General features: G+C 73.2%; 39 protein-coding genes and 1 pseudogene. 24 read left to right on the forward strand and 16 right to left on the reverse strand.

Annotated features, from left to right (window positions below; translation table 11 throughout):
* Positions 1–556, forward strand: a pseudogene (locus tag ADY59_RS26545) (hypothetical protein); the annotation flags it as partial.
* Positions 557–564: 8 nt separating this feature from the next.
* On the opposite strand, the gene ADY59_RS26550 reads toward ADY59_RS26545, so the two are convergent.
* Positions 565–1,284 carry a spermidine synthase gene (locus ADY59_RS26550; RefSeq protein ID WP_049567119.1) on the reverse strand — a complete coding sequence of 240 codons (720 nt, stop codon included), beginning with the start codon at positions 1,282–1,284 and terminating at the stop codon, positions 565–567.
* A 126-nt stretch (positions 1,285–1,410) separates the two neighbouring features.
* On the opposite strand from ADY59_RS26550, the gene ADY59_RS26555 reads away from it, so the two are divergent.
* The 4 genes from ADY59_RS26555 (at position 1,411) to ADY59_RS26570 (ending at position 4,982) form a co-directional block, all read left to right on the forward strand.
* Entirely contained in the window at positions 1,411–1,818 is a 408-nt protein-coding gene (locus ADY59_RS26555) for a MerR family transcriptional regulator (RefSeq protein WP_049567122.1), read from the forward strand.
* A 144-nt stretch (positions 1,819–1,962) separates the two neighbouring features.
* Positions 1,963–3,561, forward strand: coding sequence for a peptide chain release factor 3 (locus ADY59_RS26560; RefSeq protein WP_049567123.1), 1,599 nt, complete (start codon positions 1,963–1,965; stop codon positions 3,559–3,561).
* Positions 3,562–3,636: 75 nt separating this feature from the next.
* Positions 3,637–4,623, forward strand: coding sequence for an aldo/keto reductase (locus ADY59_RS26565; RefSeq protein WP_049567125.1), 987 nt, complete (start codon positions 3,637–3,639; stop codon positions 4,621–4,623).
* A gap of 77 nt (positions 4,624–4,700) precedes the next feature.
* A complete protein-coding gene (locus ADY59_RS26570; protein WP_049567128.1) occupies positions 4,701–4,982 on the forward strand; it encodes a hypothetical protein in 282 nt (93 codons plus the stop codon).
* Positions 4,983–4,999: 17 nt separating this feature from the next.
* Here ADY59_RS26570 and ADY59_RS26575 read toward each other — a convergent pair whose 3' ends face one another.
* Both ADY59_RS26575 and ADY59_RS26580 read right to left on the reverse strand, forming a co-directional pair.
* The gene (locus ADY59_RS26575; protein ID WP_231618900.1) at positions 5,000–5,446 is read right to left on the reverse strand and encodes a hypothetical protein; all 447 of its coding nucleotides are present in this window, start codon (positions 5,444–5,446) and stop codon (positions 5,000–5,002) included.
* A 105-nt stretch (positions 5,447–5,551) separates the two neighbouring features.
* Positions 5,552–6,076 (reverse strand): hypothetical protein, encoded by a 525-nt coding sequence (locus ADY59_RS26580; RefSeq protein ID WP_197093866.1) that lies wholly within the window; start codon positions 6,074–6,076, stop codon positions 5,552–5,554.
* 310 nt (positions 6,077–6,386) lie between these two features.
* Between ADY59_RS26580 and ADY59_RS50335 the strand changes: the two genes are divergently transcribed.
* Positions 6,387–6,527: a hypothetical protein gene (locus ADY59_RS50335; RefSeq protein ID WP_156325751.1), complete on the forward strand. Its 141-nt coding sequence runs from the start codon at positions 6,387–6,389 to the stop codon at positions 6,525–6,527.
* Here the strand turns inward: ADY59_RS50335 and ADY59_RS26585 are convergent.
* Entirely contained in the window at positions 6,517–7,308 is a 792-nt protein-coding gene (locus tag ADY59_RS26585) for a helix-turn-helix transcriptional regulator (RefSeq protein ID WP_197093867.1), read from the reverse strand. The two genes, ADY59_RS50335 and ADY59_RS26585, sit on opposite strands and share 11 nt — an antisense overlap.
* A 199-nt stretch (positions 7,309–7,507) precedes the next feature.
* On the opposite strand from ADY59_RS26585, the gene ADY59_RS26590 reads away from it, so the two are divergent.
* Positions 7,508–8,143 (forward strand): TetR/AcrR family transcriptional regulator, encoded by a 636-nt coding sequence (locus ADY59_RS26590; protein ID WP_049567134.1) that lies wholly within the window; start codon positions 7,508–7,510, stop codon positions 8,141–8,143.
* Here ADY59_RS26590 and ADY59_RS26595 read toward each other — a convergent pair whose 3' ends face one another.
* Genes ADY59_RS26595 through ADY59_RS26605 form a run of 3 tightly spaced genes read right to left on the reverse strand, consistent with a single transcriptional unit; the run spans position 8,144 to position 10,169 of the window.
* Entirely contained in the window at positions 8,144–8,938 is a 795-nt protein-coding gene (locus ADY59_RS26595; protein WP_049567137.1) for an ABC transporter permease, read from the reverse strand.
* Positions 8,935–9,816 (reverse strand): ABC transporter ATP-binding protein, encoded by an 882-nt coding sequence (locus tag ADY59_RS26600; RefSeq protein ID WP_049567140.1) that lies wholly within the window; start codon positions 9,814–9,816, stop codon positions 8,935–8,937. Before ADY59_RS26600 ends, ADY59_RS26595 begins: the two co-directional genes overlap by 4 nt.
* Positions 9,813–10,169, reverse strand: coding sequence for a hypothetical protein (locus ADY59_RS26605; RefSeq protein WP_049567143.1), 357 nt, complete (start codon positions 10,167–10,169; stop codon positions 9,813–9,815). Before ADY59_RS26605 ends, ADY59_RS26600 begins: the two co-directional genes overlap by 4 nt.
* Positions 10,170–10,220: 51 nt before the next feature.
* On the opposite strand from ADY59_RS26605, the gene ADY59_RS26610 reads away from it, so the two are divergent.
* From ADY59_RS26610 to ADY59_RS26640, 7 genes are all read left to right on the forward strand, one after another.
* A complete protein-coding gene (locus ADY59_RS26610; protein WP_231618901.1) occupies positions 10,221–10,616 on the forward strand; it encodes a GntR family transcriptional regulator in 396 nt (131 codons plus the stop codon).
* Positions 10,613–11,635, forward strand: coding sequence for a DUF1648 domain-containing protein (locus ADY59_RS26615; RefSeq protein ID WP_049567148.1), 1,023 nt, complete (start codon positions 10,613–10,615; stop codon positions 11,633–11,635). The genes ADY59_RS26610 and ADY59_RS26615 overlap by 4 nt, the downstream gene beginning before the upstream one ends.
* 83 nt (positions 11,636–11,718) lie before the next feature.
* A complete protein-coding gene (locus ADY59_RS26620) occupies positions 11,719–12,120 on the forward strand; it encodes a winged helix-turn-helix transcriptional regulator (RefSeq protein ID WP_049567151.1) in 402 nt (133 codons plus the stop codon).
* 18 nt (positions 12,121–12,138) lie between these two features.
* On the forward strand, positions 12,139–13,083 hold the full coding sequence (locus ADY59_RS26625; protein ID WP_049567153.1) for a zinc-binding dehydrogenase: 945 nt from the start codon (positions 12,139–12,141) through the stop codon (positions 13,081–13,083).
* A 67-nt stretch (positions 13,084–13,150) separates the two neighbouring features.
* Positions 13,151–13,867, forward strand: coding sequence for a TetR/AcrR family transcriptional regulator (locus tag ADY59_RS26630; RefSeq protein ID WP_049567157.1), 717 nt, complete (start codon positions 13,151–13,153; stop codon positions 13,865–13,867).
* An 82-nt stretch (positions 13,868–13,949) separates the two neighbouring features.
* Positions 13,950–14,285 (forward strand): YciI family protein, encoded by a 336-nt coding sequence (locus ADY59_RS26635; RefSeq protein ID WP_049567160.1) that lies wholly within the window; start codon positions 13,950–13,952, stop codon positions 14,283–14,285.
* Complete coding sequence (locus ADY59_RS26640; protein ID WP_197093868.1) at positions 14,282–15,490, forward strand: RNA polymerase sigma factor; 1,209 nt, start codon at positions 14,282–14,284, stop codon at positions 15,488–15,490. The genes ADY59_RS26635 and ADY59_RS26640 overlap by 4 nt, the downstream gene beginning before the upstream one ends.
* Before the next feature lie 6 nt (positions 15,491–15,496).
* Here ADY59_RS26640 and ADY59_RS26645 read toward each other — a convergent pair whose 3' ends face one another.
* Positions 15,497–16,210, reverse strand: a complete 714-nt coding sequence (locus ADY59_RS26645) for an RDD family protein (RefSeq protein WP_049567163.1) — start codon at positions 16,208–16,210, stop codon at positions 15,497–15,499.
* Positions 16,207–16,593: a PadR family transcriptional regulator gene (locus ADY59_RS26650; RefSeq protein WP_053175176.1), complete on the reverse strand. Its 387-nt coding sequence runs from the start codon at positions 16,591–16,593 to the stop codon at positions 16,207–16,209. Before ADY59_RS26650 ends, ADY59_RS26645 begins: the two co-directional genes overlap by 4 nt.
* A 245-nt stretch (positions 16,594–16,838) precedes the next feature.
* Between ADY59_RS26650 and ADY59_RS26655 the strand changes: the two genes are divergently transcribed.
* Positions 16,839–18,254 (forward strand): MFS transporter, encoded by a 1,416-nt coding sequence (locus tag ADY59_RS26655; RefSeq protein WP_049567166.1) that lies wholly within the window; start codon positions 16,839–16,841, stop codon positions 18,252–18,254.
* Between the two features lie 10 nt (positions 18,255–18,264).
* On the opposite strand, the gene ADY59_RS47675 is transcribed toward ADY59_RS26655, so the two are convergent.
* A complete protein-coding gene (locus tag ADY59_RS47675; RefSeq protein ID WP_053175179.1) occupies positions 18,265–19,755 on the reverse strand; it encodes a serine/threonine protein kinase in 1,491 nt (496 codons plus the stop codon).
* A gap of 31 nt (positions 19,756–19,786) precedes the next feature.
* Positions 19,787–20,443, reverse strand: a complete 657-nt coding sequence (locus ADY59_RS26665) for a TetR/AcrR family transcriptional regulator (protein ID WP_049567169.1) — start codon at positions 20,441–20,443, stop codon at positions 19,787–19,789.
* 283 nt (positions 20,444–20,726) lie between these two features.
* On the opposite strand from ADY59_RS26665, the gene ADY59_RS26670 reads away from it, so the two are divergent.
* The 4 genes from ADY59_RS26670 to ADY59_RS26685 all read left to right on the forward strand — a co-directional run bounded on the left by ADY59_RS26670 (position 20,727) and on the right by ADY59_RS26685 (position 27,224).
* On the forward strand, positions 20,727–22,304 hold the full coding sequence (locus ADY59_RS26670) for an ABC-F family ATP-binding cassette domain-containing protein (protein ID WP_442937731.1): 1,578 nt from the start codon (positions 20,727–20,729) through the stop codon (positions 22,302–22,304).
* A 97-nt stretch (positions 22,305–22,401) separates the two neighbouring features.
* Positions 22,402–23,796, forward strand: a complete 1,395-nt coding sequence (locus tag ADY59_RS26675; RefSeq protein WP_049567175.1) for an MFS transporter — start codon at positions 22,402–22,404, stop codon at positions 23,794–23,796.
* Positions 23,797–23,987: 191 nt separating this feature from the next.
* Positions 23,988–24,968, forward strand: coding sequence for a hypothetical protein (locus ADY59_RS26680; RefSeq protein ID WP_049567178.1), 981 nt, complete (start codon positions 23,988–23,990; stop codon positions 24,966–24,968).
* A 21-nt stretch (positions 24,969–24,989) separates the two neighbouring features.
* A complete protein-coding gene (locus tag ADY59_RS26685) occupies positions 24,990–27,224 on the forward strand; it encodes a heavy metal translocating P-type ATPase (RefSeq protein ID WP_049567181.1) in 2,235 nt (744 codons plus the stop codon).
* 9 nt (positions 27,225–27,233) lie between these two features.
* Here the strand turns inward: ADY59_RS26685 and ADY59_RS26690 are convergent, their stop codons facing one another.
* Entirely contained in the window at positions 27,234–28,325 is a 1,092-nt protein-coding gene (locus ADY59_RS26690; protein WP_049567183.1) for an FAD-dependent monooxygenase, read from the reverse strand.
* A 98-nt stretch (positions 28,326–28,423) separates the two neighbouring features.
* Here ADY59_RS26690 and ADY59_RS26695 point away from each other — a divergent pair, with 98 nt between their 5' ends.
* Entirely contained in the window at positions 28,424–29,338 is a 915-nt protein-coding gene (locus ADY59_RS26695) for a GntR family transcriptional regulator (protein WP_049567186.1), read from the forward strand.
* A gap of 39 nt (positions 29,339–29,377) precedes the next feature.
* Here ADY59_RS26695 and ADY59_RS26700 read toward each other — a convergent pair whose 3' ends face one another.
* Positions 29,378–29,983: a response regulator transcription factor gene (locus tag ADY59_RS26700; protein WP_049567189.1), complete on the reverse strand. Its 606-nt coding sequence runs from the start codon at positions 29,981–29,983 to the stop codon at positions 29,378–29,380.
* Between the two features lie 32 nt (positions 29,984–30,015).
* On the opposite strand from ADY59_RS26700, the gene ADY59_RS26705 reads away from it, so the two are divergent.
* Positions 30,016–31,872: a sensor histidine kinase gene (locus tag ADY59_RS26705; RefSeq protein WP_049567192.1), complete on the forward strand. Its 1,857-nt coding sequence runs from the start codon at positions 30,016–30,018 to the stop codon at positions 31,870–31,872.
* Here the strand turns inward: ADY59_RS26705 and ADY59_RS26710 are convergent.
* A complete protein-coding gene (locus tag ADY59_RS26710; protein WP_049567193.1) occupies positions 31,869–32,954 on the reverse strand; it encodes an epoxide hydrolase family protein in 1,086 nt (361 codons plus the stop codon). The two genes, ADY59_RS26705 and ADY59_RS26710, sit on opposite strands and share 4 nt — an antisense overlap.
* Positions 32,955–33,103: 149 nt before the next feature.
* On the opposite strand from ADY59_RS26710, the gene ADY59_RS26715 reads away from it, so the two are divergent.
* The 3 genes from ADY59_RS26715 to ADY59_RS26720 are packed head-to-tail and all read left to right on the forward strand — an operon-like array spanning position 33,104 to position 40,317.
* The gene (locus tag ADY59_RS26715) at positions 33,104–36,052 is read left to right on the forward strand and encodes a helix-turn-helix transcriptional regulator (protein WP_049567196.1); all 2,949 of its coding nucleotides are present in this window, start codon (positions 33,104–33,106) and stop codon (positions 36,050–36,052) included.
* A 32-nt stretch (positions 36,053–36,084) separates the two neighbouring features.
* On the forward strand, positions 36,085–36,216 hold the full coding sequence (locus tag ADY59_RS53460; protein ID WP_269433646.1) for a hypothetical protein: 132 nt from the start codon (positions 36,085–36,087) through the stop codon (positions 36,214–36,216).
* Between the two features lie 33 nt (positions 36,217–36,249).
* Positions 36,250–40,317 carry a S8 family peptidase gene (locus ADY59_RS26720; protein WP_063780794.1) on the forward strand — a complete coding sequence of 1,356 codons (4,068 nt, stop codon included), beginning with the start codon at positions 36,250–36,252 and terminating at the stop codon, positions 40,315–40,317.
* A gap of 38 nt (positions 40,318–40,355) precedes the next feature.
* On the opposite strand, the gene ADY59_RS26725 is transcribed toward ADY59_RS26720, so the two are convergent.
* Together ADY59_RS26725 and ADY59_RS26730 are read right to left on the reverse strand one after the other, a co-directional pair.
* Positions 40,356–41,369, reverse strand: coding sequence for a serine hydrolase domain-containing protein (locus ADY59_RS26725; RefSeq protein ID WP_049567198.1), 1,014 nt, complete (start codon positions 41,367–41,369; stop codon positions 40,356–40,358).
* A 58-nt stretch (positions 41,370–41,427) separates the two neighbouring features.
* Positions 41,428–41,937 (reverse strand): RICIN domain-containing protein (locus ADY59_RS26730; RefSeq protein WP_049567201.1); only part of this gene is annotated, 510 nt, incomplete at its 5' end.

Raw genomic sequence — 41,937 nt, forward strand, 5'->3', positions numbered from 1 at the left:
GTGGGGAGTGGGAGGGCTTGCTGGTGGGTTCGCGATGATCGCCCTGGTCGGGGTCAGCGTCGTCACGGTTCTCCCGGCCTTCCTGACGGCCGCGCCGGGCGTGTCCGACGGGGCCGCCAGTCTGCTGACCGGGCTGGTGGCGGCGGTCAGCCTGGTGGGCAGCCTGGCCGCGCACGCGGCGCTGCGGGCAGGAAGCCGCCCGAAGCGGCTGATCGCCGTCGCGCTGCTGTCGGCGCCGGCGAGCGCCGGGGTCTTCCTGCCCGTGCCCGCCCCGGTGACGGCGCTGTGCGCGGCGGCGGTGCTGGGGCTCAACGGTCTCGCGGTGTCGGCGGTGTTCGCGGCCCTGCCGGTGGTGGCCGGAGCCCGGGTCGCCCGGGCGGCCGGGGCGGTGACGCAGGCGGGCAGCCTGGGCACGCTGCTCGGCCCTCCGCTGTACGCGCGGCTGATCGAGACCGGCGGCTGGAGCGGCGCGATCGTGCTGACCACGCTGCTCGTGGGCGTCGGGACCGCCTGCGCCACGGCCGCGACGGCCGGGGCGCGTGGGGCGGGCCGGTGAGCCCGCCTCTACTCCGGCCGGGTGGCCAGGTAGATCGTGTTGGCCGCCGGTCGCCCCTGGAGGAAATTGTGGAAGCTGACCTCGTGCGCCCGGCAGCCGGTGAAGACCTCCCCGAGCGAGGCGAGGAACCCGCTGTGCGGGGGATCGTTCGACCACAGCGCGAACACCCCGCCAGGGTGCAGGTGCGTGGCCAGCCGCCGCAGCCCGTCCGGCTCGTAGAAGGCGGCATGGCTCGGGTGCAGGACGTGATCCGGCGCGTGGTCGATGTCCACCAGGATGGCGTGGAAGCGCCGGCCAGGTGTGGCGGGGTCGAGCCCGGCGTCCGTGGCCGCCGCCGCGAAGAAGTCGCCGTGCAGCAGCCGGCACCGCTGATCGCCCGTCAGCTCGGGCCCCAGGGGCAGGAGCCCCCGCTGGTGCCATCCGATGACCTCGGCCAGCGCGTCGATCACGACCAGCGAGCGCACCCGCGGCTCCCGCAGGACCGCCCGCGCGGTGTAGCCGAGACCGAGCCCGCCCACGGCGACGTCGAGCCGGTCGTGGCGGGCGGCCGCCAGGCCGAGCGTGGCCAACTGGATCTCCGCCTCGGTGAACAGGCTGGACATCAGGAAGTCGTCATCGAGTTTGATCTCGTGGACCTCCGTCCCGAGCGACGGCTCCCGCCGCCGCCGCAGGCTCAGCCCGCCCAGTGCCGTAGGCTGGAAGTCGATCTCCTCGAACCGGATCCCCATCCGCCGCCTCCCGCCGGTGAGGCCGGACAAGTGCGTGTTCCGGCGTGACGGCTACCCTACACTCGTTCGAGGTCATAGCTGACGTAAGAGTAGATTGTGCGAACGGGCGAACGAGGTGGAGGGCGGATGCCGGACGGGCTGGTGCAGATCGGCGAGGTGGCCGAGCGGCTCGGGCTGTCCTTGCGGACGATCCGGCATTACGAGGAGGTCGGCCTGGTGGTGCCCGAGCGCACGCCGGGCGGTTTCCGCCTCTACAGCGAGACCGAGATCGGCCGGCTGGCCCTGGTCAAGCGGATGAAGCCGCTGGGGTTCAGCCTGGACGAGATGCGTGACCTGCTCGACATCACCGACCGGCTGGCCGCCGGCGACGACGACCCCTCGCTGATGACGCGGCTGCAGCTGTTCGAGCGCGCGGTCGCCGACCGGGCCGACAAGCTGCGCGAGCAGCTCGCCATGGCCAGGGAGTTCGGCGAGCAGTTGCGCCGGCAGCGGCTCGAAGCCTCCCGGATGGCCCCTGTCGCCCCGCCGCCGTGAGCGGCCGGGTCTTCACGTAGGGGTAGTTTTACACGTTTCCGTATTCTGCTGGTTGGACGCTTCTTGTTTTCGTCTCGGTGTCGGCGGCCTGCCGCCCACGGCGGCGTCGGCCACTGACCATACTCTCACGTTAAGGTAGGAACCATGCGGGGTGACGTCGCCTTCGAGGCCACGCGACGCCGGACGTTCGCCGTCATCAGCCATCCGGACGCCGGTAAGTCCACCATGACCGAGGCGCTGGCGCTGCACGCCTCGGCGATCACACAGGCCGGGTCGGTGCACGGCAAGGCCGGGCGGCGCGGCGTCACGTCCGACTGGATGGAGATCGAGCGCGCCCGCGGGATCTCGATCACCTCGGCGGCGCTGCGCTTCGACTACCGGGGGCACGTGTTCAACCTGGTCGACACGCCGGGTCACGCCGACTTCTCCGAGGACACCTATCGGGTGCTGGCGGCCGTCGACTGCGCGGTGATGCTGATCGACGCGGCCAAGGGCATGGAGCCGCAGACGATGAAGCTGTTCGAGGTCTGCCGCCACCGCCGCATCCCGGTCATCACGTTCGTCAACAAGTGGGATCGGCCCGGCCGCCAGGCCCTGGAGCTGCTGGACGAGATCGAGGAGCGCACCGGCCTGCGGCCGACGCCCGTCACCTGGCCCATCGGGCTGCCCGGCAACTTCCACGGGGTGATCGACAGGCTGCGTCACAGCGCCGTCCGCTACGAGCGCACCCCGGGCGGGGCGACCAAGGCGCTGGAGACCGAGCTGACCGCCGAGCAGGCGGGCGTCGAGCTGGGGTCGGACTGGCAGCAGGCGAGCGAGGAGACCGCGCTGCTGGACGCGATCGGCGCCGACCACGACCAGAAGGCGTTCGAGGCGCACGAGTCCACGCCGGTGCTGTTCGGCGCGGCGCTGCCCAACTTCGGCATCGGGCGGCTGCTGGACGTGCTGGTCGAGCTGGCACCGGCGCCCGCGCCACGGCCCGACGTCGACGGGGCCGCGCGGGCGCTGGACGAGCCGTTCTCCGGGCTGGTGTTCAAGGTGCAGGCCAACATGGACCGCGCGCACCGCGACCGGATCGCGTTCGTCCGGGTGTGTTCGGGCCGGTTCGAGCGCGGCATGGTCCTCGTCCACGCCGCCACCGGCCGTCCGTTCGCCACCAAATACGCTCAGAGCGTCTTCGGCCAGGATCGCACCACGATGGACGAGGCTTTCCCGGGCGACGTCGTCGGCCTGGTCAACGCCACCGCGTTGCGGCCGGGCGACACCCTGTACGAGGGCGCGCCGGTGACGTTCCCGCCGATCCCGAGCTTCGCGCCCGAGCACTTCGCCGTCGTGCGGGCCCGTGACTCCAGCAAGGCCAAGCAGTTCCGGCGCGGCATCGACCAGCTCGACGGTGAGGGCGTCATCCAGGTGCTGCGCTCCGACCTGCGCGGCGATCAGGCGCCGGTGCTGGCGGCGGTCGGGCCGATGCAGTTCGAGGTCGTCCAGCATCGGCTGGCCGCCGAGTTCGGCGCGGAGATCAGCCTGGATCGGCTCGACTACACGCTGGCCCGACGCACCGACGCCGAGTCGGCCGAGCTGCTGGCCCGCCAGCGCGGCGCCGAGGTGCTCGTGCGCAGCCACGACCAGGCGTTGCTCGCGCTGTTCTCCGACCGCTGGCGGATGCGCTCGATCAAGGCCGACCACCCCGGCATCACTCTGCACGCCCTGATCGCCGACACCGCGCACGAGGCCGGATTCTGACTTGACCTGGAGTTCGCTCCAGCACGCACACTCCTGTCCGGGCCCGGACGTGACGGCCCGGACTGGAGAGAGAACATGAAATATCGGACGATCGGCACCGACCCCGCCACCCGCCGTGAGGTGAGCGTGCTCGCCCTCGGCGCGATGATGTTCGGATCGGCGATCGACGAGCAGACCTCGTTCGCCGTCCTCGACCGCTACGCCGAGGCCGGCGGCACGTTCATCGACACCTCGAACAACTACGCCTTCTGGGCGGACGGCGGCCAGGGCGGGCAGAGCGAGGAACTGCTGGGCCGCTGGCTCCGCAGCCGGGGTGTCGGCGACGAGATGGTGATCGCCACCAAGCTCGGCGCCCGCCCGCTCGCGCCCGGCACCAGCTACGTCGACAACGCCGAGGGGCTGTCCGCCAAGACGATCCGCGAGTCGGCCGAGCGCAGCCGCGAACGGCTCGGCGTCGACCGCATCGACCTGCTCTACGCGCACATCGAGGACCGGACGGTGCCGCTGGCCGAGACCGTCGAGGGATTCGGCGAGCTGGTGACGGAGGGCACGGTCGGACTGCTCGGGGTGAGCAACCACGCGATCTGGCGGGTCGAGCGGGCCCGCGCCCTGGCCGCCGCGGCCGGGCTGCCGGGCTACGAGGTGCTGCAGTATCAGCACAGCCACCTGCGGCCGCGCTTCGACATGCCCGAGTCCATCTTCGAGGACGGCAGTCTCGGCCACGCCGGCGCCGAGCTGCTGAGCTACCTGCGCGCCGAGCCCGGCCTGACGCTGGTCGCCTACTCGCCGCTGCTGGGCGGCGCCTACACCAGGCAGGACAAGCCGGTCCCGCCGGACTACGACCACCCCGGCACCCCGGCCCGGCTCGCCGTGCTGCGCCAGGTCGCCGAGGAGACCGGAGCCGGCGTGAACCAGGTCGTGCTCGCCTGGCAGATCGGCCACCGCTTCCCGGTGATCCCGCTCGCCGGGGCGTCCTCGGTGGCGCAACTGGAGGAGAACCTGGCCGCGGTGGACCTGGAACTGACCGACGACCAGCGGGCCCGCCTGGACTCCGTCCACTGACCCCGGCGGCACGAGTGATCGGGCCGGGACGGGGCATGGATCTCCGAATCGGATCACTTGAGCGGAGGGAGATCCAGATGGACCAGCGGGGCAGCCGGGAAACGCGTACCGCGGAAGAGGGACCACCTGCTCACGTTCGCTGCACGCCCCCGCCCGCCGGGCAGCTCTTCGAGATCGCCGTCCTCGACACCACCGGCGAGGACGGCCGCCCGTACTGGCACACGATCGGCTGGGGGATCGACAAGGTCGAGGCCGACAGCATCGCGGAAACGTATGTGAACCGTCCGATGTGCCCGTACGACGCGGCCCGGATCCGGCACAACGGCACCCTGGTCGGGCTGCACCGCCGGCAGGCGTGAGCCGGGCGCCCGGGCGGTCAGCGCCTGGTCGCCCGGGCGTACGACCAGGTCGTCGCGGCCAGTAGCGCCATCACGACGATCCCGGCGACGCCGTGATACCACTGCCAGCCCACCCCGAGGCCGATGAACCCGTCGGCCGCGACGATCACCGCCCCGGCGCCGACGGCGAGCAGCGCGCCGCCCAGCACCACCAGCATCAGCAGGCGCGGCACCCGGCGTCCCGGCCGGGTCACCGTCAGGAGGACGAGCGCCGCCGCCAGCACCCCGGTCACGACCGCCGACCACTGCGCGGTGGTCACGTCCATCACGTCACGGGCATACCGTTCGTACTCGCTCGGCGGCACCGCCGGGCCACCGGGAAACCCGAGACGCCCCTGCGCGGCGTAGACCGCCTTGCCCGCGGCGTACCCGACGAACAGCACCGCCATCGTCCAAGCCGGCCAGCGCACCTGATGTCTTTCCACGAGACACAGAATGTCCCGGCCCGTGCCCCACCGACCTCCCGCCCGCGAGGGAACGCCTTCCCCCGCGGGGGGGAGTCTCGGAGCGTGGGCGGGGGCCGGCCGGGGTCAGCCGGCGCTGGTCACCTGGCGGCCGCGCCAGGCCGCGAAGAGGCTGCCGGCCAGGAGCACCACGCCGGACAGCACCCCGCTGACGAGCGGCACCCACGTCACGGCGGACGTCGACGCCAGGACGAGACCGGCGACCCCGAGCAGCGAGAGGGCCGCCCCGGGCACCGCGATGCTCCAGTCCTTCCAGATCGGCGCCAGGGCGACGAAGTGCACGCCGACCACGAACGCCACCCAGGCCACGTTGGCCTGCTCGGGGACGTCCAGGGCGGCCAGCACCCGGAGCCCGCCGAAGAGCAGGATCGCCTCGGCGAGGACGACCACCAGGTAGCCGCGGCTGAACATGTTCCGCCGCTCGCCGTCTCCCTCCCTCCTCGCGGTGGCGAACCACATCACGACGACGCCCGCGGCGGCCAGGACGGCGGCGACCCGCAGGACGTTCACGGTCAGGGGGTTGAGCGGGCTCTGCGCGTTGACGACGACGAAGACCGCGCCGAACACCGCGCCTACCAGCAAACCAGTCATACGCTGCATGATTCTCATCGAACCGCATGCCGGGCGGCGCCCGCACGGGGCCTGGGGCGAGGACGAGGTAGGTCTGGCCCTACCTGACCGCCCCGGCCCGTCGCCCGTCGCGGCGTCGCCGGCCGGGGGCGCCATCGCCGGGAAGCTCGGCGCGTCTCCGCCGTCCTGCAGTACCTGGAGAACGGCCACCGGGGGCTTGCGCCAGCTCTGCCGGGCTCCGGCGTGCGGGGGCGTAATTCACTCGTTCGGGGGATTCTCCTGGGTGTGCGGGAGGGGGAAGGTGAGAGCCCGTCTTCCCTTGGAGGAACCCATGTATGAGCGCGACGCACTCGACCGCTGGTACGACGACCAGTTCAGCAATCCGACGACGACCGCGGCGGATAGTTCGTGGTCGGACGCGCCGTGGAACAACCCGGACAACTCCGACTGGGGTGACCCGTTCAGCGGGTGAACCGCAGGCCGGACAGCCGTTCAGCCAGCTTGACCCGGTTCGCGACGCCGAGCTTCTCGTAGGCCCGCTTGAGATGGCTCTTGACCGTGTTGGGGCTGATGCGCAGGTCGAGGGCGATCTCGTGGTCGCCGAGGCCGGTGGCGACCTTCTCGCAGATCTCCCTTTCGCGGCGGGTGAGGCAGTCAAGACCGGCCGGGTCGGCGACACCGGACCACAACCTGTAGTGGGCCGACAGGCGCAGGGCCAGCCGTCGCGCCATTGCCAGATCCCGCGCGCCGAACGCGCCGGATTCGGGGGCCAGCAGCCCGATCCCGGCCGTGCCTCCGGTGCCCTGGACGGGAATCACGACTTTCGCGCGAATGTCGTTCCTGACCAGGAACCGGGTCACGTATTCCTTGTGTGAGATCTGCTGGAGCGGGTGGAGCTGATCGAGCGAGATCGGCCCCACCCGGCGCGCGGAGCCGCCGGCCGCTATTTGCCGGAATGGATCCGTGTGGCGGAAAACCTCGTGGTAGGTGGCCGGAACATGCACGGGAAGACCGTGGGTGACCGGCTCCGGGTCGTCGAAAACCTCGCGAAAGGTCGGGGCGACGAAAAAGGTCGTACGGCGGAAGTCCAGCCACGTGGCCAATCCGTCGAGCACCCTTTCCCGCAGATCCTGTAATCCACGGGCGGCTTCGCAGGCGGCCACGACCGCATCGATCCGGTCGTGGTCGGAAGAGCTCAGCAGCATGGCCAACCCACCAGAAAGAAAGGTGATCCCCATGCGGGGCTTGGACATCGTTCTCACGATATTCGGTGGGGCGGTTCTCTGGTATGCCGGATCGAGTATCGCGGTCTGGCTCTGGGAGCAGACGCCCTGGAAGAGGCGGGAGCGGGAAAGGCAGGAGCGGGACACGTACACGCCCCCGAAGATCGACGGCTCCACATACGGTCTGTGACCGTCAGTTCTCGTACTAGTAAGAAAGTAATATGGCGGGATGCGTACCGGACGGCCGCCGAAGATCTCCAGGGCCGACATCGTCGCGGCCGCCCACCGGGTCGTCGAGGCCGACGGCGTCGAGGGGCTGACCATGCGCCGTCTGGCGCGGGAGGTCGGCAGCACGGCCATGGCGCTCTACCACCACGTGCGTGACAAGGAGGAGCTGCTCCTGCTCCTCCTCGACGACTACGCGGCGGATCTGCCCAGGCCGGAGGGCCTGCCGGAGGAGCCGCGCGAGCGCGTGGTGGTGGTGGCGACGGCGATGCGCGAGGCCCTGTCGGGCTGCCCGTGGATCGTGGACGTGCTGCGGGCCGACGACCTGCTGTCGGTGGGCGCGCTGTGGTATCCGGAGAAGATCATCGACGCCGCCGTGGGCGCGGGGCTGACGACGGAGGAGGCCGTGGACGCGTACCGGATCATCTGGCACTACACGGCGGGAGAGCTCGGCGGGCGGGCGGCGGCGGGCAGACGGCGGGCCCAGGGCGGGAGCACCTACCGGGAGCGGGTGTTCGCCGAGCTGGACGGGGACGAGTTCCCCCGGCTGGCGGAGCTGGGGCGGCGGTGGGAGGAGCTGACCGCGAAGGACACCTACGACCGGGGCCTGCGCGCGCTCGTCGGTGGCCTGCTGCCCTGATCAGGCGATGTCCCGCCGCAACGGCGCCGCGACGGCCATGACGGCCGCGACCAGGGCGTAGCCGACCAGCACGGCGCCGCCGGCCGGCGCGGACAGCAACTCCGAGGCGGAGGCGCCGGTCTGGTCGGCGATGGCGTCGGCCAGGTAGGTGAAGCCGGTCAGCGCGGCGGTGGCCCCGCCCGGCAGGTAGGGGTAGACCAGCTTGACGCCCGGGATGAGCATCAGCGTCGTCTCGACCAGGTAGAAGTACGCGCCCACGACGGCGAGTGCGGTCACCTGGTTGCGCAGCAGGGCGCCCATGGCCACGCCGAGCAGGGTGTAGACGGCCATGGTCAGCGCGATGCGCGCCAGGAAGGCGACGATCGTCCAGGTGGGGAGGCCGAGCGTGACGCCCTTGAGCGCGGCCGCGCCGAAGAGGGCGCCGCCCGCCACGGCCGAGGCGACGACGCCGTAGACGAGGCCCGCGCCGGTGTAGACGGTCAGCTTGGCGGCGAGCCAGGTCCAGCGCCGGGGCGCGAACAGCGTCGTGGTGGTGATGGTGCGGTGCCGGTATTCGGCGGCCACGGCCACGGTGCCGAGCAGTGCGGGGGCGAACACGGTGAAGCCGAGCAGCCCGAGCAGCACGCGGGTGCCCTGCTCGGTGGCCAGGCCGGGCAGCGGCGGGTTGAAGTTCTCCGGGCCGACGAGCGCGAGCAGGCCGATCAGGGCGCCGCTGCCCAGCGCGGCCAGCAGCCCCCACAGCCAGAGCCTGGTGGCGGCCAGGCGGGTCCATTCGGCGGACAGCAGCGCGGTCATCGGGAGCCTCCGGTGAGGTGCAGGAACGCCTGTTCGAGGGTGGGGCGTTCGGACGTGATCTCGTGCAGTGCGATGCCCTGGGCGGTCGCCGCGGCGGCCACCTCGGCGGCGTCCAGGCCGTGGACGCGCAGCACGCCGGGCGGCTCGTGCTCGACGCGGATCCCGTCGCGCGCCAGCGCGGCCGCGAACCGCTCCGCCTGCGGGGACCGGACCAGCACGGCGGCCGGGCCGTACAGCTCGCGGAGGGGGCCGGTGCTGACCAGCCGTCCCTCGCGGATCACCACGGCGTGGTCGGCCAGGTGCTCGACCTCGCCGAGCACGTGGCTGGAGACCAGGACGGTGCGGCCCTCGGCGGCCAGCTCGCGCAGGAACCGGCGCAGCCAGGCGGTGCCTTCGGGGTCGAGGCCGTTGCCGGGCTCGTCGAGCAGCAGCGCCTGCGGATCGCCGAGCAGCGCGGTGGCCAGGTTGAGCCGCTGGCGCATGCCGGTCGACAGCGCCCGCGTGAGGCGGCCGGCGAACGCCGACACCCCGGTCAGCTCGGCGACCCGGGCGGCCCGCGCCGCGCCGTACCGGCCCATGCGGGCGTAGACCCGCAGGTGGTCGCCGGCCGTGTGCGCGGGGTGGAAGCCCGCGCTGTCGAGCACGGCGCCGACGGCCGCGGACGGCGCGGGCAGGTCGGCGTAGCGCCTGCCGCCGAACAGGGCGGTGCCGGCGGTCGGCGTCACCAGGCCCAGCATCATCCGCATCGTGGTGGTCTTGCCGGCGCCGTTCGGCCCGAGGAAGCCGGTGACCGCGCCGGGCGGCACGTCGAAGCTGAGCTCGCTGACGGCGGTCACCGGCCCGTACGTCTTCGTCAGGCCGCGGACCTCGATGTTCATGCCGTCACCGCCGTCAGGCGCCGCAGCAGCTCGTCGGCGTCCGGCAGGCTGAGGACCAGCTCGTCGTGGCCGGCCACCCGGCCCTTCAGCGTGATGCGCAGCCCGGGGACGTCGCGGCGGGCCACGACCAGGCGCTTGACGCCGCTGAAGGACGTCCACGTGCCGATCTTGACGACGCCGGTGACGAGCAGGCCGAAGCGGATGCCCTTGGCGGCCGTGAGCGGCCGGTCGAGGCGGCTGACCCCGGCGATGGCCGCCAGCGGCACGCGGACGGCGGCGGTCCTGGTGAACAGTCGCGCCCATGGGCCGAAGCGCACGGTCAGCGTGTCGTGGTGGATGCGGGTTTGGATCATGATCTGTTCCCTTCGCTCTATCTGTTCTATTAGTTGTATATCAAATAGGCTGTGAGTGTGCACCTGATCCTCGACCTCGACAGTGAGGTCCCGATCTACCAGCAGATCCGGGACCGGATCGTGGAGGCCATCGCCGCGCGGCAGGCCAAGGAGGGCGACCCGCTGCCCTCGACCCGGCAGCTCGCCGCCGACTTCGGCATCAACTTCCACACCGTGAACAAGGCCTACGACCTGCTGCGGCAGCAGGGCGTGATCCGGATCAACCGCAAGAGCGGCGCCGTCGTGCGCCGGGACGCCGACAGCGGGCCGCCCGAGGCCCCCTTCGCCGAGGAATGGGAGGAACGCATGCGTGTGCTGCTGGCGGAAGCCACGGTCCACGGCCTGGACCGGGAGGACGTGCTGCGCCGGTGCGCGGCGCTGCTGGACGGTTTCGGGAGCGGCACATGATCGCGCTGATCACCGTCGCCCTGATCACCTGCCTGACCCTGGCGCTGCCGGTGCTGGCCAGGCCGACGCTGCCGTTCGGCGTGCGGGTGCCGGCCGAACGCGCGGGCGACCCCGTCATCGTCGCCGAGCGCCGCCGCTACGCCCGCGCGGTCGTCGCGGTGGCCGTGCTGTCCGTCCCCGTCCTGTTCCTCGCGGGGTGGCCGGAGGCGGTCTGCGCGGCGGTGGCCGTCGTGGACCTGCTGCTGTACGGCCTGGCCCACCACCGGATCCGGGCCGCCGGGCAGGCCGGCGCGTGGGCGGCCGGGAGGCGCAGGGGCGTCGCCGTGGACACCACCTTCCGCACCGACCCGGTCCGCGTGCCATGGCGGTGGGCGGTGCCCGCGCTGGTCGTCGTGCTGGTCACGGCGGGCGTCGGCTGGTTCGGCGGGGTCACGGCCTTCGAGCCGGTGCTCCACCAGGTCGCGATCACGCTGGTCGTGCCGGTGGTGGCGCTGATCGTGCTGCGGGCCCGGCCCGACCTCGACGCCGCCAGGCCCCGGGGATCGGCCCGCCGCTACCGCGTCTACCTGCGCGGCGTCGCCGCCATGACGCTGCTGTCCGCCGCCTGCCTCAACCTGGGGCTGTTCGTCGCGGCGCTGCGCCTGTGGCGGTTCGTCCCGGACTCGGCCTTCTGGCAGGTGGTCACGTACCTGCCGCTCGCCGGGCTGCTGGCCGGTTGGGTGATCTGGGAGACCAGGGTCGGCCAGGCCGGGCACCGCCTGCCCGCGCTGCCCGGGGAGGAGCAGGAGGACTCCGGGGTGGGGCAGCGTGACGACAACCGCCACTGGTTCCTGGCGGGCACCGTCTACGTCAACCGCCGCGACCCCGCCCTGCTGGTGCACGCCCGTGCCGCCTCCTCCTCCTGGACCCTCAACCTGGGGCATCCGGTCGCCTGGGTCCTGCTCGCCGTCCTGGCGGGGATCGGTCTGCTCGCGCTGTCGGGCGTCATCGACCTGCCGGAGAAGCGCGGGTTCCTGTAGGAAGCGGGCCGCTATCTGCAGGAGTGTTACTCTCTTTCGGTACGTACGTGCTCGGGCGTGCGTACCGGACCCGGAGGTGCGCCATGGCAACCCAGACGGCCGCCGAACGCCGCGCCGGCGAGCGTGTCGCGTACGACGCCTTCCTCAGGGAGTGCCCGACCAGCCAACTGCTCGACCGCATCAGCGACAAGTGGGTGAGCCTGATCCTGGCCGCGCTGCGCCAGCAGGGCACCATGCGCTACAGCGACCTGGGCCGCAAGATCCCCGGTGTCAGCCAGAAGATGCTGACCCAGACGCTGCGTTCGCTGGAGCGCGACGGCCTGGTCAGCCGCACGGTGACCCCGTCGGTCCCGGTGCGCGTCGACTACCGGCTCACCGACCTGGGGACGAGCCTGAGCGGCCTGATGGTCGCGGTGAAGGAGTGGGCGGAAACCCACATCGAGCAGGTCTGGGAGGCCCGCGATCAGTACGACGCGGCCGGCTAGATCAGCGGGAAGGCAGTCATGCGCGCCGTGGTGATGGATCGGCTGGGCGGGCCGGAGGTGCTGCGCGTCCAGGAGGTCGCGGAACCGGTGCCGGGGCCCGGCGAGGTGCTCGTGGCGGTCGCGTACGCCGGGATCACGTTCGTCGAGACGCAGGTGCGGGCGGGCACCGGACCGGCGGCCGGGCAGGCGCCGCCGTTGCCGCGCATCCCCGGCAACGGCGTGGGCGGGCGGGTGCTGGTCGTCGGCCCGCGGGTCGATCCCGGGCTGGCCGGGACGACCGTGGTGACCACGACGGGCGGCGCCGGCGGCTACGCGGAGCTCGCCGTGGCCCGCGCCGAGGACCTCACCCCGGTCCCGGCGGGCGTGCCGCTGCGTGACGCGGTGGCGCTGCTGGCCGACGGCCGGACGGCGGTGCTCGTCCACCGGCAGGCCGGGGTGCGGCCGGGCGAATGGGTGCTGGTGGAAGCGGCCGGCGGCGGTGTGGGCAGCCTGCTGGTGCAGCTCGCGGCCGCCTCAGGGGCGAAGGTGATCGGCGCGGCCCGTGGCCGGGCCAAGGCCGGGCTGGTCACGTCGCTGGGCGCGCTCGCCTGCGTGGACTACTCCGTGCCGGGCTGGGAGCGGGCCGTCGTCGAGCGGACCGGCGGCGTCGACGTGGTCTTCGACGGGGTCGGCGGCGAGGTCGGCGCGCAGGGCATGCTCGCCGTGCGGCCCGGCGGCCGGGCGAGCCTGTACGGCATGGCGTCGGGGTCCTGGACCGAGCCCGCCGCTCACGTGACGCTCGTGCCGCGCTCCGTACCGGCTCCGGCCGAGATCCGGGCGCTGGCCGAGGAGGCGCTGGCGCACGCGGCGGCCGGCCGGCTGCGCCCGGTCGTCGGCCAGACCTACCCCCTGGCCGAGGCCGCCGAGGCGCACCGGGCGATCGAGGCCCGCGCCACGACCGGCAAGACCCTGCTGATCCCGTGAGACCGCTTAGAGGCATTAAACGTAGATAGATGCCCTAGAATGCCAGCGGTCCCGAGGAGAGGCGACGATGTCCGCACGCACCACCGGCCGGCGGGAGAGGCTGCGCCAGGCCACCCTTGAGGAGATCCACGCCGCCGCGCGCAAACTGCTGGTCGAGCAGGGCTCGGCCGCCGTGACCGTCAACGCGGTCGCCCGGGAGATCGGCGTGAGCGGCCCGGCCCTGTATCACTACTACTCCGGCCACGACGAGCTGGTCGGCGCGGTGACCGCCGGCTTCTTCCGCGAGCTGGCCGGCGCGATGGAGCAGGCCCGCGACGCCCAGGCCGGCGCGCCCATCGCCGAGCGCCTGCTGGCCGTCTGCCGCGCCATGCGCGCCTGGGCGATCGGCCACCCGGCCGAGTTCGGCTGGATCTTCGCCAGCCCGATAACCCCGCCCAACCTGCGGCGCGACTCCGCGCGCCACCAGGCCGCGCTGCGGTTCGAGCAAATCCTGCTGGACCTGACGGTCGAGCTGTGGCGGACACGCCAGTTCCCGGTGCCCGACCTGGCCGGCCTGCCCGAGTCGCAGCGCGAGCAGCTCACCGCCTTCTCCGACGTCATCGGCGGCGTGCTCCCGCCGGAGGCCGTCCACGTCTTCCTGTCGTGCTGGATCAGGCTGTACGGCCTGCTGTGCATGGAAGTCCTGCACCAGCTGGACTTCGTCTACACCGACCTGGAGCCCGTCTTCGAGGAGTGCCTGCGCGATCTGGCCGGCCTGCTCGACCTCGACTACTCCCGCACCTGAAAATTTTGCCACCCCGCCTGTCCGGAAGCGATGCGCCCGTTCGTCACCATGGTGAACACCACCACCAGCGAAGGAGCGCACGATGAAGTACCTGATGTTCGTCTGCAGCGACACCCAGCCCGACACGGACAAGACGGACTGGCCGGACGTCGATGTCTGGGTGGCGGAGAACGACGCACGCGGGCGGCGCGTGCGGGGCGCGGTACTGGCCCCGGAGACGGCGGCGACCACCGTCCGCGTCCGTGAGGGCGAGCTGATCCTCACCGACGGCCCGTTCGCCGAGACCAAAGAGGTGATCGTGGGCTTCGACCTGCTCGACTGCGCCGACCTGGACGAGGCGATCGAGGTCGCCCGCACGCATCCGATGGCCCGGGCGGGACGACTGGAGCTGCGGCCGTTCGCCGACTTCGAACAGTGACCGCCTGCCTGGAGGAGGTGGCCGCCGACGCGTACCCGCGCATCGTCGCCACGCTCATCCGCGTCACCGGCGACTGGACACTGGCCGAGGACTGCGCCCAGGAGGCGCTGGCCCTGGCCGTGCAGCGGTGGCCCGGGGAGGGCGAGCCCGCCAACCCGGGCGGCTGGCTCATGACGGTGGCGCGCAACCGCGCGATCGACACGTTGCGCCGCGCCTCGGTGGAGCGCCGCAAGCTGGCCGAGCTGGCCGCGCTCACGCCGGACGCGGACGAGACCCCCGGCGCGGGGCGAGAGGAGGAGGTCGTGGACGACCGGCTGCGGCTCGTGTTCACCTGCTGCCACCCGGCTCTGGCACTGGAGTCACGTGTGGCGCTGACACTGCGGACCGTCTGCGGGGTGCCGACGGCGGACATCGCGCGCGCCTTCCTGGTCACCGAGTCGGCCATGACCCGCCGCCTGACCAGGGCCAAGACGAAGATCGCCGACGCGGGCATCCCGTACCGGGTGCCGAGCGGCCGGGCGCTGGGGGAGCGGCTGCCCGGCGTCCTGGCGGTGCTCTACCTGCTGTTCACGCAGGGCTACAACGCCGACGGCGATCCCGCCTTCGCCGAGGAGGCGATCCGGCTGGCGCGGCTGCTGCGCCGGCTCATGCCGGGGCAGCGCGAGGTGCCGGCGCTGCTGGCGCTCTTCCTCCTGCAGCACTCCCGCCGGGACGCCCGCCGCGACGCCGACGGCGGCCTGCTCACGCTCGACCGGCAGGACCGGTCACGCTGGGACCGGCAGGCGATCGCCGAGGGCCTGGCCGTCCTGGCCGAGGCGGAGCGGGACAGCCCGTACGGGCTGCAGGCGCGCATCGCCGCCTGCCATGCCACCGCGCCGTCGGTGTCCGGCACGGACTGGGCGGAGATCGCCCGATGCTACGACGGGCTGGCGGCGATGCGGTCCACGCCCGTGGTCGAGCTGAACCGGGCCGTCGCGCACGGCTACGCGCACGGGCCGGAGGCCGGGCTCGCGCTGCTGGCCAGGTCGCGTGCGGGCGGCGCGCTGGACGCCCACCCGCTCGCTCTCGCCGCCGAGGCCGAGCTCACCGCCCGGAGCGGCGATCACCAGCGCGCCGCCGCCCTGTTCAGGCAGGCGGCGGACGTCGCGCACAGCGAGCCCGAACGCCGCGCGCTGCTCGACCGCGCCGCCGAGACGTCCGGGTGACGGTCTTCAGCGTCGCGTTTCGGCGGCGCTCACGACCTTCGTCTCGGTGAGCCGGTCGAGCAGCCGCCGCCGGTCGCCCCACGCGACGGGCACCCAGTCCAGCCAGGCGAACGGTCCCAGCAGCGGGCTGAGCCGCCGCACGATCCCGGTGACCGGATGGATTCGCAGCCCGGTCTCGGTCACGACGAGCAGTTTCATGACGCGCTTGCCCGGCGTCGCGCCGGTCCACGCCTCCAGCAGCCCCAGGACGACGATCGACCAGAGCAGGGCGAGCGGCACGCCCAGGCTGTAGAGCAGCCCGGCGCCCGCGTAGGCGTCGGCGGCGCACTGCAGGGGCGCGATCGACACGCACGCGTCGCCGATCTTGACGGACACGAACGGGGGGAACGCCAGCGAGAAGCCGACCCCCTCCTCAGCCACCCGCGCGACCCCCTGCACGAGCAGCGCGATCGTGACGCCGACCAGCGGCAGGTTGTCGATCACCACGGCGACGATCCGCCTGTCCATGGGCCCCGGCGGCGCCGGGCGTAAGCCGGCGAACGAGGCCGCCGCCTCCTCCGGCGGGCCGAGCCGGCTCAGCGCCTCGTCCAGCTCCCCCGCCTCCGCCGCCTCCGACAGGTGGTCGCCGAGCTCCGCCTTCGCCCTGTCACGGTCGGGGGCGGGCAACTGGCGGACGACCCGTTCGGTGTAGTCGTCGATCGTCTGTTTCGCGTCGCTCACGGTTGCACCTCGCCAAGGGTGTCGAGTAGCTGTCGCATCGCGTCGACCAGGCCGCCCCACTCGGTGCGCAGCATGGCCAGGTACGCGCGACCGTCGGGCGTGATCACGTAGTACTTGCGTGGCCTGGCGCGCCCTTCGGCCTCCCAGGTCGCCACGATGTGGCCCGAGTCCTCCAGGCGGTGCAGCAGCGGGTAGAGGGTGCCCTCCTTGACCTCCAGGACTCCCTCGCCCGCCTGCCCCAGCACTTTCAGCAGCTCGTAGCCATAGCGGCGGCGGACACTGAGCACCGACAGCACGGCCAGCTCGGTCGTGCCCCGGGCGAGCTCGCGGCGCAGGCGGGCGATGGTCGCCGACCCCTGCGCCTCCTCGGTGTCCTCAGCCATACGACCACCGTACGACCCGATGCCTTGCGTGACAAGGTATCGGGCCGAACTCAGCCCTCTGAGGCGGTCGCGGCCGTGTTGGTGCTCGACCGGTCATGAGCGCATAGGTCCGGTTTGCTAGGCTCCCGGCCCATGGCCTCGTTCACCAAGTAACTCCAGGCGCGCCCCATCGCGGCGCGACAGGTGCCCGTTCTTCTCTTCGGCTCTCGTCCGTGACGAGCGCCTGGCCTGGAGTTCCCTTCATCATGGCTTCTCGTTCCGCGCCCGACCGTGCCCTGGGCCGGTCCTGGCTGGTCCTGGCTCTGCTCTCCCTTCTTCAGTTCCTCATCGCCGTCGACGTCACCGTGGTCAACGTGGCGCTGCCCTCCATCGGCGAGGAGTTCGGCGCCGACGCCACGGCGCTGGCCTGGGTGGTCAACGGATACGCGCTCGTCGGCGGCGGGCTGCTGCTGTTCGGCGGCCGGCTCGCCGACCTGCTGGGCCGTCGCCGGCTGTTCCTGGCCGGCGCCGCGATCTTCGGGGTGGCGTCGCTCGCCGCCGGCCTGGCGCCCACCCTGGAGACGCTGATCGCCGCGCGCTTCGGACAGGGCGTGGGCGAGGCGCTGGCCTCGCCCGCCGCGATGTCGCTGATCGCGCTGCTGTTCACCGATCCGGCCGAGCGGGCCAGGGCGCTCGGCGTCTGGGGTGCGATCTCGGGCAGCGGCCTGGCTGTCGGCGTCCTGCTCTCCGGGGCGCTCACCGAGCTGCTCCACTGGCGATGGATCTTCTTCGTCAACGTGCCGCTCGCCCTCGTGGTGGTGCTGGTGACGCCGCTGCTGGTGCGCGGCGACGGGCCCCGCGCCGGTGGCCGGCTGGACCTGCCGGGGGCGGCGCTGCTGACGTTCGGTCCCGTCGCTGTCGTGTACGGGATCCTGCGGGCGGCCCACGCGCCGTGGACCGACCCCGGCGTCCTGGTGCCGCTGGGCGCGGGGGTGCTGTCGCTGGCCCTGTTCGTCCTGGTCGAGGCCCGGACCCGGGAGCCGCTGGTGCCGCTGGGCTTCTTCACCGACCGCACCCGCGCCGTGGCGAACGCGGCGACCGTGCTGCTCAGCGCCGCGCTGTCGACCACGTTCTTCCTGGCCACCCTCTACCTGCAGAACGTGCTGGGGCTCAGCCCGCTGCGGTCGGGCCTGGCCTTCCTGCCGTTCTGCGCCGCGCTCCTGCTGGCCGTCACCCGGGTGGCCGGGCTCATCCGGGTGCTCGGCATGAAGTACACGGCGATCACCGGCCTGCTGTGCACGGCGGCCGGGGTGGGCTGGCTGGCCCGGCTGCCCGTCGAGGGGCGGCTCTGGGTGGACGTGGTGCCCGGCATGGTCGCGGTCGCGGCCGGGATGGCCATCGGGCTGATCGCCCTGCAGAACGCGGCACTGCACGGGGTGACCGAGGCGGACGCCGGGGTCGCCTCGGGGGTGCAGCGGTCGGTGGACCAGCTCGGCGGCGCCTTCGGCCTGGCCGTCCTGGTCGGCGCGGCCGCCGCCGTCACGGCGGGCACGGCGGGCGCGGCGGACGGTCCGGCGGCGCTGGTCGCGGGCTATCAGACCGCGTTCCGCTACGCCCTGATCGGCGTGCTCGTGGCCGCCCTCGGCATGTGGCTGGCCGCCCGCGACGACCGGCGGACCTGATCCGCGTCCGTCACGACAGCCGGCACTTGCTCATGGGGGTGTAGGGGTTGGCCGGCTCCTCACCCTCGGCTCTCGGGTAGTCCGGGTACTTCCACGCGCACAGCTTCGTCGTCGTGACCGCGTGGTCGCTGCCCTGGCACTTCATGCTCTGCCAGCCGACCATGTACGAGACTCCCGTGTAGCCCTGCGCCTTGCAGTAGGCGGCGGCGTCGTTCCAGGTGACCTGGCCGGTCGAGGGGGCGGGGCCCGGCGGCTTGGTGGACTCCTGACTGGAGGGCGTCTTGGGAGCCGCGGACTGGTGCGTCGTCCTCGGCGTGGACTTGGACGTCTTGGGGGCGCTGCTGGGCTTGCGGCTGCGCGGCGGGTCCGGGTCCGGGTCGGACGGCCGAGGTGTGGAGGACCTGCGGGGCGCCCGGGGCGGGGTGGCCGTGGCGCTCTTGGCCAGGTCGTTCACCTCGCCCTGCATCGCGGTGATCGACGGCGGGTGCGTGGCGGGCTGCGGCGCCGGCGTGCCGGAGGTCACAGTGGCGCTCGCCGTCGGCGCCGCGACCTTCTGCTGCTGGGCGGTGGCGGGCGCCAGGGCGTAGAAGCCGACGCCGGCGGCGGTGCCGAGGGCCGCGGCGATCGACACCGCGACGACCGTGCGCCGACGTCCCGGCTTGCCCGGCGGGGTGCGCTGCCAGGAGGGGGCGGGCAGCGCGCGGAGCCGTTCGACCACCTGGGCGGCGGTGGGCCGCCGGGCCGGGTCCTTGGCCAGGCACTCCCGCAGCAGGCGCCGGAACCGCTCCTCCAGCCCGCCGAGATCGGGCTCGCTGCTCAGCACCGCGTGCAGGGTGGCGGGGATGGTGTCGCCGCCGAAGGCCCGCCGGCCCGTGGCCGCGTAGTGCATGGTCGCGGCCCAGGTGAACAGGTCGGCGGGCGGTCCGACGTCGCCGCCCGCGATCTGCTCGGGCGCCATGTAGGCGGGGCTGCCGATCGGCTGGCTGGTGACGACCGACTGGCTCAGGTCCAGCGCCTTGGCGATCCCGAAGTCGATCACCACCGGGCCGTCGGGGCCGAGCAGCACGTTGCCGGGCTTGAAGTCGCGGTGCACGACCCCGGCCGCGTGGATCGCGGCCAGCGCCGTCGCCGTGTTGATGGCCAGCCGCTGCAGCGCCGCCGCGCCGCGCGGCCCGTTCGCCCGGACCGACTCCTGCAGCGAGGGGCCGTCCACGAACTCGCTGACGATGTACGGCCTGCTGCCGGCGAAGCCGGAGTCGAGCATCTGCGCCGTGCAGAACGGCGCCACCCGCTTGGCCGTCTCCACCTCGCGCAGGAAGCGCACGCGCGCCTCGTCGTCGGCGATCAGGTACGGATGCAGCAGCTTGACCGCGACCCGGACACCCTCGGGGCCCCGGCCCGCGTACACGGCGCCCTGCCCGCCCGCGCCGAGCCTGCCCTCCAGCCGGTACGGCCCGACGGTGCGCGGATCGTCGGGAAGCAGGGTCAGCAACTCGGGCACCGAGCCTCCTCGGCGGCGTGCCCTCCGGCGTTCAGGACGCCGTCCTCGGGACCGTGATCGGCCGGCCGGGCGGGAGCTGGGCGACCAGTCCCTCGGCGGTCGCGGTGATCAGTAGCACGAAGTAGTCCTCCGGGGTGTGTGCGGGGATGCCGGCCGTCGCCTGCAGCAGCAGGTCGGACGCGGCCATCGCGGCCAGCGCCTCGGCTTCGGCCGCAGATCCGTGGAGGGCCGCCCGCTCCTGCTCGGCCACGGTGACGCCCAGGGTGATGGTGGCGATCGCCGAACTGAGCACGGTGGCGGCGGCCGGGTCGTAGCCGCGCCTGCCCAGGGCGGTGATCTGCTGCTCCAGGAGCCGGATGCCCGACGCCCCGCGAGGGAACAGCCGCAGGAAATAGCGGGCCGTGCCCGGATGCCCGAGCGTGAAGCGCCGCAACTGGGCGGCGAAGCTGACCAGGTGGGCGGCGGCCGGCTCGGCGGGGTCGTCGACCAGCTCCAGCTCGGCCAGGATCGCCTCGCCGACCAGGCTCTCCAGCGCTGATCGGCTCGGCACGTGGCGATAGACCGCCGCCGTGGTGACGCCGAGTGCGTCGGCCACCTTCTGCATGGTCAGCTCGACCAGGCCGATCCGCATCCCGGCTTCGACCACGTCATGCAGCGTGAACATGGCCGTGCGCCCGCCGGTCCTCATCGCAGCCTTCCCATGGTTTCGGGGCCTAACTTAGAAGAATGATCACCCGGCCGCAAGAGCTGGAGATCACCGGGTAATGCCTTTGCGGGGTCGGCAGCGCGCTTGTTACCTTTGAGGCATGCAGTACTTGTACTTCCTCTGAGAACGACGGCCTCAGCCCCCGGTCAGCGGGTGCGGCTGAGCGTTCCGCCGTCGTGTCTCACCTTTTCCCGGATCGCCGCCCGGCCTCTTCGGCATGCGCGGGATCCGGTTCTCCGGAGGAAGTATGTCCACCGACATCACCATGTCGGCCCGTGCGCGGGCTCATCTCAACGCCACCGATCTGCATCTGGCCCGCGGCGGCCGTCCCGTACTCGCCGGGGTGGATCTGACCGTCTCCGCGGGTGACCGGCTGGGGGTGGTCGGCGAGAACGGGCGCGGGAAGACCACCCTGCTGCAGGTCCTCGCCGGGACCCTCACCCCCGACACCGGCACCGTGCGCCGCGCCGGCACGATCGGCGTCGCCGACCAGGAGATGCCGGTCGACGACGACCGCACCGTCGGCGACCTGATCGATCTTGAGCTGGCCCAGGTGCGGGCCGTGCTGCACGCGTTCGAGACGGCCACGGTCGCGCTCGCCGAGCAGCGCCGCGGCGCCGAGGACGACTACGCGGACGCGCTCGCGGCCGCCGAGTCCATCGACGCCTGGGACGCAGATCGCCGCGTCGACGTCTCGCTCGCCGCCCTGGACGCGGTCACCGACCGCGCCCGGCCGCTGGCGGGGCTGTCCGTCGGGCAGCGCTACCGGATCCGGCTGGCCTGTCTGCTGGGCTCCCGGTACGACCTGCTGCTGCTGGACGAGCCGACCAACCACCTCGACGCGGCAGGGCTGGAGCACCTGACGGCGCGGCTGCGCGAGCACCCGGGCGGCGTCGTGCTCGTCAGCCACGACCGGGCGCTGCTCGCCGACGTCGCCACCGCCGTCCTCGACCTCGACCCGACCCGCGACGGCCGTCCCCGCGTCTACGGCGGCGGCTACGCAGGCTACCGGGAGGGCAGCCGTGCCGAACGGGAGCGCTGGGAGAGCGAGTACCGCGACCAGCAGGAGGAGCGCCGGCGGCTCGCCCAGGACCTGTCCGCGGCCCAGAACCGGCTGTCCACCGGGTGGCGTCCGGAGAAGGGCACGGGCAAGCACACCCGTGCCACCCGGGCGCCCGCACTGGTGCGCGCCGTGCACCGGAGGCAGGAGGACCTGGAGGCGCACGTGCTGGACGTGCCTCAGCCGCCGCTGCGCTTCCAGCCGCCGAAGCTCGGCGCGCCGGCCGGGGCCACGTTGCTGCGCGCCGACGACGTGACGGTGCCCGGCAGGCTCACCGAGCCGCGCTCGGTGCTGCTGCGCGCCGGTGACCGGCTGCTGGTGACCGGCCCCAACGGCTGCGGCAAGTCCACCCTGCTCTCCGTGCTCGCGGGCACGCTCCACCCCGGCACGGGCGACGTGCAGCGCAAGCGCGGCGTCCGGATCGGGTGGCTCACCCAGGAGCCGCCGCCGCCGTCCCGGCAGCGCGCCTTCGAGGTGTACGCGACGGCCGCGGCGGCGGGGGACCGGGTCGGCCTGTCCCAGCTGGGCCTGCTGCCGGCCGGCGCCACGCACCAGCCGGTGAGCGAGCTGTCGCTGGGTCAGCGGCGGCGGCTCGACCTGGCCGTGCTGCTGGCCGCGCGGCCGCACGTCCTGCTGCTGGACGAGCCGACCAACCACCTGTCGATGACGCTGGTGGAGGAGCTGACCCAGGCGCTGGCCGACACGGGCGCCGCCGTGGTGCTGGCCACCCACGACCGGCAACTGCTCCGCGACACGGCAGCCTGGCCCAGGCTCCAGCTCTGAGGCGCGGGGTCACAGCCGCTTGCAAACCCCTGGGGGGTATGTTACGTTCCCTGGCGCAGATACCCCACAGGGGTATCAAGAGCGTCAGGAGAGCGGTATGGATGCCGTCAAACCGCGCAGGTGGTGGGCGCTCGTCGTGCTCGCCGCCGCGCAGTTCATGGTCATCATGGACACGTCGATCATCGGGGTCGCGCTGCCCGGCATGCAGCGTGACCTCGGCTTCTCCCCGGGCGGCCTGCAGTGGGTGTTCAACGCCTACGTGATCGCCTTCGGCGGTCTGCTGCTGCTCGGCGGCCGCCTGTCGGACCTGCTCGGCGCCCGCAAGGTCTTCGCCGCCGGCTGGGTCGTGCTGACCGCCGGATCGGTGATCGCCGCCGTCGCGGGCAGCGCCTGGGTGGAGATCCTCGGCCGCGCCGTGCAGGGCGTCGGCGGGGCGCTCATCGCGCCCGCCGCGATGACCCTGCTCATGATGCTGTTCGGGCACAACCCGCGCGAGCTGGGCAAGGCCATGGCGCTGTACGGCGCCGCCGCGCCGGCCGGAGGCACGGCCGGGGTGTTCCTGGGCGGGGTGATCACCGAGTATCTGAGCTGGCCGTGGGTGTTCATCGTGTACATCCCGATCGGCCTGCTCACGCTGGCCGCCGTCCCGGCGCTGCTGCCGGCGACGCGGGGCCGGCGCGGGTCGGTCGACGTGCTCGGCGCGGTCGCCGTCACGGGCGGCATCGCGCTCGCGGTGTACACGATCGTCCGGGCACCGGAGCAGAGCCTGGCCGTCACGCTGGCCGAGGGCGCCGGTGCGGCCGTGCTGCTCGGCCTGTTCCTGCTGGTGCAGCGCAGCGTGCGGGAGCCGCTCATGCCGCTGCGGGTGTGGCGGACGCCCGGCCTGGCCGCCTCGAACCTCGCGATGGCCCTGCTCGGCGCCGCCTGGATCCCGATGTGGTACTTCCTGAACCTCTACCTGCAGCAGGTCCTCGGCTACGGCGCGTTCGCGAGCGGGGCGGCGCTGCTGCCGATGACGATCGCGGTCATGATCTTCATGATCGCCATCACCGCCCGGCTGCTCGCCCGATACGGGGCCAAGCCGCTCGTCGTGCTCGGGCTGGCCGTCCTCGGCGCCGGGGTGCTCGGGCTGAGCCTGGTCCGCCCGGACGGGGCGTTCACCGTCGACGTGCTGCCCGCCAGCCTGATCGCGGCCGTCGGCATGTCGCTGGCCTACATCCCGGCCATGATGTCGGCGATGTCCGGCGTGCGGCCGGAGGAGAGCGGGCTGGCCTCCGGCATCGTCAACACCACCTACAACGTCGGCTCCGCCGTCGGCCTGGCCGTCATGACGGCCGTCGCCACCTCGCAGGGCGCCGCCGGCCTGACCGGCGGGTTCCGGGCCGCGTTCGTCGGGGCCGGGGTGGTCGCGCTCGCCGGAGCGGCGCTCACCCTGCTGCTCATGCGCAGGCCCAAGCCCGCCGCGCAGGTCGCGGAGACGATCGGCGCGTAAGCCCCGGGTCCGCTCGTCAGGGCGGGCCCCGGCTTCCGAAATACCATAGGGGGGTATAGTGTTGAGAGAGTCAGAGACGCCATCGCACGACCCGTCCGTTCCTGACCGTCCGAAGGGGAGATCGATATGAGCACCGCCGCCCGCACAGCCGCCGCCGTCGAGCAGGCCGGCCACGAAGTGGCGAGCCGGTCATGAACACGGCGGCCAAGCTCGGCGCCTACACCCTGGGCCTCGCTGTCGTCTTCGGCGGCGCCCTGGGGGCGGGCACGTTGGTGGGCCCGGTGGTGGGCCCCGCGGTGGGCCCCGCGGTGGGCCCGGCCGAGGACCACGCCGCCATGACGAAGCCCGCCGAGAGCGCGGGCCATGGCGAGCACACCACCGAACAGCCGAAGGACGATACCCCCGGGGGGCTCCAAGTGTCCGAGAAGGGCTACACCCTCACCCCGCTCACCGCGGCACTCAAGCCCGGCGAGCCGGCCGACTTCCGCTTCACCGTGACCGGCCCCGACGGTCGGCCGGTCACCGACTACCAGGTCCAGCACGACAAGAAGCTCCACTTCATCGTCGTCTCCCGCGACCTGGGCAGCTTCCAGCACCTGCACCCGGAGGAGACGGGCGGCGGCGTCTGGTCGATCAGGCTCACGCTCCCGGCGGCGGGCACCTACCGGGCCTTCGCCGACTTCGCCCCCACCGGCGCCGACGCGCTGACCCTGGGCACGGACCTGCTCGTCGCGGGTGACTTCGAGCCCAGGGCGCTGCCGAAGGAGAGCCACACGTCCGAGGTCGACGGCTACACCGTCACGCTCGACGGCGACCTCGCCCCCGGCCGGTCGAGCAAGCTCACGCTGAAGGTCAGCAAGGACGGCGAGCCGGTCACCGACCTGCAGCCGTACCTGGGCGCGTACGGTCACCTGGTGGCGTTGCGCGCCGGGGACCTGGCCTACCTGCACGTCCACCCCGACGGCGAGCCGGGCGACGGCACGACGAAGCCGGGGCCCGAGATCGTCTTCTACGCCGAGGCACCCAGCGCGGGCGACTACCGTCTGTTCCTGGACTTCCAGCACGAGGGGAAGGTCCGTACCGCCGACTTCACCCTGCGCGGCGATCAGGCGGCGGACCCGGCACCGACTCCCAGCGCCACGCCCACCGGGCACGGCGACCACAGCCACTGACCGAGAGAAGGGAAACAGGCGATGTCCTCTCTCACCGACGACCAGCCGAACGCCGTCGAACTCTCGATCGGCGGCATGACCTGCGCGTCCTGCGCGAACCGGATCGAGCGCAAGCTCAACAAGATGGACGGCGTGACGGCCACGGTCAACTACGCGACGGAGAAGGCCAAGGTCACCTTCCCCGAAGGGGTGGACCCGCAGCAGCTCGTGGCGGAGGTGGAGAAGGCCGGCTACAGCGCCGCGCTGCCCGCCCCGCCCCCGTCCGCGGAGCAGGAGGCCGCCGGGCGGGAGCCCGACGACGAACTGCGGCCCCTGCGGCAGCGGCTGGTCACGTCGGTGGTGCTGGCGGTGCCGGTGATCGCGATGGCGATGGTGCCGGCGTTGCAGTTCACCTATTGGCAGTGGTTGTCGCTGGTGCTGGCCGCGCCGGTGGTGGTTTACGCGGGCTGGCCGTTCCACAGGGCGGCGTGGACGAATCTGCGGCACGGCGCGGCCACGATGGACACGCTGATCTCGATCGGCACGCTGGCCGCGCTGGGCTGGTCGGTTTGGGCGTTGTTCTTCGGCACGGCCGGGGTGCCGGGGATGACGCACCCGTTCGCGTTCACGATCGAGCGGACCGACGGGTCGGGCAACATCTATCTGGAGGCCGCGGCGGGGGTGACCGCGTTCATCCTGGCCGGCCGCTATTTCGAGTCGCGGTCCAAGCGGCGGGCCGGTGCGGCGCTGCGGGCGCTCCTGGAGCTGGGCGCCAAGGACGTCGAGCTGGCCGACGGCCGCCGGATCCCGACCGGTGAGCTGGCGGCCGGTGACCGGTTCGTGGTCCGGCCGGGCGAGAAGATCGCCACCGACGGGGTGATCGAGGACGGCAGCTCGGCCGTCGACGCCTCGATGCTGACCGGCGAGTCGGTGCCGGTGGAGGTGCGGCCGGGCGACGCGGTGACCGGCGCGACGGTGAACGCGGGCGGCCGGTTGATCGTCCGCGCCACCCGGGTCGGCGCCGACACGCAGCTGGCCCAGATGGCCCGGCTGGTGGAGGACGCGCAGACGGGCAAGGCGCAGGTGCAGCGGCTGGCCGACCGGATCTCGGGCCTGTTCGTGCCGATCGTGATCGCGCTGGCTCTCGGCACGCTGGGGTTCTGGCTGGGCACCGGCGACGGGGTGGGGGCGGCGTTCACCGCCGCGGTGGCGGTGCTGATCATCGCCTGCCCGTGCGCGCTGGGCCTGGCCACGCCGACCGCGTTGCTGGTCGGCACCGGCCGGGGCGCCCAGCTCGGCATCCTGATCAAGGGGCCGGAGGTGCTGGAGTCGACCCGCCGGATCGACACCGTGGTGCTGGACAAGACCGGCACCGTCACCGAGGGCAGGATGACGCTCACCGGCGTGCACGTGGCCGACGGCCAGGACGAGGCCGAGGTGCTGCGCCTGGCCGGGGCGCTGGAGCACGCCTCCGAGCACCCGATCGCCCGCGCTATCGCCACGGGAGCCATGGCCCGCGTCGGCGACCTGCCCGCTCCGGAGGACTTCGCCAACGTCGAAGGGCTCGGCGTGCAGGGCGTCGTGGACGGGCACGCGGTGCTGGTGGGCCGGCCGAAACTGCTGCGGGAGTGGTCGCAGCACCTCACCCCCGGCCTGGAGCGGGCTCTGCGTGACGCGCAGTCGGCGGGCCGGACGGCGGTCGCGGTCGGCTGGGACGGCCAGGCCCGCGCGGTCCTGGAGGTGGCCGACGTGGTCAAGCCGACCAGCAAGGAGGCGATCGCCCAGTTGCGGGCGCTCGGCCTGACGCCGGTGCTGCTGACCGGCGACAACGAGAGCGTGGCCACGACGGTGGCGGCCGAGGTGGGCATCGACGAGGTGATCGCCGAGGTGCTGCCCGCCGACAAGGTGGACGTGGTCAAGCGGCTGCAGGCCGACGGCAAGGTCGTCGCCATGGTCGGCGACGGGGTTAACGACGCCGCCGCGCTGGCCCAGGCCGACCTGGGCCTGGCGATGGGCACCGGCACGGACGCCGCGATCGAGGCCTCCGACCTGACGCTGGTCCGCGGGGACCTGCGGGTGGCCGCCGACGCGATCAGGCTCTCGCGCAGGACGCTGTCCACGATCAAGGGCAACCTGTTCTGGGCCTTCGCCTACAACGTGGCCGCCCTGCCCCTGGCCGCGCTGGGCCTGCTCAACCCGATGATCGCCGGGGCTGCGATGGCGTTCTCCAGCGTCTTCGTGGTCAGCAACAGCCTGCGCCTGCGCACCTTCAAGTGACCCGCCGCATCACAGGGTGATGGCGTTCTTGGCCCGGTCGACGGACTCCTCCGCGGCCGGGCCGCCGGGGTTCTCCAGCGCGAGGGCCTGGTTGACCTCGGCGAAGGGGCGCATGCGGGCCTCGTAGCGGGCGAAGGCGGTCTCGTGGCCGGCCGCGCCCAGCTCCTCGGCCAGCACGTACGCGCCCACCAGGGCCAGGCTGGTGCCCTGGCCCGACATCGGGGAGGGGCAGCACGCGGCGTCGCCCAGCAGCGTGACGCGCCCCGCGGACCAGCGGTCCATGCGGACCTGGGCCATGGTGTCGAAGTAGAAGGCCGGGTCCTCCCACATGGCCTTCAGCAGCCTGGGCGTCTCCCAGCGCAGGCCGCCGCAGCGCTCGGCCGCGATGCGCTTGTGCTGCTCGACGTCGCGGTGGTCGTAGTCGATCGGTCCGGCTTCGAAGCCGAGGAAGACCTTGAGCCGGCTGTTGTCACGCGTGGTGAAGAGGCCGTAGCCGGCGTCCCCGTCCTTCAGCCAGGTCTGCCAGTCCCGCAGGCCGAGGAAGTTGTCCATCGTGTAGATGCCGATGTGCTGGCCGATCGGGTGCACGTGGCGCTCCTCCGGGCCGAAGGCCAGGCGGCGCACGGTGGAGTGCAGCCCGTCGGCGCCGATCACCACGTCGAAGTCGGCCGGTTCGGCGCGTTCGAACGTGACGCGGACGCCGTGCTCGTGCTCGCGCAGCCCGGTGATCGAGTCGCCGAAGCGGTAGTCCGCCGGGGCATGCTCGAACAGGATGCGCGCCAGGTCGTCGCGGAACAGTTCCACGTCGTCGTTGTCGAGCCGGCCGCCGCTGTAGGTGGTCTCGGTGGTGCGGAAGACCTCGTTGCCGTCGCCGTCGAGCACGGACATGCCGCGGTAGGTCGTCCTGGCCGCCTGGATCGTCTCCAGCAGGCCCATCCTGGAGACGACCTCGATCGCCGCGCCGCGCACGTCGACCGCGTGCCCGCCGGTGCGCATCGCGGGTGACCGCTCGACCACGGTGACGGCGAAGCCGTGGCGGCCCAGCCAGAACGCCAGAGCCGTCCCTGCCGTGCCGGCTCCGGAGATGAGTGCCTTCTTCATGGTGAACCCCTTTCGTGTACGGCTGAACGTACGGCGTAAATACAGTGATTGGGAAGGGGAGTCTGGTAATTTCTGTCCTAGTACAGAAGGGACGATGTATGGCCGCGCCGTACCAGCAGATCGTTGACGACATCCGGCGGCGGATCGCCGACGGGGAGCTGACGCCGGGCGACCGGGTGCCGTCGACCAGGCAGATCGCCATGAAGTGGGGCGTCGCTCTGGCCACCGCGGCCAAGTCGCTGGCCACGCTGAGCCACGAGGGGCTGGTCGAGGCCAGGCCGCGGTCCGGCACCGTCGTGGCCGACCGCGCGCAGCGGCGGCGGCCGTCAGCCGAGCACGGGCTGACCCGCGAACGCGTCGTCGCGGCCGCCATGGCGCTCGCCGACGACGAGGGCCTGGCCGTGCTGTCGATGCGCGGCGTCGCGGCGCGGCTGGGCGTCTCGGCCATGTCGCCCTACCGCTACGTCGGCGGCAAGGACGAGCTGGTGACGCTCATGGCCGACGCGGCCTACGGCGAGGCCGTCTGGCCCGAGGCGCTGCCGGAGGGCTGGCGGGCCCGGTTCGAGCTGGTCGCCCGGCAGCTGTGGCAGGTCCACCGGCGCCATCCGTGGCTGGCGCACATCACCCCGCTCAACCGGCCGCTGGCCCTGCCCAACCTCATGGCGTACGGCGAATGCCTGATGGCCGCCCTCGACCCGCTCGGCCTCGAACCGGTCACCATGCTCAACCTGCAGGTCCTGGTCTTCAGCCATGTCCAGGGCCTGGCGGTCAACCTGGAGTCCGAGGCGCAGGCCCAGGAAGCCACCGGGCTGTCGGATCAGGAGTGGGTCGACGCCCAGATGAGCACCGTGGACCTGCGCCGCATGCCCACCTTCGCCAAGGTGCTGGCCGCCCTGCCGGGCGAGGGCTACGACCTGGACCTCGACGAGTTCTTCGAGTTCGGCCTGCGACCGCTGCTGGACGGCATCGACAGGCTCATCGCCCGGACGGCGACCGGACCGGGAACGGCGTGAGCAGCCACCAGCGGACCGCGCGGACCCAGGTGCACCCCGTCAGAGCCAGCCCGCCTCGGTGGCGATGCGGATCGCGTCCTGCCGGGTGCGCGCGTTCAGCTTGGTGACGGCGGAGGCGAGGTAGTTGCGTACGGTGCCATAGCTGAGATGCAGGTCCCTGGCGATGTCGCGGGGCGCGGCCCCGGCGCCGGTCAGGCGCAGGACGTCGGCCTCGCGGTCGGTCAGCGGGTTGGCGGGCAGGCCGAGCGCGGCGTAGGCGAGCTGCTGGTCGACGATCCGGCGGCCGGCCGCGACGTCGCGGATGGCGGACACCAGCTCCTGGGGCCGGGAGTCCTTGAGCATGAACCCGGACACGTGCGCCTCGACCCCGCGCCGCAGGTTGCCGGGCCGGCCCAGCGCGGTGAGGATCAGCACCCGGCAGTCCGGCAGCCGGGTGTGCAGCTCGGCGGCGGCGTCCAGGCCGTCGACGACGGGCAGGTCGATGTCGAGCACGGCGACGTCCGGCCGGTGGGCCAGCGCGGCGGGCACGATCGCGTCGCCCGACCCCAGTGCGGCCACGACCTCGATGTCCTCCTCGTAGCCGAGCAAGGCGACCAGCGCCTCACGCAGGATCAGGACATCTTCCGCTATGAGGACACGAATCACACTGCGCATCCTAAGCGTGGTAGACAACGCAGGTGACAGGCGCAGAACCGGGCGGATGGCCGCAGCTCAGGCCGTCGGCCGGCTGGGCGCTCGTGCTCGGTTACGCCGCCCTCCTCGTCCCGGCGCGGTTCGCCATCATCGTCACGATGGCCGGGTCGCTGGGCAGCTCCGGGACGCTGACGCTCGCCGTCTGCCTGGGCCTCGTCCTGGCGGTCGTCGGCCTCTTCGCGCTCGTCGCCCGGGGCGTCCGCGCCGCCGTCCCCGCCCTCGCGGTCGCGACGTTCGGCCCCTACCTGCCCTTCGCCATGCTGTGGGGGCCGATCGCGGGGCCGCTGGCCGCCGCCATGCCGCTGAGCGTGGCGGGCCCGGCGGGGTGGCTGCTGGGCGGGGCGGTGCTGCTGGCCGACCTCTCGGTGGCGACCGTTCTGCACGGCGACCCCGTCACCGTCCTCACCTTCACGATCATCGACATGAACGTGGGGCTGACCCTGTTCGCCCTGGTACGGCTGGCCGTGCTGCTGAGCGAGACCCAGGCGGCCAACCGGCAGCTCGCCGAACTCGAAGCGGCGAACGAACGCCTGCGCGCGGCCGGTGACCTGCGCAGGGCCATCGGCGACCGGCTCGCCCACATCCTGCGCGCCTCCCGCCAGGCGACGATCACCCCCGGCCTGCTCGCCGGCATCGCGGAGACCGCCCGCGAGGCGGCCGCCGAGGCCAGGACGGTCGCGGCCGCGCCCCGCCCGCCGCTGCCCGCCGGCCACACCGACCTGCCCGACACGTCGTCGCGGCTCGCGCGGTGGGGCCTCACCGCGATGACCGTCAACGTGTCGGTCATCGTGCTCACCAACGTCGCCGACAGCCACGCCACCGAGCCGCGCCACTGGGCCGTCGCGGTCGTCACCTCGGCCCTGGCCGTCGCGTTCCAGCTCTACCACGGCGTGCCCAGGACGCGGCCCGCCTCCGCCTGGCGCCTGACGCTCCCGCTGCACCTCCTCGTCATCACCGCCGCCACCCTCTATCTGGGGGAGGGCACGCTGTCGGCGCTGCTCCTCCTGGCCGCGGCCAACACCCTGCTGTGGCTGCCCGCCCGCTGGTCCGTCCCCGCCGTCGCGCTCACCGCCGTCGTCAGCGCGTACGTGCTGCGGCTCTATCCGGAGGTGGGCGGCTACGAGCTCTACCAGGCGGCCTCGGTGGTCACGGTCGCCATCGGCGTGTTCGCGTTCGACCGGTTCCCCAAGGCGGCCGGGCACCTGCGCGGCCTGCGCAGGCACGTCGCCGCGGGCGCCGTCGTCGCCGAGCGGCTCCGGCTGGCCAGGGACGTGCACGACCTGCTCGGCATGACGCTGTCGGCGATCACGCTCAAGGCCGAGCTGGCCCTGCGCGCCATCGGCGACGACCCCGCCAAGGCGGCGCTCCTGCTGGCGGAGACGGGCCCGCTCGCGGAGCGGGGGCTGGCCGACGTGCGCTCGATCACCTCCGGCGGCGCCCGGCCGATCCTGCGCGAGGAGATCGGCTCCGCCCGCTCGCTGCTCGCCTCCGCCGGCGTCGAGGTCGAGGTGGACGTCGCCGCCGAGGCCGCCGCCGAGGAGCTCCCGGTGCTGGCCACGGTCCTGCGCGAAGCCGCCACCAACGTCGTCCGCCACGCGGCCGCCCGCCGATGCACGATCACGGTGGACCTGGCGCACGACACGGCCCACGACACGGCTCACGACACGGCCCGTGACACGGTGCGGCTGCGCGTCACCAACGACGGCGTGACGCGGAGCGAGCGGCGCACCGGCAGCGGGCTGGTGAGCCTGACGGCCAGGGTCGAGGCCGTGGGCGGCAGGTTCACCGCGGGCGACCCGGGCGACGGCACGTTCGCCCTGGTCGCGTCGGTGCCCCGCTAGCCGGCCAGGAGGCCGGCGAAGAAGCCGCGCACGTCGCCCGCGTAGACGCCGGGAGCCTGGTGGGCCGCGTAGTGCCCGCCGCTCTCGTACGTGTTCCACTGCACGATGTTCTTGTGGTCGCGCTCGGCGAACCGCCGGATGGACTGGAAGTCGCCCTTGGCCGAAGCCAGCCCGATCGGCGTCGTGGTCGGCTCGGCCGGCTGCTGCCCGGCCTTGGCGTTCTCGTAGTAGAAGCGGATCGCGGAGCCCGCGGTGCCGGTGAGCCAGTGCAGCGCGACGTTGGTGATGACGAAGTCGTCGTCCAGCTCCGGGTCGAACAGCTGGGCCATCCAGCCGAGCAGGCCGGCCGGCGAGTCGGCGAGCGCGTGCGCCAGCGTCTGCGGCTGCTGCGAGTGCAGGGTGTTGAAGGCCCCCATCTCCTCCCAGAACCGCTGCAGCACCCCCATCGCGGCCTGCTCCTCCTCGGTCATGCCCACGAACTCGGCGGGGTCGCCGGTGGGGAAGGAGAAGATCTGCGTGACGTGCACGCCCACGACGTTCTCCGGGGCGAACCGGCCGATCTCCGGCGAGACCATCGAGCCGCCGTCGTTGCCGACCGCGCCGTAGCGCTCGTACCCGAGGCGGTTCATCAGCTCCGCCCAGGCCCGCGCGGTGCGCACGGTGCCCCAGCCGCTCTCCACGATCGGCCGGGAGAAGCCGAAGCCGGGAAGCGACGGGATGACCAGGTGGAAGTCCCGCGACAGCGGCTCGATGACGTCGAGGAACTCCACCAGCGAGCCGGGCCAGCCGTGCGTGAGGATCAGGGGCAGGGCATCCGGCTCGGCGGAACGCACGTGGAGGAAGTGGATCCGCTGCCCGTCGATCACGGTGGTGAACTGCGGGTGGGCGTTGATCCTGGCCTCCTGGGCGCGCCAGTCGAAGCCGTCGCGCCAGTAATCGGCCAGCCGCCGCACCCGCTTGACGCTCACGCCGTACTCGTCGGGCAGTTCCTCGGCGAAACGGGTCAGGTCGAGGCGGGCCTGGAGGTCGTCCAGGTCGGCCTGGGGGATCTCGATACGGAAGGGTGTGATGTCGGAGTTCATGCCCTCCATCCTGGGCACGTGCCGTCCTCACCAGTAGTTCCCCGTGCACCGATGCGGTGTGCAGAATGCACGAGCCCGCCCGGGAGCCCTTTTGGGCGTTTGCTGTATGAATGATCGCAGCATGGGCCAGGTGAGCGGAGGCGGTCCCGATGACGGACGGCGACACGGTCGCGGGACGGGTGATCTCCCCGGTGCTGGTCGGGCGCGAGGAGGAGCTCGGGCGCCTGGTCGCGGCGGTGAGCCGGCCGCCGGCCGTGGTGGTGCTCGAAGGCGAGGCCGGGATCGGCAAGAGCAGGCTGCTGGCCGAGCTGGCGACGCGGCCCGAGATGGCCGACCGGCTGCTGCTGCGCGGCGGCGCCCGGCGCATCAGGGAGCCGTTCCCGCTGGGACCGCTGGTGGAGGCGCTGCGCGGCGCCGGTGACGCGCTGGCGCGGGCCGAGCTGTCACCGGTCGCGGGCGCGCTGCGCGGCCTGCTGCCCGAGCTGGCGTCCGTGCTGCCTCCTCCGCTGGAGCCGCTGGACGACCGGGCCGCCGAGCGGCACCGGCTGTTCCGGGGCCTCGCCGAGGTGCTGCGCGCGCTCGGCCCCGTGGTGCTGGTGGTGGAGGACCTGCACTGGGCCGACGAGCAGACCGTCGAGTTCCTCGCCTACGCGCTGGCGGCGCCGCCGCCCCGGATGTCGATCGTGCTCACCTACCGGGGGGAGGAGGCGGGCGCCGTGGTCAGGGAGGCGACGGCGCGCCCCGCGGACGCGGTCTTCCACGACCACATCCTGCTGAAGGCGCTGGACGCCGCGCAGACCGGCGACCTGGCGGCGGCGATCCTCGGCGAGGCGGGAGTCACCGCCGACTTCGGCGCGCATCTGCACGAGCTGTCGTCGGGGCTGCCGCTGGCCGTGCAGGAGCTGATGGCGCTGCTGCGCGCGCGCGGCGCGCTGATCAAACTGCGCAGCGGGCGGTGGGCGCGCAAGGCGGTGGCGGAGCTCGACGTGCCGCCGGGCGTGCGCGACTCGGTGCGCGAGCGGGTGGCGCGGCTGCCCGAGGAGGCGCGTGTCGTCGCGGAGGCGGCCGCCGTGCTGCAGGTGCCGGTGCGGCTGGAGGACCTGGCACGGGTGGGCGGGCTGCCGACGGCCGGCACCGTGGCCGGGGTGGACGAGCTGCTGGTCTCCGGCCTGCTGACCGAGCAGGCGGGCACGGTGGCGTTCCGGCACGTGCTGACCGCGCAGGCGGTGTACGGCGCGATCCCGCTCGGACGGCGTCAGGAGCTGCACGCGCGGGCTGCCGAGGCCGTGCGGGCGCTGGAGCCGGTGCCGCTCGGCCAGGAGGCTCACCACCTGCGCCAGGCCGGGCGGCTCACCGACTGGGTGGCGGCCGCCGAACAGGCGGCCGAGCAGGCCTCGCAGCTCGGCGACGACGCCGAGGCGGTGCGCATCCTGGAGGACGTGCTGCGCCACGCGCCGCTCGACCCGGACCGCCGGGGCCGCCTGGCGGTGCGGCTCGGCTGGGCCGCCCCGCAGGTGCTGCGCCCGCCGGCGGTCATCGACCTGCTGTCGCAGGCGCTGGAGTCGGAGCAGCCGGGCCCGCTGCGCGGCCAGCTGCACTTCCTCATCGGGCTCCTCCAGGAGAGGCTCGGCGAGGATCCCGGCGCGCAGCGTCGCGCGTTCGCCGCCGCCGTCGGAGACCTCGCCGACCGGCCCGAGCTCGCGGCCTGGGTGATGGCCGCGCTCGGCAGGCCGATGGATCCGGCGGTGCCGCTGGCCGAGCACGCCGTGTGGCTGGAGCGGGCCCTGGAGGCGGTGCCGGCGATCGGCGACCCGGTCGAGGAGGTCTTCGTCCTGGGCAAGATCGCGACCTCCCTGGGCGGGTACGGCGACCCGCGCTGGCTGGGGCTGACCGACGAGGTCCGCCGCAGGACCGGCGGCCGGCCGAGGCACCGGCAGGAGGTGGGCGCCTACCGGTCCATCGCGGAGCACGCCTGCCTCGCGGGCAACTACGAGGTCGCCGCCGAACTGCTGGACGCGGCGATGCGGGGCGCGGCCGGCGAGGAGTCGTCCCGCGAGCCGCTGTCACGCTGCCGGCTGGTCGCGCTCCTGCTGGCCTCCTGCCGCGGCCGGTGGGCCGGCCTGGAGGAGGAGACCGCGCTGCTGCTCGACGAGTACGGCGGACGCCCGTTCGACCGCATCGGCGCCGAGACCGTCGCGGCCTGCCTGGCGCTGGCGCGCGGCGAGCTCGACACCGCCCGGCGCGAGCTCGCCGAGGTCACCGGGAACGCCCTGGTCCTGGGCGCCTACGAGCTGCTTCCGCTGTCGGTGGCGGGATTCCTGCGGCTGGCCACGGCCGGCGGTGAGGCCGGGGCCGCGCTCGCGGCGACCGAGGCGGCCGTCGCCGTGTGGGAGATCAAGGGGCTCTGGCCGCTGGCGGTGCGCGCGCTGCCCGCGCTGGCCGAGGCGATGGCGGCGGCGGGCAGGCGGGACGAGGCGGTCGCTCTGGTGGAACGGCTGTCGGCGGAGCTCCGCGCCCTCGACGCGCCGATGGCCGAGGCGGCGCTGGCGCACGCGCGCGGGCACCTCGCCGCCGGGGACGCGGCCGCCGCGGCGGAGTTCCGCACGGCGGCGGCCGCCTACGACCTGCTGGGCGCGCCGTACGAGGCGGCCCAGGCACGCGAGCTGGCAGCCGGACGCCTGTTCGCCGCCAAGGCCGCCAAGGCCGCCGGGGTTTCCGGGGCGGAGGAGCCGCTGCTGGAGGCGATGACGACGTTCCGGGACCTGGCCGCCCGCTGGGACCTCGACCGGGCCGCGCAGCTCGCCCGCAGGCACGGCGTGACGGTCAGGGGCCGCTATCCCGGCGGCCCGCAGGGCTACGGCGCGGACCTGTCCCCCCGGGAACGGGAGATAGCCGAGATGGCCGCCGCCGGGCTGACCAACCGGGAGATCGGCCAGCAGCTGTTCGTCTCGCCGAGAACGGTGGAGAAGCACCTCGGCGCCGCGCTGCGCAAGCTCGGGCTCCGCTCCCGCGCCGCCCTCGGCGCGCACCTCGGGGTCGAGCACCCCCGTAGTGACCCACCCGGTACGGGGGCCGCGAATGGGGTGGCCTACCCATAGTCCCCACCGGCGGTGCGGGCGACGCTTATGGCATGTCCGAAACCGACTCCCTCGATGGCGAACCGGACGACGCCGACCCAGCGCAGAAAGGATCGGAGGCCTCGCCGGAGAAGCCGGTCATCGAACCCCTGGAAGACGCTCCAGAAGGGTTCGAGCCCGTCTGATCTTCCCCCCAGCACCCGAAAGGGCAGTTCCGCATGTCTCCACGCACATCACCGCACGATCCCACCTCCTTCAGGCCCCGCCGCAGACGCGCGCTCCTGGCGGCCTCCGCCCTGGTGCTCGGCACCCTCCCGGTCCCCGGCGCCCCCGCCCTGGCCCAGGAACCCACCCCGGCCGCCCCGGCTCCCGGCCAGGTCACCGGGCCCGTCACGCTGACCGGACTGGGACCGGGCGACCACACGGTCACCCTGATCACCGGAGACCGGGTCCGGCTCAGCGACGCGGGCGGCGGCACGTACGCCGTGCGCCCGGAGGCGAACGTCCGCCCCGACGGCACCACCGCCCGGCTGTCCGCGCTCGCCACCCCGAAGGGCGTGTACGTCACCCCGAGCGACGCCGTGCCCGCCATCAACGCCGGCCGCCTGGACCGGGAGCTGTTCAACGTCACCTACCTGGCCGAGAACGGCTACACCGATGACAGGACCGAGCAGTTACCCGTCATCGTGCAGTACCCGGGGCAGCACACCGACCAGGCCGTCGCCTCGGCGGCCAAGGCCATCCCCGCCGGCGAGCCGGTGCTCACCCTGGAGAGCGTCAACGCCTCGGCGATCCGGGTCACCAAGGCCGAGGCGGGCGCGTTCTGGACCGCGGTGCGGGCCGTACCGGACAGCAAGGGCGTGAACGGGTTCGCCGGGCCGGACACGCTGCGCGGCGGGATCGCCAAGGTGTGGCTGGACGGCAAGGTCAAGGCCGACCTCGCCGAGAGCGTGCCGATGATCGGCGCGCCGCAGGCGTGGGCCGGCGGCCACGACGGCGCCGGTGTGAAGGTCGCCGTCCTGGACACCGGCGTCGACGCCGAGCACCCCGACCTGGCCGACCGGATCGCCGACAGCAGGTCCTTCATCCCCGGCCAGGAGGTGCGGGACGGCCACGGCCACGGCACCCACGTCGCCTCCACCATCGCCGGCTCCGGCGCGGCGGCGGGCGGCAAGCACAAGGGCGTCGCGCCCGGCGCGAGGCTGATCGTCGGCAAGGTGCTGTCCGACGAGGGCTCCGGCAGCGACTCCCAGATCATCGAGGGCATGGAGTGGGCCGCGGCCTCCGGCGCCAAGGTGATCAGCATGAGCCTCGGCGGCGACGCCACCGACGGGACCGACCCGATGAGCCAGGCGGTCAACGCGCTCAGCGCGTCGTCCGGCGCGCTGTTCGTGATCGCCGCGGGCAACGCCGGCGAGGCGGGCGCCGGGACCGTCGCCACCCCCGGCACGGCCGACGCCGCGCTGACCGTGGCCGCCGTGGACAAGAGTGACGCGCCGGCGGCCTTCTCCAGCCAGGGACCGCGGGTCGGTGGCGGCCTCAAGCCGGACATCGCCGCCCCGGGCGTGGCCATCGCCGCGGCGCGCGCCGCCGGCACGAGCATGGGCACCCCGCTCGACGAGCACTACACGGCCGCGAACGGCACCTCGATGGCCACCCCGCACGTCGCCGGGGCCGCCGCGATCATGGCGCAGCGGCACCCCGGCTGGACGGGCCCGCAGCTCAAGGCCGCGCTCATGTCGACCGCCAAGGACGACGCCCTCAGCGTGTACAAGCAGGGCGCGGGCCGGGTCGACGTGGCCAGGGCGTACACCCAGAAGGTCTTCGCCACCACCGCGGGGATCGACTTCGGCGCGGTCGAGAGCGGCGCCGAGCCCGCCACGCGCGAGCTGACCTACACCAACCTGGGCAGCGAGCCGGTCACGCTGACGCTCACCCCCGGCCTGCGCCGGTCGGACGGCGGCGCGGTCGAGGGCGGGCTGAGCGTCGCCGCGACGACGCTCACGGTGCCCGCCGGGGGTACCGCCTCCACCGCCGTCACCGTCACCCCCGAGACCCTGGCCGACCTGGACAACTACACCGGCGCCGTCACCGCGACCGCCGACGGCGTCCAGCTCCGCACCCCCGTGGGCGTCGTCCGCGAGGTGCCCAAGGCCACGCTCACCGTCCACACCCTGGGCCGCGACGGCAAGCCGCGCAGCCCCTGGGCCCAGGACACCATCGACGTCTCCGGCGGCAAGGGCGTCATCGGCGGGGTCACCCTGACAGCCGAGGGCACCACGGTCGTCCGCGTCCCGGTGGGGATCATCAGCTTGACGCAGCTCATCGACTGGGTCGGCGACGACGACCGGAACAACCTGGCGATGCTGTCCGTGCCCCAGCTCACCGTCACCGAGGACACCGAGATCACGCTCGACGCCCGGAAGCTGACCGAGGTCCGGTTCAGCACCCCGCAGCCGGCCGAGCCGTTGAGCAACTTCCCCTACCTGGCCTATCAGCGGACCGTGGCCAACGGCACCGCCTACATGGGCTTCACGTGGCCCGATGACGCCTGGGCCCGGCTGTGGGCGCTGCCCACCGAGAAGGTCACCGAGGGCGCATTCCGCTTCCACACCCGCTTCACCCTCGGCAAGGCCGAGGTCGCGATGAGCGTGCGCGGACGGGACAAGCTCACCCTGCACCCGGCCTTGGCGCTGCACGGGATCAACACCTTCGGGGTGCACGAGCAGAGCGACGGCTTCCCCGACTTCCGGCCGTTCACCGGGACCCGCGACCTGGAGGTCGTCGACGTCGGCGAGGGCAGGCCGCAGGACCTGGCGGGCCGCGACCTGCGCGGCAAGCTCGTCCTGCTTGAGGTGCCGATGTCGCAGAACATGCTCGGCGACGCGTGCGGTGTCCAGATCGAGCGGATCGGCCCGATCCGCGACGCCGGTGCGGCCGCCATCGCGCACTTCCCGAAGCCCGGCACCGGCTGCGCGATCCCGATGGGCTTCACGCAGGCCCCGTTCACCGGAGAGGCCAAGCCCATCGGCGTCCCGACGGTGTCCCTGCCCTCCCGCGAGGCGCTCGGCCTGCGCGACCGGCTCGCGGGCGGCAAGCAGGTCACCATCCGGGTGACCGGCACCGAGGAGACGCCCTACACCTACACCTTCGCCCCCTACGAGGAGGGCCGGGTGTCCCGCTCGCTGCACTACACCTTCCGCGAGCGTGACCTGGCCAGGGTCGACCTGGACGTCCACGTCGTCGCCCCCCACCGCTACGACGACTGGCGGTACGCGCAGAAGGCCGACGACGTCATGCCGATGTCGACCGGGCTCACCGGGTGGGGCGGCCCCCGGCTCGCCCTCCAGGAACGCCGCGACTGGGTCGGACCGCTCGACGCCGGGATCCTCTGGTCGCACGGCATGGAGGAGATGCGCGGCACACCGGCGGACGCGCGGGTCCCGCAGTGGGCCCTGGAGGTGTTCGACAAGCCGGTCCGCACCCGGCAGTCCTGGATGACCACGCCGTTCACCCCCGGCGCCGCGACCGGCTCGGACAAGGTCTACAAGCTCGCCGGGCCGGGCGCCAACCTCGCCTCGTTCTTCCGGTGCATGATCTGCGTCCAGGGCGGCAACCTGTGGGCCGAGTTCGAGCCCAGCTACGGCTCCCCGGGCGCCAGGAAGTACAGCGGCGGCTACTGGCCGACGACCGACCTGTCCAAGCCGGGCTTCGACGTCCGCCTCTACCGGGACGGCCGGGAGGTCCCGCGCGCCCAGGTCGGCGGCACCACCGTGCTGCCGGTCTTCGCCCTGCCGGAAGCCTCCGGCAGCTACCGGCTGACCGCCAGGAACGACCAGCACGACGCCGAGTGGACGTTCACCACCCCGGCCGGGGCCGAGCGCCTGCCCGGCTCCTTCTGCTCACTCGAAGTGCTGTACGGCACGGCCGAGCCGTGCAAGCCGGCCCCGGTCGTGTTCGTCAGCTACGACCTGGGCGACACGCTGGACGCCGCCAACAGCGTGCGCGCCGGTCGTCCGCACACCTTCACCGTCTCCCCCTACCACTCGCCGTCCCCGTCGAAGATGCCCGGCATCGCCGGCCTGAAGCTGTGGGCCAGCACCGACGACGGCGCCACCTACACGCCCGTCCCCGTCAAGCGCGACAGGGACGGCACCTACACCGCCAGGACCCGCTACCCCGCCCTCTCCGCCACCAAGGGCGCCGTGACCCTCAAGGTCGAAGCCTGGGACAAGGCGGGCAACTCCCTCAAGCAGACCACTGTCCGAGCCTTCAGCCTGCGCTAGTGAGCACGTGACCGCCCGGCGTCGCCGACGCCGGGCGGTCACGCGTCCCGCGTCGGGCAGAACGCGGTCCCGTACAGGTCGTAGAAGGTCTTCAGGAAGTCGTTCCAGTCGCCGTTGATGTTGCTCACCAGCGTGCGGTCGCCCCGGCGGTCGCCCATCGCGTACGTCGTCGAGCCCTGGACGAAGCCGCCGCCGCCCCAGAGCGTGACGCCGCACGGCAGCTCCTGCGAGTAGACGCCCAGGCCGTACCCGGTGCCGGGCACCCAGTCCGCGCCCTCGGTCGAGACCGTCGTGAACATCTCCTCCTGCTGGGCCGGTGGCAGCAGGTCGCCGTCCAGCAGCGCCCGCAGGAACCGGTGCAGGTCCGAGGTCGTGGAGACCATGCCACCGGCGGCCCCGGCCCAGCTCAGGTCCGCGCCGGTCACGTCGTGCACCTCGGTGGGCCCGCCCCCCTCGTCGAAGGCGGAGTAGTGCCGGGCGTGCGGCTCGCGGACCGTGTTGTCCTGGCCGGGCAGGTACGTGCCGGTCAGGCCCAGCGGGCGGGCGACGCGGCGCTCGATCTCGTCGGCGAGCGTCGAGCCGGTGACGCCCTCGACGATCAACCCGGCCAGGGTGTAGTTGACCTTCGAGTAGATGAAGCGCCCGCCCGGCGTCCCGGGGCGCGGCGGTTCCTGGCCGGGGAAGGCGTCGGGGAGCCCACTGGTGTGGTTGAGCAGCTGCCTGATGGTGATCGTGGTGCCGTCCCCACCGAGGTGGTCCTCGACCACGCCGGGCAGCCGGGTGGCCACCGTGTCGTCCAGGGTCAGTCTGCTCTCGGCCGCAAGCCCCAGGACGACCGTGCCGGTGAACGCCTTGGTGAAGCTGCCGATGCGGAAGTGCTCGCCCGGCTGCCGCTCGCGGCCGGTGGTCAGGTCGGCCACCCCGGCGGCGCCGAACCAGCTCTCACCCTGGCGGTCCCTGAGGTCGGCGACGACGCCGGGGCCGCCGTCGGTCACGGCGCGGTCGAGCGCGTGCTGGAGGCCGGCCTGGGCCGGGCCTGGGGACATGGACATGGTGCCTCCTGAGGCATCGGAAGATGCAAGCAACCGTAGTTGACTATTTCCGCGATAGTCAACTTGAGTTGCTTAGCGTGATCCGCTGGTCGGCCGAGCCGGTGTAGGGGCCGTACAGGATGAACGCCGTCGGCGGGCGCTTGCCGGCGAACTCCTTGCCGATCGACAGGGCCTTGCCGGACGGGACGCTCACCAGCCGGGGCACGCCGTCGCTGAATCCCGGCCGGTGCCAGCGCTGCGCGGGGGCGGCGGAGCAGGGGGCGAGCCGGACCGCGAGCATGCCGCCGCCGTTGAAGGCGACGGAGTCGTACCGCTCGCCCGCCGTCAGGCAGCGGCCGCTGACGACGTTGACGAGCTGGAAGCGCTGGGGCCCGCCCCTCGTGCGCCAGGCCGTACGCGGGTCGGCGCACGGCAGCGCCGCCCGCTGGCCGCCCGCCGCCGCGACGCAACGGCCCGCGTACGTGAGCCGGGCGCCCGCGACCGCCCTCGGGACGGACGTCCGGGGAGACGCGGGCCTCGGGCTCTTCGCGCGGGTGGGTTCGCGTGTGGGGGTGGACCTGCCCGTGGG

It is taken from the genome of Nonomuraea sp. SBT364 (assembly GCF_001083785.1).
Taxonomy (GTDB): Bacteria; Actinomycetota; Actinomycetes; order Streptosporangiales; family Streptosporangiaceae; genus Nonomuraea.

Bases quoted from the DNA above. Each gene is read 5' to 3' on its own strand.
- ADY59_RS26720 (WP_063780794.1), top strand. From the start codon at position 36,250: ATGTCTCCACGCACATCACCGCACGATCCCACCTCCTTCAGGCCCCGC.
- ADY59_RS26560 (WP_049567123.1), top strand. From the start codon at position 1,963: ATGCGGGGTGACGTCGCCTTCGAGGCCACGCGACGCCGGACGTTCGCC.
- ADY59_RS26665 (WP_049567169.1), bottom strand. From the start codon at position 20,443: ATGAGGACCGGCGGGCGCACGGCCATGTTCACGCTGCATGACGTGGTC.
- ADY59_RS26680 (WP_049567178.1), top strand. From the start codon at position 23,988: ATGAACACGGCGGCCAAGCTCGGCGCCTACACCCTGGGCCTCGCTGTC.
- ADY59_RS26650 (WP_053175176.1), bottom strand. From the start codon at position 16,593: ATGGCTGAGGACACCGAGGAGGCGCAGGGGTCGGCGACCATCGCCCGC.
- ADY59_RS26615 (WP_049567148.1), top strand. From the start codon at position 10,613: ATGATCGCGCTGATCACCGTCGCCCTGATCACCTGCCTGACCCTGGCG.
- ADY59_RS26600 (WP_049567140.1), bottom strand. From the start codon at position 9,816: ATGAACATCGAGGTCCGCGGCCTGACGAAGACGTACGGGCCGGTGACC.
- ADY59_RS26630 (WP_049567157.1), top strand. From the start codon at position 13,151: ATGTCCGCACGCACCACCGGCCGGCGGGAGAGGCTGCGCCAGGCCACC.
- ADY59_RS26675 (WP_049567175.1), top strand. From the start codon at position 22,402: ATGGATGCCGTCAAACCGCGCAGGTGGTGGGCGCTCGTCGTGCTCGCC.
- ADY59_RS26635 (WP_049567160.1), top strand. From the start codon at position 13,950: ATGAAGTACCTGATGTTCGTCTGCAGCGACACCCAGCCCGACACGGAC.
- ADY59_RS26570 (WP_049567128.1), top strand. From the start codon at position 4,701: ATGGACCAGCGGGGCAGCCGGGAAACGCGTACCGCGGAAGAGGGACCA.
- ADY59_RS26655 (WP_049567166.1), top strand. From the start codon at position 16,839: ATGGCTTCTCGTTCCGCGCCCGACCGTGCCCTGGGCCGGTCCTGGCTG.
- ADY59_RS26625 (WP_049567153.1), top strand. From the start codon at position 12,139: ATGCGCGCCGTGGTGATGGATCGGCTGGGCGGGCCGGAGGTGCTGCGC.
- ADY59_RS26565 (WP_049567125.1), top strand. From the start codon at position 3,637: ATGAAATATCGGACGATCGGCACCGACCCCGCCACCCGCCGTGAGGTG.
- ADY59_RS50335 (WP_156325751.1), top strand. From the start codon at position 6,387: ATGTATGAGCGCGACGCACTCGACCGCTGGTACGACGACCAGTTCAGC.
- ADY59_RS26710 (WP_049567193.1), bottom strand. From the start codon at position 32,954: ATGAACTCCGACATCACACCCTTCCGTATCGAGATCCCCCAGGCCGAC.
- ADY59_RS26555 (WP_049567122.1), top strand. From the start codon at position 1,411: ATGCCGGACGGGCTGGTGCAGATCGGCGAGGTGGCCGAGCGGCTCGGG.
- ADY59_RS26595 (WP_049567137.1), bottom strand. From the start codon at position 8,938: ATGACCGCGCTGCTGTCCGCCGAATGGACCCGCCTGGCCGCCACCAGG.
- ADY59_RS26605 (WP_049567143.1), bottom strand. From the start codon at position 10,169: ATGATCCAAACCCGCATCCACCACGACACGCTGACCGTGCGCTTCGGC.
- ADY59_RS26620 (WP_049567151.1), top strand. From the start codon at position 11,719: ATGGCAACCCAGACGGCCGCCGAACGCCGCGCCGGCGAGCGTGTCGCG.
- ADY59_RS26715 (WP_049567196.1), top strand. From the start codon at position 33,104: ATGACGGACGGCGACACGGTCGCGGGACGGGTGATCTCCCCGGTGCTG.
- ADY59_RS26690 (WP_049567183.1), bottom strand. From the start codon at position 28,325: ATGAAGAAGGCACTCATCTCCGGAGCCGGCACGGCAGGGACGGCTCTG.
- ADY59_RS26585 (WP_197093867.1), bottom strand. From the start codon at position 7,308: ATGTCCAAGCCCCGCATGGGGATCACCTTTCTTTCTGGTGGGTTGGCC.
- ADY59_RS26580 (WP_197093866.1), bottom strand. From the start codon at position 6,076: ATGACTGGTTTGCTGGTAGGCGCGGTGTTCGGCGCGGTCTTCGTCGTC.
- ADY59_RS26695 (WP_049567186.1), top strand. From the start codon at position 28,424: ATGGCCGCGCCGTACCAGCAGATCGTTGACGACATCCGGCGGCGGATC.
- ADY59_RS26550 (WP_049567119.1), bottom strand. From the start codon at position 1,284: ATGGGGATCCGGTTCGAGGAGATCGACTTCCAGCCTACGGCACTGGGC.
- ADY59_RS26590 (WP_049567134.1), top strand. From the start codon at position 7,508: ATGCGTACCGGACGGCCGCCGAAGATCTCCAGGGCCGACATCGTCGCG.
- ADY59_RS26725 (WP_049567198.1), bottom strand. From the start codon at position 41,369: ATGTCCATGTCCCCAGGCCCGGCCCAGGCCGGCCTCCAGCACGCGCTC.
- ADY59_RS53460 (WP_269433646.1), top strand. From the start codon at position 36,085: ATGTCCGAAACCGACTCCCTCGATGGCGAACCGGACGACGCCGACCCA.
- ADY59_RS26670 (WP_442937731.1), top strand. From the start codon at position 20,727: ATGTCGGCCCGTGCGCGGGCTCATCTCAACGCCACCGATCTGCATCTG.
- ADY59_RS26685 (WP_049567181.1), top strand. From the start codon at position 24,990: ATGTCCTCTCTCACCGACGACCAGCCGAACGCCGTCGAACTCTCGATC.